Here is a 57,671-nt window from a genome sequence, read left to right as displayed (position 1 = left end):
GCTACTGTATTAAATGATATTACACAACGCACTTTAATAATTGGTATCAGCAGCGATATACTTTGTCCGCTGGTAGAGCAGCGATTTTTAGCCAATCATATTGCAGATGCAACAATGATTGAAATTGATTCGGATTACGGACATGATGGATTTATGGTGGAGAGTAAATTGATTTCGCAGCATTTGGCAGAGTGGTTGGGTGAAGATGTGGTGCTGGGTTTTGGCGCTGCGATATAAAAAGCCCCTAACCTTCTTCCTTCGGCTTCGCTCAGGAGGGGAACTGCAGATTTTAGAATATTTATACTTTTTATCTTTCAAGCATTGTTATTGCTAAATACACATGCATTGTTTTACTTGCAGCATAAAAAAATTTACCACTACTTTATAAAATAGATTCGTTTATTTTGTTTGATAAATTTGTGTGTATGAAAAAATGGCTTGCTGCAGCAGTAATGTTTGCTTTATTAAATGATACTGCTGCACAACAACCGGCAACTCCCGATAAAATATATGGTCAACTTTTTATTGATGTGCAACTGGCGCAAGTTTTTACCGATGGTAAAACTTTTGTGGATTGTACGCCTAAAAGAAAAGTAAGCGATATTATGTACGATTACGGCTTAGCAAAAGGGCCGGGTTTGAATTTAAAAAAATTTGTGGCCGCTAATTTTGATTTGCCTGCTGCGCCGCCTGCGTTTAATTATATTCAAAAAGAATTGGATGCGGCTAACCACATCCGTAATCTTTGGAGTAATTTAAAAAGAGAAGCCGATAAAAATGTAAAAGGATCTTCTTTATTGCCATTACCCAATGCTTACATTGTACCCGGCGGAAGATTTAGAGAAATTTATTACTGGGACAGTTATTTTACCATGCTGGGATTAAAAGAAAGCGGCGAAACTGCCATGGTTGAAAATATGGTGGACAATTTTGCGTTTTTAATTAATACATACGGCCATATTCCCAACGGTAACCGAACGTATTATTTAAGCCGCAGCCAGCCGCCATTTTTTAGTTTGATGGTGGAGTTGTTGGCAGGTATAAAAGGGAAAACTGTTTATGGAAAGTATTTTACACCATTTCAAAAGGAATATGCTTACTGGATGGGTAAAACAACTGATGGCGCAGGCCATGGAGTAAAAATGCCAGACGGAAGTTTATTGAGCAGGTATTATGATAACAGCGATAAACCAAGACAGGAAAGTTATAAAGAGGATTATGATGTTGCAGAAAGTGTAGCCAATGAATTGGCGATGCGTATAAAAATGTCGTCGCCGGAGGCATTAAAAAAAATACTGGATGAAACAAAAGCAACTGTCTGCAGAAACTTACGTTCGGGTGCAGAGAGTGGGTGGGATTTTAGCAGCCGCTGGTTTGCAGATGAAAAAAATATTACAACCATTCAAACCATTAATATTATTCCGGTTGATTTAAACTGTCTGTTGTATCATTTAGAAATAACGACAGCAAAAATTTACGGATTGAATAAGGATACGAAAAGCCAAAAAAAATTACTGGCATTAGCAGCAAAAAGAAAAGCCGCCATTTTAAAATATTGCTGGAATGCAAAAGAAAATTTCTTTTGCGATTATAATATTGAAACAAAAACTGTAAATAATAATATTACTGCTGCAGGTTTATATCCATTGTTTGTAAAAATTGCAACCACTGCACAGGCAACTGCGGTTGCAGCAACAACAAAAAAGTATCTATTAAAACCCGGTGGTATTGTTACTACAATTAATAACACGGGCCAGCAATGGGATGCACCTAATGGCTGGGCACCATTGCAATGGGTTGCTGTAAACGGATTAAATAACTACAACGAAAAAGTTTTGGCAAAAGATATTGCTGTCCGCTGGCTTGCATTAAACGATAAAGTGTATGCAGCCACTGGTAAAATGATGGAGAAATACAATGTTGAAGATTTAAGTAAAGAAGCTGGCGGCGGCGAGTATCCATCGCAGGATGGTTTTGGCTGGACCAATGGCGTGTATTTGGCATTGAAAGCATTTGTAAAAAAATAATTTTCTTTTTAGTATCCCTCAACTTTAAAGCAGCGCATAAACTCACAGGTTTTATAACGGTTTTCATACTACAAACTGGCTTTCATAAACTGTGAACTTTGGCATGACACTAGTAGTACTAATACACATTTGGGTGCGGCACTTTTGTATTTAACGTTCAAATGCAGTGCTGCATTACATTTCTTTATCCACCACAATCGTTTGCAGATTTGACAGCAATTTGTTTTGAGTAAATTTGATATTCTCAATTTTTTCAAAACGATTGCTAATGACTATACCAAAACCGCATTTAAGCTTCTGGCAAATTATAAATATGAATGTGGGTTTTTTTGGCATTCAGTATAGTTTTGGGTTACAACAAAGTGCGGTTAATCCTATTTACGATTTTTTAGGTGCAAAGCCCGATGAAATTCCATGGTTAAATTTAGCTGGTCCGTTAACAGGTTTAATTATACAGCCTATCATTGGAGCGTTAAGCGATAAAACATGGCATGTAAAGTGGGGCAGAAGAACACCTTATTTTTTAATTGGTGCAATGATATGCAGTATTGCATTATTTCTTTTTCCTTTCAGCAGTCAGTTATGGATGGCCGCAGGTTTATTATGGATATTAGATGCAGGCAATAACACTGCTATGGAACCTTACCGTGCTTTTGTCGCAGATAAATTGGATGCATCGCAACAGCCAACTGGTTTTCAGGCGCAAAGTTTTTTTACCGGCTTCGGGCAAACGCTGGCTAATGTTTCGTTATTTATTTTTCCTTTGATATTTATTGGTAAAACAGGTAAGTTACCTACATGGGTTTTTGCATCTTTCTTTTTAGGTGCAGTTTGTTCTATCGGTTCAATATTATGGAGTATTAAAAAAACACCCGAAATTCCTCCAACAGAAAATGAGCTTAAAGCATTGAGGGAAAAAAATAAAGGCATGCCTCATCCGGCTATCCAGTTTTTTTTATCTATCCTCACAACTGTTGCAGCATATATTCTAATTATACTTCTAATTATTCCGGCAATTTTTGTAAAAGGATTGTTTCGTAAAGTATTGAACTATGCAGAAAATCATGCTACATTCAAAATATTATTTGCACAAAATATTGAAATTATTGACGCCATTTTAAACATGCCTAAGGTAATGTGGCAATTGGCGTTGGTGTATTTATTTCAATGGTATGCATTGTTTTGCTATTGGCAAAACTCCTCAAAAAGCATTGCTTTATCTGTTTGGAAAACTACTCCGCAGCAAAATGCTACTTTGTATGAAGAGGCTGTTAGCTGGACTGGTTTAGTAAATGGCTGGTACAATGTTGTAACTTTTTTATGTGCATTTGGTTTAGTATGGTTCGCAAAAAAATATTCACCCAAACTGGTACATTTTGGGTGTTTGATTTTAGCAGGCATTGGGTTATTAGCATTTCCGTTTATAGAAAATAAATATTTTCTTTTCCCTGCAATCACAGGTTTTGGTATTGGTTGGGCAAGTATGATGGGGATACCTTATTTAATGGTGGTAAGTAAAATACCTAAAGAAAGATACGGCGTTTATATGGGTATTATAAACATGATGATTGTAATACCGATGTTTATACAAACAATAACTTTTGGATTTATTTTAAAATATTTTTTAAATAATAATCCGGGTAACGCAATATTATTTGCAGGCGTATTTTTATTAATAGCAGCATTACTTACCCTTTTAATAAAAACCGATAAACCAACAGAAGAAATAATTATGCCAGCTGGTATGGGGCATTAAATAAAAATGGTTATGGCTTTAATAAAAAGTACAATTAATATAGAAAGCAGCAATCTAAGTTCCCCTTCAGGGGACAGGGGCAAAATACTCTGCATCGGCGAAGCATTGATAGATTTAATTTGTACCGATAAAGGCAAATCACTAAGCGATGGAAATAATTTTTTGAAAAAAGCAGGTGGTGCACCAACTAATGTTGCTGCAGCAATTGCTGCATTGGGTGGCAATGTAGAGCTGGCCGCAAAAGTTGGTGTTGATCCTTTTGGAAAACATTTGATAGAAGTGATGAGTGATTTTGGTGTTAATACCAAATGGATGCTGCAGGATGAAAATAATTTTACCACGTTTGCATTTGTATCGTTGATGGAAAATGGAGAAAGGGATTTTTATTTTAACCGCGGTGCCGATGGGCAACTGAGCAGGCAGGAAGTAGAAGCTATTAATCTTGATGAATTTTCAATAATTCATTTTGGTTCTGCCACTGGGTTTTTACCGGGGCCATTGCAGGCAGCTTACCAGGGCCTTTTACAAAAAGCATTACTCAAAAATATTTTTATAAGTTTCGATCCTAATTACCGTCATTTATTATTTCAAAATAATACGCAAACTTTTATTGATCAGTCGTGGAATTTTTTAGAGTGCTGCCATTTTTTTAAACTGAGTGATGAAGAAGCTTTGTTGATAACAGGCGCTGCAACATTAAACGATGCTGTAAAAATTTTGTTTGAAAAAACAGATGGTGTTTTTGCAATAACATTAGGCAAGGACGGAACTATGTTAGGATTTAACGAACAAACAGTTATTGTACCCAGTATTGCCGTAACACCTGTAGATACTACTGGTGCAGGCGATGCATTTGTAGGGGCTTTATTATACCAGCTCAGCGAAAAATCGGTAGGAGAAATAAAAATTTTATCGGCAGAGCATTGGCATAAAATTGTTTTTAATGCCAATAAAGCAGGTGCAAGAACATGTGAGTATATGGGGGCTATGGAAGCTTTTAAACATTTAAATAATACCATTTTTAATTAAAGAAATAATAGTGTACGATTCTCAATTACATAGTCAAATTAATACCGGCCTGCGTAAAATGAAAATAGATGTGGGTAACAGCGATAATTTATTCTACACCCGTTTTGTTGCTAATGCAACTGCTATACAATTTTTGTACAATCAATTATACCAGCATCATCCCGAAAGTGAAATTATTTTTAAGCAGTTGATTGATACTATGGGGAAAGCTTATTCGCAAAGACCGGTAACATTAAAATTAAGAGATGAAGAAAAAGAAAAAAAAGGTAATTGGTTTTTAAGCAATGAAATTACAGGGATGAGTTTATATGTTGACCGGTTTTGCGGCAACCTTAAAACCCTTGGCGAAAAACTCGATTACTTTAAAACACTTGGTGTAAATCTTTTGCACCTTATGCCGGTGATGCAAAGCCCGGAAGGGGAAAGTGATGGTGGCTATGCAGTTTCGGATTTTAGAAAAATAGATGAACGTTTTGGAACACTGGAAGATTTAAAAGTGGTGGAAGAAAAAATGACCGGAGCAAAAATGTACCTGATGATGGATATTGTGATGAACCACACATCGCATAAACATGAGTGGGCACAAAAAGCAAAGCAGGGCGAAAAAAAATACCAGGATTATTTTTATATGTATGATGACAGGCAGGTTCCTGATCAGTTTGATAAAAACATGCCGGATATTTTTCCTGAATCGGCACCGGGTAATTTTACTTATGTACCAGAGTGTAATAAATGGGTGATGACGGTTTTTCATAATTATCAATGGGATTTAAATTTTTCTAACCCCGAGGTGTTTATTGAAATGCTGGATACAATTTTCTTTTTTGCAAATTTTGGTGTAGATGTTTTACGCATAGATGCTCCTGCATTTATATGGAAACAATTGGGCACCACCTGCCAGAATTTACCATTGGCACATACCATTTTACAATTGATAAAACAATGTGTGCAGGTGGCAACGCCGGGTATGGCTTTATTGGGAGAAGCAATTGTAGCACCCAAAGAGATTATGAAATATTTTGGTACAGGTTTATACACTGCTAAGGAATGCGACTTTGCATATAACGCCACACACATGGCATTGCAATGGGATGCTTTGGCTACAGGAGATACAAAAGTTATGCTTGCTGCTCAGCATGAAATTTTACAAAAACCATTGGGTACTTCCTGGATTACTTATACCCGTTGCCACGATGATATTGGTTTAGGTTACGATGATGATATGATTCGGCATGGGGGATTCAATGCGTATGAGCACCGTAAGTTTATAAAAAATTATTATTCCGGTATGCATGAAGGATCGCCTGCAAGAGGTGCTTTATTTTCTGTAAATCCAAAAACACAGGATGCCCGTATCAGCGGTTCGCTGGCTTCGCTTTGTGGATTGGAAAAAGCAATTGACGAAAAAGATAAAAGCGCCGTTGAAATTTCTATAAAAAAAATAATGCTGATGCAGGCACATAGTTTTTTTATTGGCGGTATTCCAATGTTATTTTATGGAGATGAAGTGGGTTACACCAATGATTATTCTTATTTAAACGATCCTGCAAAAAGTTACGACAACCGCTGGATGCACCGCCCTGTAATTGACTGGAATAAAAATGAAAAAATAAATGATATAGGTACGGTAGAACAAAAAGTTTTTTCGGCTACACAAGAATTGATTGCTATCCGAAAAAAATTAGAAGTGGTAAGCGATTACAAAAATCTTACCTGGTTGCAGCCGCACAATATTCATATTGCAGGTTACCTGCGTACACACAATGGTAAAAAACTGTATTGCATTTTTAATTTTAGTGCAGCACCGGCTTACTTAACATGGTTTGCATTTAAACAGCATGGTCCTGTTTCGGCAAAATTATTCGATCACTGGAGCAATAAACAATATCATGTGGGTAACGACAGTGAATATTTTATTCTTGAACCTTATAGTTTTTATTTATTAGAACCTGAATTATAATATCAACTTTTAGCCGGGGGTGATAACCTGGTTTTTCATGTGCAGTTAGTTTTGGTAAAAGCCCCTGTTTCTACAGGGGCTTTCCGTTTACTGCAATTAATGCACATCTTGCCGTTTATTATTTTAGCAGGGCGGAACATGATAGTTTGCTGTTTAAATAAACTATTTTTAAAGCTGATATAATATTGCTGTATGAAAAAAAGTAGTTTTTTTATTCTTATACTTTTATTGGCTGTAAAAAGCTTTGCCCAACAAATTATTATCAGCAATTTACAATGCGATCATAAAATAAATCCTTTAGCAATTAATACAGCCTCGCCGCATTTTAGCTGGCAATTGCAGTCTGCACAGCGTAATGTTTTACAAACAGCATACAGAATTTTAGTTGCTGATAAAATGGAGCTGCTTCAAAAAGATAGGGGTAATATCTGGGATTCAAAAAAAATAAACAGCAATCAATCTACACAAATATTATTTAAAGGGATAAAAATAAATGCAGCAACAAAATATTTTTGGAAAATTCAGGTGTGGGATAATAAAAATACAACCGTTTGGAGTGAGCCTGCAAATTTTACAACAGGATTATTTACTGAAAAAGAATGGAGCAATGCTAAATGGATTGGTTATGAAGAAATGCCCGATTCACTTTACACAGTACCCGGCGTACATAGTCCAGAAATAAAAAAGAAATTAGGTTCTAATAAATTAAAACAAAGAACGATAATTCCTTTGTTTAGAAAAACATTTACTGCGGATAAAGAAATAGCTAATGCAACTGCATACATCAGTGGGCTGGGCCAATATGAATGCACTATTAATGGCAAAAAAATTGGAAATAGTTTTTTAGCACCGGGCTGGACGGATTATAATAAACGGGTGCTGTATAATACTTACGATGTAACAGCATCAATTAAAAAAGGAGAAAATGCTATTGGAGTAATTGTTGGCAACGGATTTTATAATATCAACCGGGAGCGGTATATAAAATTAGCAATTGCATACGGCTATCCCAAAATGATCTGTAAAATACTATTAAATTATACCGACGGCTCTTCGGCAGTGTTAGTAAGTGATAGCTCCTGGAAAGTGTCGCCATCACCCATTACTTTTTCGAGTATTTACGGCGGCGAAGATTATGATGCTACGCTTGAAAAAGCCGGCTGGAATAATATTGGCTACAATGATGCAGATTGGAAGCAGGCAGTAAATGTGTCTATACCAAAAGGAATGATGGAAGCCGAAATGGATAATCTTGTAAAAGTGAATGAAGTTTTAAATGTGCAAACAATTAGTAAACCAAAAGACAGCGTGTATGTGTATGATTTTGCACAAAATCTTTCCGGCATAATTGAACTTAAAGTGCAGGGCAAAAAAGGACAGGTTGTAAAGTTATTGCCTGCAGAATTATTAAATAATAAAAATCTTGTTAACCAAAATGCAACAGGTAAGCCGTATTATTTTTTGTATACATTAAAAGGCGATGGTGTAGAAACCTGGCGGCCACGTTTTACTTATACCGGCTTTAGGTATGTACAGGTAGAAGGTGCAGTGCCTGATACCGCAAGTACAACTGGCGTCTTTGCAAAAATAATCAGCATCACCTCTTTACATACATCTAATTCATCGGAATTAAACGGCGAGTTTGAATGTTCCAATAAATTATTTAATCAAATTAACCAGTTAATTAAATGGGCTATCAAAAGTAATTTGCAAAGTGTAGTAACAGATTGCCCACACCGGGAAAAATTAAGCTGGCTGGAGCAGGATCATTTAATGGGAGGATCGATTAATGCCAATTACAATGTTTATCAGTTGTATAAAAAATTAGTGTACGATATGATGGATGCACAAACTGCCGATGGCCTTGTGCCCGACATTGCACCCGAGTTTGTGTTTTTTGATGATAATGGATTTGGTTTCCGTGATTCGCCGGAGTGGGGTAGTGCTGCAGTAATTGTGCCATGGCTTTTGTATAAATGGTATGGTGACGAAGCGATATTAAAAGAAGCTTATCCCATGATGAAAAAATATGTGACCTACTTACAAAATAAATCTGCCAATAATATTTTAGATTATGGCCTGGGCGACTGGTATGATTACGGACCCAAACCACCCGGTGTGGCACAGCTTACACCCAAAGCTTTAACTGCAACTGCAATTTATTTTTATGATGTACAATTGCTTGCTAAGGTGGCAGCATTATTGCAACAAAAGAATGATGCGCTGATTTATCGGCAACTGGTAGCTGCTATCGGTTACGCATTCAATAATTCTTTTTTTAATACAAAAACAAAAGTATTTGCAACTGGCAGCCAAACTGCAATGGCCATGCCTTTATGTTTTGGCCTTGTTGCCCAAACAGATAAAGCAGCTGTATTGAAGAATATGGTGGATTCAATTAATGCACAGGGGAAAAAATTAACGGCCGGTGATATTGGCTTTCATTTTTTAATACAGGCATTACATGATGGAGGTGCTTCGCAATTAATTTATGATATGAATTACAGGGACGATGTGCCCGGTTATGGTTACCAGTTAAAAAAAGGCGCCACTGCTTTAACAGAAAGTTGGCCTGCATTGGCGGAAGTATCCAACAATCATTTAATGCTCGGGCATATTATGCAGTGGTTTTACGAAGGCCTGGGTGGTATAAAACAAACTGAAAATTCTTATGGGTATAAACAAATTATAATTGAACCGGAAGTTGTGGGGGATATAAATTATGTAAATGCCAATCATCAAACAGTTTATGGCAATATTGTAAGCCAATGGAAAAAAACGGATACAGGGTTTGAATTGTATGTTGAAATTCCTGTAAACACAACAGCAATTATTTATTTGCCTGCAAAAAGCATTAAGCAAATTACAGAAAATAATAAAACCGTAAGCAATGCAAAAGATTTTGCAGTTGGTACAATTAAAAATGGAAGGGCGGCAATAAAAACGGGCTCCGGTAAATTTTATTTTAAAGTAAACAATGCAAAGTTGTAAAAAGATTTACTTAACTTTTTTTCTTGCATCAATATTTTGAAAAAAGAAAACTCTTGCAGCGTTAATATTTCTGTATTTATTGCCTGCGGCTGTTTGTATAAATACATTGGAATAACCAAACTGTATATTATTTTGTTCGGATAATTGATACTTGGTGCCTATAAAAAAACGGTTCTGGTCAAAATAATTATTTACAATTTGTTTACCAAAATTAATATGTACTTCATCATTAACAATAAATGACCAGGCTTTAGGAACTATTCCCTTTTTGCTTAGCGGAATTTCGTACCAGATATTGTATCGTAGCTTCCAGTTAAAGCTGCTGCCATCGGATAAAGTAGAATCGTTTAATATTTTACGGCGGTAACGTTCCTCCAATCTAAACCATTGCATCATTCTTTTTTTACCGTACTTGGTATGCCATTGCAATTGCTGCCATGGCCGGTGTTCCGGTTGAGAAATTTTTTTATGTGCATCTGCAGGAAAATGATTTACATAAGCATAACCCAATGTGAATTTTGTCACATCATTAATATAGTAAGTTATGCCTGCCCTGATGATGCCGGTAGAAAAATTATTTACAAAATCTTCCTTTGTGCGTAAATGAACATCTGTCCACATACCCAACTTGTTACTAAAACGGGTTTGGTTAAAATATCCCATCCAAACCTGGTTTATGTTTTCCGTTTGCTTTACCTGTGCTTTACTTTCAATACAAAAAAACAGGGTGATGCAAAGCAGATAAATTTTTAAAACTGCTGCTCTTTTTTTCATTCCATAAATATTTTTCATGTTGCAAAAGTGACTATAATAAATTTATTTTAAGCAATTGCAATTAAAAATATTTTTTAAGACGCCGTGGGTGGATTCGAACCACCGTAAAAGGTTTTGCAGACCTGTACCTTACCACTCGGCCACACGACTGTATTTATTTTATATTTTCTTTTTGATGCTCCGAGTGGATTCGAACCACTATCAGTAATTTATGAAATTATGCAGCCACCAAAGGCCAGAGCTGTATAGGGCATTCCTAGGAATAAGAACGCCGTTGTAACGATTGCTATGCTCTAAGAAATAATCGTTTTAGTTTAGTGTGTTGAATTATTTATTCAGCAAACCATCAATTGTTATGGCTGCATAATACAATGCACTAATTGTTGGGCCGCCTGCATATTGATAGTACCTGTTGTTTAAAATATTAGATCCTCCCAGTTTTATAGTTGATTTTACTGCAGGTAAACGATAAGTAATTTGTGCATCTATATTATTAATTGCAGCAACAGCTCCCGTAACCAGCGGGCTTTCCCAAAGAAAACTGTCCTGCCATTTCCATACAATATTAAATCCGATATTTTTTGTAATGGCCCTGTTACCAAAAGAAATGTTGGTAGTAAATTTTGGTGTGTTAAAACCTGTTACAAAAAGATCAGGTGTGTTATTGCCTTTAATATCATTATAATTAAAGTTGCCGGAGATAGTAAATGTTTTATAAAAATTATAAGTCAGTCCTAATGATGAACCATAAGTGGTGTATTTATTTTTTGTATTGGTATAAACACGGTAACGCTCCTGGCCTTTACTGGTTGCATTGCCACCGCTTGCAGTTGTTGCATCTCTGTTTCTGTCAATCATTGCAATTACTGCTGCATCGCTGCCCACGGTTTCCCCTTTGGGAACATACACCTGTACCTGTCCCAAAAATCCATCATACACATTTGCATAAGCATCTGCATCAATAAAAACTTTGTTGTCAAATAGCACTGCTTTATAACCAATTTCAAAAGAATTAATGCCTTCGGGCCTGCCATCCGGCAGATTTGCTACCTGTAATAAATTTTTATTGTCCAATGCTGCGGCATCTGTATTGCCTCCAGCTTTTACTGCGGCATTAAATGCGGCTACAGATGGCTGTGTATAACTGTTTTCACGAAAACCCAATCCCTCGTTAATGATTGGTAAAATGCCCACTCTCTTTACCCTGCCGTTGTTTACATAACTCAGTGCTTCAAATAATGCCGGAAAACGGTAACCCTGCTGAAAGGTAAAACGGAAATTATGTTTTTCGCTTGCAGTATATACTGCTGCAATACGGGGTGTGAATTTTACCTGAAATTCAGGATTATAATCTGCCCTTACAGATCCCCATAGTTTTAATTTCTCATCAAAAAATGTTTTGGTTATTTGTGCAAATGCGCCAATTTTTTTATAATAAGTATTCTTACCAAAGCTGCCATCAGCTAATACTTTATTTCTGTCGGCAATGGCACGTGTAAAGTCAACAAAGTTGTTGCCATCCGGAATTAATTCATACACACGGGCATCGGCCCCTACCAGTAAATTAAAATATTTTACCTGTTTGGTTAAATCCAGTTGCCCTTCTATATGATACAGATTGCTTTTTTGTATCAATGCGGCGCCACCCGTTACCGGTGCATCTGGTATAGTACTTGATTTAATATCCCAGTTATTTATTTTTACAATAGAGTCTCTTATACTGTTAAAGCGTTGTGTACCCGGTACAGCACGGCTGGCATCTGCCTCCTGCCTTGCATAAGCAGTTGCAGCAGCAAGATTTGCAGAAGTTAATGCGCCACCGTTTGCAGCTGCGTAAGCATTTAGTGCAGTTTTATATTTTGCATTCCATAAGCTGGCACTGCCACCGGTATATAAATCTAAATTATCTGCCAGGGGTTTTACATTGTATGAATTACCGGTGTTTTCTTTTGTAACATAAGCCTTAACAGTAAAGTTGCTGCCCTTTAATTCTACCTGGTGGTTTTGTACCACCACATCATCCAACTTAACTTTATTGCCTCTTTGAAAAACACCATCCATTTTACCAATGCGGTAAGTGTAAGCAATTTCTGTTTTTGGGTTGAATTTATAGTGTAAAGCAATATCTGCTTTTAAATTATCTACATTGGGATCAACTAATTCGTTTTCCCAATAGCCGGTACGGGCAACTGTTAAAGTTCTGTTGGTAACACCATCAATGTTTAAACCGGTAACAGAAACTGTATTACTTAATTGTAAGGCATCATCACCATATTTATTCCACCCATCAAAAGCAATATTATTAACGCCATCCAGAGCAGTATAAGTTGGATTGGCTGAGTTTTTATTGTTTGGATTTTGATCTAAACGTGTATTGGATATCCAGTCGGTACCTTTTAAATAGCTGGCATTAATTTTAAATGCAAATTTATTTTTAAATGCTTTTGCATAGCGAATGGCTGTTTCGGTTAACAAACTTGGGTCATGGTCTTTGCCATCCACATGGTTAATACCTGTACGCTGAAAAACACTTAGCCCCTGTGTTTTAAAAGGGTTTTTTGTAATAAGATTGGCTAAACCATTAATGGCATTCATGCCGTATAATGCAGAAGCTGCACCGGGTGTAATTTCAATACTTTGTATATCCAGTTCTGTAGGGCCAATGGCATTGCCTAAGGGAACGCCTAATGTAGCCGCCTGCATGTCTATACCATCCACCAGTTGCATAAAGCGAAAATTATTGGGGATATTAAATCCACGGGTATTGGGTACTTTAAAGGTGATAGAAGATGTGGTAAGCTGCACACCTTTTACATTACCCAATGCATCATAAAAAGATGCAGCAGGCGTTTCTTTCAATGCTTTAAGGTCTAACTTTTCTATGCTTACCGGCGACTTTAATATTTTTTCTGAAGTACGGCTTGCTGTTACCACCACTTCATTAGCTAAAAATGTTTGCGATGTTAATTGAATAGCTAATTTGGTATTGGAATTTTTAACTTCCAGTTCTTGCGGCGAAAAACCAATGGAAGAAATAACTATTGTAAAAGGTAATTTTTGATTAATTACTAAAGAGAATGTTCCTGTAGAATCGGTGATAGTACCAATAGATGTTCCTTTGATGGAAATACTTGCCGATGGCAGCCCCTCATGGTTTTCACCTACTACACGGCCACTTAATATTAAAGCGCCATTAAGTTGCGCCAGGGTAAAAAGGGGTAATACTGCTAACAGAAATACTGTATTTTTTTTCATAATAATGAGTTGGTATAAGTTGTTTATTAAAGTCTATTAAATTTATAGACTAATTAAGTAAAAAATTTTAAAGCTGGATGAATTGCATTCGATGGCTATATCGTTGCATTCTTAAAGGAGAGGAAAGCCTAAGGTTATTCTGTTTCATTAACTTAATATTTGTTTGCAAAGATAAAGGCATTCTTATTAGTCCACCAAAATTATAGACTTTTATTTTAAAAATATTTTTATACCATAAATTTTGATTCGTAAAAATACTATTTGGTTATCTTGATTGCGGTTTCCAAACGTTGTGCAGCATTATCCCAATTGATGATGTTGAATAAGGCATCAACAAAATCGGTACGTTTGTTTTTGTATTTTAAATAGTAGGCATGTTCCCAAACATCAATAACTAATAAAGGGATAGCGCCCCACTGCGTAATTTTTTCGTGGTTTTCGCATTGCAAAACGGTAAGGCTGTCGCTGTAAGGCTGATAAGCTAAAATACCCCAGCCATTGCCATCCACATTTTTAGAAGTTTCAGCAATTAATGCTTTTAATTTATCATAGCTGCCAAAGTTTTTTTCAATACGTTTTAATAATTCACCTTTAGGATCATTTTTTTTGTTGGTAAGATTTGTCCAGAAAATTGAATGCAATACATGAGAAGAAAAATGGTAGGATAATTTTTTTGTCCAGTAATCCACCGTTTCTAAATTATTTTCGTCCATTGCTTTTTTAATCATCTGCAGATCTTTATTAGCACCTTTTACCGCACCGCCATGATGAAAAGTGTAATGCAGGTGCATGGTTTCTGAATCCATATAAGGTTCTAAAAAATTTTCGTTGTAAGGTAAAGGCTGAAGAATGTAATTACCGTTGGCATCCACCAATTTGTCAATATCGTTATTGGTTAAATTATTTGCAAAGGCATTGTTGGTGCCTATTAAAGTTGCAGCGCCTGCTAATGCGCCGGATGTTAAAAAGTTTTTTCTGTTCATAAAATAATTTTAATAAAAATTCCGATAATTGCTGCCGCCAGAATAATATACGGCTCCTGTATTTTCTTTATGTAAAGTAAGGCAAATATTGCAGCAATGGCGATGGTTGCTGTGGGAATATCTGTAATACTTCTTTTGGCTATTACAATTACCGCACCCACTAAAGCACCAACAACCGCAGCTGTAATGCCATCTACAAAAGCTTTTACCGGTTTGTTTTTTGCAATTTTATGAAAGTAAGGGGCAGGAATAATGGTAAATAAATAACAGGGTAAAAAAGTTGCAAGAGCTGCAACACATGCGCCGGGAAAACCGGCAACGAGATAACCAATAAAGCCAACCGTAATAACTACCGGGCCGGGAGTTATCATAGCAACAGCAACGGCATCTAAAAATTGTTGTTCGGTGAGCCAATGATTTTCTGTTACAACACCTGCATGTAAAAAAGGAACAATAGCCAGGCCGCTGCCAAAAACAAATGCGCCTGCTTTTGTAAAGAAGATAGCAATTTTTTGCAGCGTAGAATATTGAAAATCCCAAAAACCGATCTGCAATAAGACAAAACCGCTGGCTAATTTATTACTGGTAATTTTTGGCGGTGCTTTTACAAACATGTATATCACACCTGCTGTAATAAACACCAAAATATTTTCTTGCTCCGTAATAAATGTTACTGCAGCCGCCGCTAAAAAAAATAACCACAGCAGCCAATTAGTTTTAAATGATTGTAAATTAAACTTACCAATAGATTTTACAGTTAGTTTATAAGAGCTGATAATTATTATTCCAATTACAGCTGCGCCAACACCATAAAAAACTGCCTGCATCCACGAGAGGCCGCCAAATAATTTATAGGCAATACCCAGCAGTACCACCATTATAAAAGATGGTATTACAAAAGCAATGCCTGCAAGTGTTGCGCCAATAATACGGTAATGTACAAAGCCTAAATAAATACTTAACTGAGCAGCAAGTGGTCCCGGTGCTAATTGTGCCAACGCAAGGCCTTGTTTATACTGATCTTCTGAAACCCATTTTTTATTTTCTACCAAATCTTTATGCATGTAACCCACTAATGCAACGGGGCCGCCAAAACCCGTGCTGCCTAACTTTAAAAAATACTTTATTAATGCCTGTAAAGAGTATGTAGGTTTTGGTTCCATAATTTTATAAGAGTTTCAATCTACGCTTTAATAAAAGTTGAATATTGTTATGTCGTACAAGAGTGCGACGCCAATGAAGTTGAACATTGATTTATGGCTTGGCCCCAAAAAATTAAACCATAGCCTCCTCCATTTCCTCCGCCGCGGCGTAGATAGGGGCTTTTACAAAAAAATTGCCCTGTAAATTGTAATTAAACTCATGGCAATAACTACAATACCAACTGCAACAAACATTTTTTTAACCGGAAGTTTTGACGTTAGCATTGCCGAAAACGGGGCAGTTATTATGCCTCCAATTAATAAACCTGCAACAATATTCCAATGATGAATACCAATAGTGAAGATGAATGTGATTGCACTTGCTACAGTTAAAATACATTTTGCAAAAGTAGAACTGCCAATTACATACCGGGGTGTATGTCCATTTTTTATAAAAGTGCCTGTTACTAACGGTCCCCAACCACCGCCGCCAAATGAATCAATAAAACCGCCAATTAAACCAAGAACTGTAATTTTTGTGGGTTTCTTTTTTTGATTGGTTTCTTTTTTTTGAAAAGCATTTTGTAGAATTCTTATACCCAGATACATGGTGTACACTGCAATAAATGGTTTGGTTATTTTTGCATAGCGATCCCCAACATAACTAAGGGCCAGTGCCCCTATTACGGCACCAATAATTGCAGGGATGGCTAATGCTTTTGCTAATTTTTTATTTACATTTCCTAATTGCCAGTGGCTGATAGTGCCAGCAGCACTGGTAAAAGATTCGGCAGAATGAATGCTGGCGCTGATTACAGGCGGCGGCACATTTAAAATTAATAAAATGGTGGTGCATATTACGCCATAACCCATACCCATAGAGCCTGCAACAATTTCTGCAAAAAAACCAACTAACAGCATCCAGTAAAATAAATAATTGTCTTTATGTAATGCTGCCTGCAGTGTTGTAAGCTGTGCTGCAGATAAAAAAAGATAAGTGAATAATGCAATGAGCGCCACAATAGTTATGGCCACCATATATTTATTAAATACTTTTCTTCTGGAAGAAGTAAACTCCTGCTCTGTTGCCACCACATCCTGCGAATGGGTTATCTCTTCTATTGTTTCTTCCGTTGTTTGATTAAGCATTACTGTTATTTTCTGTAAGTTTTTTTGTTAGCTCATTAAGCTGTTTTACTTTTTCTGTAAAATCGCCACTCAATTTATTGCGTACATTTTGCATGTTGTTTAACAGGTCATCAATTTCATCCGGAAAAGTTTCGTTTAATACTTCCTTAATTCTTTTTGCAATGGTGGGTGATTTGCCATTGGTGCTAATCGCAATTTTTAGATTTCCTTTTCTTACAACAGAACTTAAATAAAAATCACACAGGTCGGGCTTATCTGCAGCATTAACTAATATTTTTTTGCTTTTAGCATCAGTTACAATTTGTGTGCTGATAGCAGTTTCATTAATGGCAGCAATGATAATATCGTTATCAGCTATATCACTTATGTGATAGGGTTTCTCTTTTAAAATAATATTGGGATATTGTATTGCAATTTCTTTAATGGCATCGCTTATTTGTGTGGCGACTAAAGTGATTTTAGTTGCAGGAGAGTTGCTGATAACAGCGTCTAGTTTTTCTAAACCCACATAGCCACCGCCAACAATAAGCACCGATAAGTTTTCTAACTTAAGAAAAATGGGAAATAAATTATTACTGCTTTGCATGCAATGAAATTGTTTTTAAAAATGAAAGGGTTAAAATATGCTGGGATGAATGTGCAGGCCAGCGCAACCACATATAGCCTGCCTGTAATTGTGCAGTCTTATTAAAATAATACAATCCATTTACGATAAGCCGGTTTTGATCGAACGACCATTTGTTGTTAGCATGTTGCTGCATATATTCATCTGCAATAAGTAAACCCCATTTTTCGGAAAATTTTTGTACTAACTGTGGTTTTATCCTGTAACGAAATGCATGAAATGCTGCTTTGGTACTGGTGGCAGAAAAAAAACGTTGTTCTGTTCTTATCCTTATTTGCGTTTGCAAAGTATTTGTAAGCGCTGTTTTATAATTTACTTCCTGCCAGTAACGAAATTCTTTTGCAAATTCATTATTTTGTTTTGAAAAAGTGGTACGTGTATGAGCAGCTGCGGCGCCAACTGCTACACTCCAATTCTTAGTAAAATTATACCTCAGTCCAATGCGGTGCAGCTGCTGCAATGCTGTTGGTGTAGTTCCTAAGGTTCTGTAATTAAAATCGGTGGGCATTTGCCACCTGTTATTTATATGCAGCGGCAACTGTACATTAAGCCAAATGCCGGTTGACGGCCTTTGGGCAAAAGCTTTAAAAGAAATTAATACTGATACCATAAAAAATATGCTCCTGTTTGCAGCCATAAACTAACACACCTGTATTATGCTTAAAGTAAAAAAACAGGAAAACAAAAATACTAATTTCCTACCAATTTAGTAGACTAATTAAAAAATATTTTTAATAGTTGAATTGCTGTAGTAAAATCAGCTTAGTTCCGCTAAACTTTCTTTGGTTTTGCTGATCGTTTCATCCAGATCGGCATAGGAGAGTGCGTTATTGAGGAACCAGCTTTCAAATGCAGACGGCGGTAAATAAATGCCTCTTTTCAGCATGGCATGAAAATATTTTTTAAACAACTCATTATTGGCGGATGCTGCAGTTGCAAAATCCGTAACCTCATGATCGCTGAAATGAATACTAATCATGGAACCAAACTGGTTGATGACATAAGGCCGCCCCCATGCTTTCAACACTTCTTGCAAACCATTTTTTAAATAAATTGTTTTTTCTTCCAGCTCCGTATAAATAGATGGATTATTTTTTAATTCAGTAAGCATGGTAAAACCTGCTATCATTGCAATAGGATTGCCACTTAGTGTGCCGGCCTGGTACACATTACCCAACGGCGCAATGTGCTGCATAATTTCTTTTTTGCCACCAAATGCACCCACCGGCAAGCCGCCGCCAATAACTTTTCCGTAAGTAACTAAATCGGCTTTGATGTTTAATTTTTGTTGTGCACCACCTGCTGCCAGTCTAAAACCTGTCATCACTTCATCAAAAATGAAAACAATATTTTCTTCATCACAAATTTTTCTTAAGCCTTCTAAAAAACCGGGTGCCGGTAAAATGCAACCCATGTTGCCTGCAACAGGTTCTACAATTATTGCTGCAATTTCATTTTTATTTTGTGCTACTAATTCTTTTACTGCTTCTAAATTATTGAATGCTGCAGTTAATGTATCATTGGCTACACCGGCAGTTACACCCGGCACTGTTTGAATATTTAATGTTGCTACACCACTGCCGGCTTTTACTAAAAATGAATCTGCATGGCCGTGATAGTGTCCTTCAAACTTTATTATTTTATTTTTTCCGGTATAACCTCTTGCCAAACGGATGGCACTCATGCAGGCTTCAGTGCCACTGCTTACCATTCTTATCAGATCTACATTGGGCACCATGCCAATGATGAGTTCGGCCATTTCAATTTCCAATAAAGTAGGTGCACCAAAAGAAGTAGAGCCTAATGCTTGTTCCTGTATGGCTTTTACTACCGGTTCGTATGCATGGCCTAAGATCATTGGTCCCCACGATGCGATGTAATCAATGTACTTATTATTATCTACGTCAAATAAATAAGCGCCTTTAGCGCTATGCATAAATACGGGTGTGCCGCCTACACTTTTAAATGCTCTAACGGGAGAGTTTACACCTCCTGGGATAGATTTTTTAGCTCTTTCAAATAGTTTTTCGCTTTTTGTATGCATGGGGAATTATTTTTTTCGTAATCTTTTTATTGTCTTGCAAAAATTTTCACGCAAAGAAACAAAGAAAAAAAGACGCAAAGATTTGCCCCTTTGCCGCTTAGCGGCTTTGCGTGAGAATTAACCCAGTAGCTTTACCGCATCTTTTGCAAAATACGTCGCAATCAAATCTGCTCCTGCTCTTTTTATTGACGTTAAGGTTTCTAAAATTGCTTTGTCTTCATCTATCCAGCCCATTTTTGCGGCAGCTTTTATCATGGCATATTCGCCGCTGATATTATATACACTCACGGGAACGTTGACAGCATTTTTTACTTCTCTTACAATATCCAAATAAGGTAAGCCTGGTTTTACCATTACAATATCTGCGCCTTCTTCAATATCCATCAATGCTTCTTTCACCGCTTCAATACGGTTGCTGTAATCCATCTGGTAAGTTTTTTTATCACCAAAACCGGGAGCACTGTCCAGTGCATCACGGAAGGGCCCGTAAAAACAAGAGGCATATTTTGCACTGTAGGCCATGATGCCGGTATTGGTAAAATTATTTTCTTCCAATGCTTTTCTAATAGCGCCAATGCGGCCATCCATCATATCGCTGGGTGCTACAAAATCGGCACCGGCATGCGCATGGCTTACACTCATTTGTGCTAATACTTCTACTGTAACATCATTTACAATTTGTCCGTTTTCTACAATACCATCATGACCGTAAGATGAAAATGGATCGAGTGCAACATCCGTCATCACCAGCATTTCGGGCACTACATCTTTTATAGCTTTAATACTTCTTTGCATCAAACCATTTGGGTTCAACGCTTCTGTTCCTTTATTGTCTTTTAATTCGTCTTTCGATTTTACAAAAAGTAAAACTGATTTTAATCCCATACTCCACAATTCTTTTACTTCTTTAACTGTGTTGTCTAAACTGTGGCGGTAATAATTAGGCATGGAAGCAATTTCCAATTTTATATTTTCTCCTTCCGTAATAAAAAGAGGAACGATAAAATCGTTTGGAGTTAAAATTGTTTCACTTACTAAACTTCTGATAGCGGGTGACTGACGTAAAATCCTGTTTCTTCTTTGCAAATACATAAAATTTATTTTAGTAATTATTTCAATCAACCGCTGACGGGGCTTGCAGCCGCCGTCAGGGTTTTAGCAAGAGTTCGATTTTTTTGCCCACGCATTTTTTTCTTCTTCGGTAATCGCAGCTAACCACTCTCTTGGATGCAAACATGCTTCCTGTATTTTATATTCTTCGGTTCCATATACAGGTTGATAATTGTATTCAAATCTCACGGTTGGCGGTAAGCTCATTAAAATACTTTCTGTACGGCCATTTGTTTTTAAGCCAAAGAGGGTACCACGGTCGTGTACCAAATTAAATTCTACATAGCGGCCTCTTCTTATTTCCTGCCAGTATTTGTTTGCGGCAGTATATGCTGTTGCTTTTCTTTTTTCAACAATGGGAACGTAGGCTTCTATAAATGCATCGCCGCATGTTTTACCAAATCTCATCCAAAAATGTACATCTTTAGTTTCATCGGGGCGCTGATAATCGTAAAAAATTCCACCAATACCACGGCGCTCTTCATTGCGGTGCCAGTTTACAAAATAGTTGTCGCAGTTTTTTTTAAATGCTGGATAGAAAGTTGCATCAAATGCATCGCAGGTATTTTTATAAGTTTGATGAAAATGGTTAGCGTCTTCCTTAAATAAATAATATGGAGTTAAATCTGTTCCACCGCCAAACCATGTGTCCATCACTTCTTCTTTTTCATTGTACAATTCAAACATCCTGTAATTGCAATGCACAGTTGGTACAAATGGATTTACAGGATGCAGCACAATACTTAAACCGCAGGCAAACCATTTTGCACCATCAATTTTTAATTGGGTTTTCATCGCCTCTGTTACATCCCCAAAAACTATAGAAGTATTTACACCACCTTTTTCAAAAACATTTCCGTTCGCTATCACTCTTGTTTTGCCACCACCACCTTCGGGCCGTTCCCATTTGTCTTCTGTAAATGTTGCTTTGCCATCACATAATTCTAATGCAGCACAAATTTTATTTTGCATATTGTGAATAATCTCAATCCAATTTTCTTTTGCGCTCATAAATAATTCAAAAGTTAAAAGTCAAAATTAAAAAATCATCATTTTGACTTTTGATTTTTTACTTTTTACTTTCATATTCCTTCACCGCATCCACAAATGCTTTGGCATGATCAACCGGAACATTGGGTGTAATGCCATGCCCCAAATTAGCTACATAATTTTGAATGCCAAATGCATCGATCATTTCCTTTACAGCTTTCTTAATTTCAGGAATGGGCGCTAATAATTTTGCAGGATCAAAATTGCCCTGCAAGGTAATTCTATTGCCGGTTAATTCTCTTGCTAATTGGGGCGCCACACACCAATCGATACCAATGCCAGCTGCACTGCTTTCACTCAACTCTTTTAATGCGTACCAGCTCCCCTTTGGAAATAAAATTACTGGTGCATCATCTTTTAATGCATCTGCGATTTGTAATAAATAAGGTTGTGCAAAAATTTTAAAATCTGCCGGACTTAATGAGCCCGACCAGCTATCAAAAACCTGCACCGTATCGGCACCGGCTTTTACCTGTGCTTTTAAATATTGAATAGTGATGGTAGTAATTTTTTGCAACAGCTGATGAGCCAATGCTGTTTCGGTATAAGCAAACTGTTTTGCTTTATCCCATGTTTTACTTCCTTTGCCTTCAATCATGTAACACAAAATCGTCCATGGGGCACCGGCAAAACCAATTAATGGCACACGGCCATTCAATTCTTTTTTTGTAAGACTTAATGCATTCATCACATAACTTAAACTTTCTTCGGTACCATCAATTATTAATGCATCAATATCATTTTTTGTTTTAATTGTTTTGGGTAAAGACGGGCCTTTGCCTTCTTCCATCAAAACTTCCAAACCCATGGCCTGCGGTATAACTAAAATATCACTGAAGATGATGGCAGCATCTACACCCACCTGGTCAACAGGTTGCAAAGTAATTTGTGTTGCCAGATCCGGTGTTTGCACACGGGTAAAAAAATCATATTTATTTCTCAGCTTAATGTAGTCGGGCAAATATCTACCGGCCTGCCGCATCATCCATACAGGCGGACGTTCAACTTTTTCATTTCTTAAAGCCCGAAGTAATAAATCGTTTTGTAGCATAAATTTTTATTTCTGATGTATAACTTAAAATGTCTGATTTCTGATGTTTGATTGCTGATGTGAGATAGATTTTGCAGATGACTTCTTTATGTCAGACATCATACATCCCAAATCATACATCCCAAATCAGATATCACGTAAAATATTCCATCATCTTCTTCACCAGGTTTTCTTTTCCCGGCTGGTCGCTGATGAGTATTTTATTGTTAGTGAATTTTTTAATTGCTGTTGCTGTTGTATTACCAATGGCAAACAAAATTGTTTGCGCTGTAACGGTATTTGTTTTAAAAAAACTTTCCACAGCACTGGGGCTGAAAAAAAGTATGCCATGATAAGGCTTGGTTATTTTATGCGGCACTTCAATAGTTTGGTAAACGATAATTTCATTTACTTCAATATTATTTTGCTCCAGTATTTCGGGCAACTCATCCCTCCGCTGATCGCCGCAAAAGAAAATAACTTTATCAATAAAACGATCTTCTGCAATTAACTCTGCCAGTTCAGCAGCGGAATTTGCTGTGCCTGCAATATTTGCTTCGCCAAAATTTTCGGCAACTAATTTTTTGGTGGTAGTACCCATGCAATAAATATTCCAGTCGGGCTGTTGCTCTTGCTGCCAAATTACAACTGCATCCACCGCATTCATGCTGGTAAAAACTACTGTAGTTGATAAAAGCAACGCCTGTTCAATTTCCTGTTGCACTTCTATAGTTTGTATAGGTTCAGTTTCTATAAAAGAAATTTCATCAATAACAATACCAGCTGCTTTCGCATCCTCAACCAAAAAAATATTTAGTGGCCTTGTACATAATATGTTGATGTTATTTTGTTCCATTGCGAATGCGATCGGCAATTTTTTGTCCGCCGTTTTGTAATAACCAGGTAGCAGCAATTTTTCCTAAATCGTTTGATTCATTAATAAAAACTGTTTTCTCAACAGTAACTTTTTCTTTACCATCAACCGATAAAATATTGCCTTTAAAAATGAGTTCGTTATCTTTTACTGTGGTCAATGCACTGATAGGAGTAGAACAACCGCCTAATAATTGTCTTAAAAAATCTCTTTCAATTTTTGTACAGATGGCAGTATCTGTATGATTGAAATTATTGCAAGCATCCAAACAAAAATCATCAGCTTCCCTGCAAACTACCATGATGGCGCCTTGTGCCGGTGCCGGTAACATCCAATCCAATTCAATGCTATTTTGCGGACGGAGATTGATTCTTTCTAACCCCGCTGCGGCAAAGATTGCAGCATCCCAATTTTCTTCCTGTAATTTTATTAAACGGGTATTTACATTGCCACGAAGATTATGTATTTGATGCAAAGGGAATTTATTTAACCATTGAGCTTTACGTCTTGTACTGCTGGTAGCAATGTTCAATTCGTTTTTATCGGGCATGGTCCATTCGCCATTGACCATTGACCATTGACCTTTGTACACTAAAAGATCTTTGTACGATGCTCTTTCTAACACCGCTGCCTGCACAATGCCCTTCGCCATTTGTGTGGGCACATCTTTCATAGAGTGTACGGCAATATCAATTTTATTATGCAGCAGGGCAATGTCTAAACTTTTTGTAAAAATTCCCTGTACTCCCATTTCGTACAATGGTGTTTGCAAATCAATATCGCCTTCACTTTTTATAAAAACTAATTCCGAGGGAAAATTATTTTGTAATAATAATTGCTGCACTTTGGTAGCCTGCCAAACAGCCAGCTGGCTTTCTCTAGTTCCAATGCGAATAACTTTGCCCATGTGCTTTAATTTGTACCGGTAGCAATAAATTCATTAATGGCAGTAATGTAATTGCAGCCACGCTGATTTTGATTACGCATGTTTACTGCCATACCATTAATTACTTTTTGAATTTTAAGATCGGTAATGGTTGGTGTAACCGGTGGTGTATTTTGTTTGGCAAAGTAACTGATATATAATTCGCAGTTGTGCATGGCATACAGTTTATTTTTAACTGCTTTTAATAACGGAACGTTTTTACGCATTTCGTGCCATTCTAAAAATTCAAAAATCTGTTCCTTAATGATGTCTTCTGCTTTGGGTATTTCTGCTTCTCTTTTATGCAGCGTAGCATCTTTAATTTTAGAAAGATCATCTACATTAACTAAAATAATATTCTTTAAATCCTGTGCTGTTTTTTCAACATTGCAGGGTATAGACAGATCGATAATAATTTTATGGCCTTTATTTAAAAGATGCGATTGTAAAATAACCGGCTCGTCTGCATTGGTAGCTACTAAAATAATATCCGCTTCCTCCACCTGATTGGGAAGATCTTCTACCGAGGCAAATTGTAATCCCAATTCATTGGCCAGTTCTTCCGCTTTACTTTCGGTACGGTTGATGAGGGTGATATTTTTTGTTTGTAAATAATCTACCAGATTTTTACAGGTATTGCGGCCAATTTTTCCGGTACCTATCAATAATATTTTTTTACCTGCAATACTTGCAACTTTTTCTTTTATAAATTGAATTGCAGCAAAAGAAACAGAAACTGTACCACCGCTTAAACCTGTATTGGTTTTAATTAATTTAGAAGATTGTAAAACAGCATTCACCAGCCTGTCTAAATAAACACCAATAAAATTATGCTGGCGGGAGAATTTAACGGCCTGCTTTAACTGCCCCACAATTTCGTAATCGCCTAAAATTTGAGAATCTAATCCGGCAGCCACATCAAACAAATGACGGATGGCTTCTTTATCATTTTTTATGTAAGCAATTTCATTAAAAATTTCAACCGAACCTTGAGTTTGTGTACATAACAATTTACACAAGTCGGTAACGTTTTCGGTAAAACCATAAATTTCGGTACGGTTGCAGGTAGATATTACAAATAATTCATGCACATTATATAAAGGCGCCATGGTAAGCAGCTTTGCATATTGCTCGTTACTTATGGCAAACTGCCCACGTAAAGCGGCATCTGTTTTTTTGTAGTTGATACCTGCTACAAAAAAATTTGATATGTCTGTTTGTTGAAGTGGACCCATTGGAATAAAACCATTGAAATTTTAATACCACAAAAATACTTTCACCTCAGCGTGTAAACTAATTTCTGTGTCATTACATTGTCATTTTACCAACTGATTGTAATCAATTGAGGTGGTGATCAAAATCATAACGGAACAAATGCGTCAATACGTGGATGAATTGTACTTTCATTTACGGCAATTTTAAAAGTAATTGAACTTTTAAAGACGCCAGGGGTTAATTTTGAAAATATTTTTTATTTATGGCAACTAAAAGAGGTATTGTTTTAATGAACCTGGGTTCACCGGATACTACATCGGTTAAAGATGTAAGGCGCTATTTAAATGAATTTTTAATGGATGGAAAAGTAATTGATGTGCCTTACCTGCTGCGGTTTTTATTGGTAAAGGGAATTATTGTGCCCTTTCGTGCGCCAAAATCGGCAGAGGCCTACCGCACCATCTGGACGAATGAAGGTTCTCCATTAATTGTATTGACACAACAATTGCAACAGGAGCTGCAGCAATATGTAGATGAGCCCATTGAAATTGCTATGCGTTACGGCAATCCGACACCTGCAATGGCCTATGATAATTTAATGAAACGTCAGCCAGGGCTGGAAGAAGTTTTAGCCATTCCATTATATCCGCATTATGCCATGGCTTCTTACGAAACGGCAGTAGATTACGCAAAAGAAATTCATACAAAAAATAATTATCCTTTTAAATTAAATTTTATAAAACCATTTTTTGATGAAGCGGATTATATCACTGCCATGGCAGAAAATATAAAACCTTTTTTAAATGAAGAGTACGATCATATATTGTTTAGCTACCACGGCATACCGGAACGGCACTTAAAAAAAACGGATGACACGAAAAGCCATTGCATGCAGGTCAATGATTGTTGCAATGTAGCTTCGCCGGCACACAGCAAATGTTACCGCCACCAATGTTTTGTTACCACTAAATTAGTTACAGATGCTTTGCACATATCTAAAGAAAAATTCAGCATTTCTTTTCAATCAAGATTAGGCAAGGGTTGGCTGCAACCTTTTACCGATATTCGTTTAGAGCAAATGCCCAAAGAAGGGATTAAAAAATTGTTGGTGCTTTGCCCGGCTTTTGTAAGCGATTGTTTAGAAACTTTAGAAGAAATTGAAGAACGTGGAAAAGAAAGTTTTATGGAAGCCGGTGGCATTTCTTATAAAATGATACCTTGTTTAAATACAAATGCGTTATGGGTAAATACGCTGGAGAAATGGGTGAAGGAGACAAAACAAGGAAATGAGGAAATGATTTTACAAGGTAGATAGTTAGATAATCAGTGTTGTCGAAAAAGGTTCATCTGTTGCAATCCGCCTTCGACAAGCTCAGGCTGACAGGATTATATTTGTTACATGAATACTAATTAATTTTGGATGCAGATAAAATCCTCTCATTATTAATTGATCAAGCTTACAACAATAAATAACTAAAATCATACATCAGCCATCCAACATCATACATCCAAAAAATGCTCTACAACTACATTAAAGCACTGCACATAATTTTTATCGTTACCTGGTTTAGCGGCATGTTTTATATTGTACGGTTATTTATTTATAACACCGAAGCAGGAGAGAAGGAAGGAGTTGAAAAAGAAATTTTACAAAAGCAATTTGGGATAATGATCAAACGCTTGTGGCTCGGTATTACCTGGCCATCTGCCATACTCACTATAATTTTTGGTGGATGGGTCACTTCCATGTACACTGCTATTCCTCAATGGTTATGGATAAAACTGGGTTTTGTTGCAGGGTTGTACGCCTATCATTTTACGTTACAAAAAATTTACAGCGACGAAATGAAAGGCATTTTTAAATACACTTCTAATCAATTAAGGGTATGGAATGAAGTAGCTACAATTTTTTTAATTGCCATTGTTATGATCGTAACAGTAAAAGATAATATCAGCTGGTTGTGGGGAATAATTGGTCTTGCACTTTTTACAATAGCATTAATGAGCGCTATTAAAATTTATAAAATCATCCGGACAAAAAAATAAAATTAAATAGCATTGCTAAACCTGGGAACAGCAGTTTCTTTTTGATTCCGCCACAAGTGCAAATCGAATGCCCTGCAAATATTACGGATAAAACTATTGCCTAACGCTGTTATGGTTACACCTTCTTCGTTCCAATTTAATAATTGATCTGCTTCCAGTTTTTCCAATTCAGCAAAACTGTATTTTCTTAATAAAGCAAGATGTTCTTTTTTAAAAAACGTTTTGCCTTTGCAACTGATGTCTAAAATATATTGTTTAAAAGCCACGTCTTCCTCAGTAAGAAAATAACCACGCCGTAACGGTAATTCATTTTTTTCTATAGCAGCATAATAATCATGCAATGTTTTTTCGTTTTGTGCGTATGCTACCCCTGCATCGCTAATACTGGAAACACCAAGGCCTAATAATAATTTAGTATGTTGTGTGGTATAGCCCATAAAATTCCGGTGCAGGCTGCCATCTAATTTAGCAATGTATAAATCATCTGTCGCCAGTGCAAAATGATCCATGCCAATATCATGGTAACCATTTTCTAACAATAATTTTTTTCCCAATTGATATAATTTCATTTTATCTTCCGCAGAAGGCAAATCATTTTCATCAAATAATCTTTGGCCACGGCTGGTCCACGGTACATGAGCATAACTGTAAAATGCAATGCGGTCGGGTTGCATGGCAATAGTTTGTTCAATGGTTTTTTGTAAACTTTTTAAAGTTTGCAAAGGCAGGCCATAGATCAAATCGAAATTTACCGATTTAAAACCAACTGCTCTTGCGGAATCGGTAGCCCGCTGTACATTTTCAACTGGTTGAATTCTGTTTATAATTTTTTGCACTTCCGGATCGGTGTCCTGTACACCATAGCTCACCCGGCGAAATCCTTCATTATATAAAGTTTGTAAATGAAAAATAGTGGTATTATTTGGATGTCCTTCAATACTAAATTCATGATCGGGATGAATAATTGATTTTTCAAAAATGATATCCAATAACTTTTTTAAATTTTCCGACGAAAAAAAAGTGGGTGTGCCACCACCTAAATGCAATTCTCTTATTACAGGTTTTTCATCCATCAACTCAACATACAATGCCCACTCTTTTGCAATGGCCTGCATGTACACTTCTTCCACCCTATGATTACCGGTAATTTTTTTATTACAACCGCAGTAAGTACATAACGATTCACAGAAAGGTAAATGCAAATACAAACTGATACCTTCTTTGCTGTTAGCTGCTGTAAACTGCTGCTGAAAAATATTTTTCCATTGTGTCACATCAATGCCTTCGTTCCAGAAAGGAACTGTGGGATAGCTGGTATACCGTGGTACTGGCACATTGTATTTGTTCAATAAGGAAGTGTCAATAGTCATAGCTGTTGTATAAAGCGTAAAACTATCAGTAAATTAAAGCAGTGCTGATGACGGCAGTCAGCAGTTAAAATGAGTATCATCATAAATAAAAAGGCATCCTGTTTTGCAGGATGCCTTAAAAAAACAAAAAATGAAGCCTCTTAACTATTAGTATCTACGGTAATTCTGGAATGTCAGTTTGTAAAACTTAAAGTTTATGATTGACCATTGACTATTGACCATTCACTATTCACCATTGCCCTTTACACCCATTCTTTTCTCATAGAAAAATCACCAAATGTTTCACCACTATTTTTTTCTTTTTTATATAAAGCAAATAAACTGTCAAGTTCAGATAATATCTCCGCTTCCTCTAAATTTTCTTTATAAATTTTATTCAGTCTTTGCCCTTCATTATCTCCACCCAGGTGCAAATTGTATTTGCCGGGTGCGGTGCCAATAAAACCAATTTCTGCTGCAGCACTTCTGCCACAACCATTAGGGCAACCCGTCATGCGTAAAATAATATCTTCATTACTTAGTTCATTTTTATCCAGCAATGGTTCAATCTTATCAATCAATTCCGGCAAATAGCGTTGTGCCTCTGCCAATGCTAACGGGCAGGTAGGTAATGCTACACATGCAATCGAATTTTTACGTAGCAAAGAAGCATTTTCAGTGTGTTCAATTAATTTAAAATCATCTAAGATTTTATTAATGGTTGCTTTATCTGTTTCCGCAACATCACTAATAATAACATTCTGGCTGCTGGTAAATAAAAAATTACAGGCATCCGTTTTGGCAATTTCTAACAGCGCTGTTTTCATGGCCAGTTTTTCATCATCCAGTACCCTGCCATTTTCTACAAACAATGTATAATACCAAAGTCCTTTATCGCTTTTATGCCAGCCATAAAAATCCTTTCTCTCATTAAAAGTATAAGGCCTTGCAGGCTCCAGTTTAAATCCTGTTCTTTTTTCTACTTCTTCTTTATATTTTTCTACACCTAAATTATCAACTGTATATTTAAGTCTTGCTAATTTTCTATCGCTGCGATTGCCAAAATCTCTTTGTACGGTTACTACATCGTAAATAGTTTTTAAAACTTTTTCTTCTGTATCTGCAAAACCAATTACAGTTGCCAACCTTGCATAAGTTTGTGCATTGCCATGCGTTGCAGATAAACCACCACCAATGGCAATATTAAATCCGGATAATTTATTATTTTCAATAATAGCGATCAATGCTAGGTCATTTATTAAAACATCCACTTCGTTATTGGGAGGAATGCCAATTCCAATTTTAAATTTCCTTGGTAAGTATCTATCTTGGTATAACGGATCCACCTCTTCATTTTTATCAGCAATCTTTTCATCATCTATCCAAATCTCGTAATAAGCTTTTGTTTTTGGAAAAAGTAAATCACTGATCTTACTGGCGTACCCAAAAATTTCTGCATGCAGCGGCGATTGCACCGGGTGCGATGCACAGGTTACATTACGGTTAATATCCCCGCAGGTTGCAATAGAATCTAAATTGGCTTTATTAAAAGCACTTATTGTTGGCTTTATTTTTGATTTTACAATGCCATGTAATTGTATCGTTTGCCTCGTAGTAATTTTTATTACACCGGTAGAATTGTCGTCAGCAATTTCATTGGCAGCAATCCATTTTTGTGCACTAATAAAGCCGCCGGGTAGCCGCAAACGAATCATAAAAGAATACAAACGGTCTAATTTTTTTTCGGCACGTTCTTCTCTTCTGTCCCGGTCATCCTGCTGGTACATGCCATGAAATTTTATTACCGCCTGGTCATCTTCTCTTATGGCGCCGGTAATTTCATCGGTTAAACTTTCTTTAATAGTGCCACGTAAACCATCACTATTCACTTTTATTTTTTCAATTGCGGATAAATTATTTTTCTCTGCCATTATTTTTTTCTTTTGAGCCGGGCTGAGAAGCATTGTTCAACTTCATTGGCGTCGCACTCTTGTACATTAAATCTTTATTGAGCTTTAATTATGTTTTGCAAAAAGCACTCCCGATCATAATCGGGATTCCTACGGAACGATTAAAAACAAACATTTTTTTTCTAACCACCTTAAGCTCCTACAGAGCTGATTTTAAATGGCAGCTTTCTGTTTACTTTGGCCGGGTGAGCCACTCTTAAGGAGTGACTCACCCTACGAAACAATCTCCGCTAATATCTTCTCCATTTCCTCCCCTTTGGGGAGATAGAGGGGCTGGTTCCCCCTTTAGGGGTCGGAGGGGGTTAATACACATCCTTCTCATACCTTCCTTCTTCCTCTAATTGCTCCAAATATTTTTTTGCTTCTTCAGCAGTTTTGTTACCGTGCTGTTCAATAATTTGTAACAATGTATTTTCAACATCAATACTCATTGGGTGTTTTTTACCACAAACAAAAAATGAAGCGCCGCCATTCAACCATTCGTATAATTCAGCGCCATGCTGCTGCATTTTATGCTGCACATAAATTTTTTCTAGCTGATCTCTGCTGAAAGCCAAATTAATTTTATTCAGTACACCAGTTTCAAACCAGTTTTGAATCTCTGTTTGGTATAAAAAATCGCTTGCAAAATGTTGCTCACCAAAAAATAACCAGTTTCTTCCTGAGGCACCGGTGGCATCACGTTCTGCTAAAAATGAACGGAACGCAGCAATACCTGTACCCGGACCTACCATAATAATATCTTTATTTTCTGCAGGCAAACGAAAACGTTTATTGGGCTGCACAAAAAATTGCTGACTGCTGTTTAATTTTAATTTGCTCAGGAAATCAGAACACAAACCAAATCTTTTTTTATCATTTACAGTATAAGTATCTTTTACTACAACAATATGTACTTCGCCCTGGTGTGCAGTTGGTGAAGAGGCAATAGTGTATAACCTCGGAGAAACAGCATTAAGACTAATTAATATTTCTTCAAACTGTGTAGTATTTTTTACAGGATATTTTTTTACCAGCTCCAGTAAATCGGCACGGCCTTCTGGAATAGTATGACCGGTTGCTGTCGCATATTGTTTAACTAATCTTTCAGTTAAGTGAATAATATTTATTTTTCTTTTCAGTAACTCGTAAATAGTAAATTTTTCTTTTTTAAACTCAAGGCTTTTATTACCATCAATATTTGCCGTTGCAATAATATCAGTAACTACCTGTGAATCATTTTCTGCAATAATACCAATAGAATCACCACACTGGTATTCCAAACCTTCGGCTTCAATTTCTATATGATAAGTTTCTTTGTTAGAGTCTTTGTCATTTAAATTAATTACTGTTAATACTTTACCTGTATAACTTTGTTTTCCTTTTTTAGCAACAGGTGCAACAACTGCAGTTATTGTTGTTGCCTCGCTTTGTTTATTATTTAAGTTTTTTAAAACAGTATTAAACCAGTTGCTGGCTTCATCATCATACTCCAGGTCGCATTTTTGCAAAGGCACAAAACGGTTAGCGCCTAATTTATTCAACTGCAGATCTACATCTTCACCAGTTTTGCAAAACAGCGGGTAAGAAGTATCACCCAATGCCAACACTCCATATTTTAATTTGTCTAACTTAAATCCGTTATTATGAATATGATCGTAAAACTTTTTTGCTGCAGCAGGCGGCTCTCCTTCGCCGTGGGTGCTTACAACAGCCAGTAAATATTCTTCTTTGGTTAAATCGGTAAGGCGGTATTGATCCATCCCTACCACTTTTGCATGCACATGATGTTGTTTTGCTTTGGCAGCAAAGTCAGTAGCTAATCTTTTTGAATTGCCTGTTTCAGTTCCGTAAACAATAGTAATTTTTTTTGCTGCACTTTCGGTAACTACGGGTTGCTGAACAGTTTTGTTTTTTACAATGCCATTCAAATAACCATTCATCCATATCAATTCTTCATTACTTGAAGCATTGATAAGGTCAGACAGTATTTTAAATTTATTTTCCACCAGCATCTTCACTTACTTTTAAAAGGTTAATATTTTTATCTATAGAAGTAAAATAATTTTCGTCGCCAGGATTGTTTTGCAGCCATGCAAACTGGCTATGCAGTGCTACTACTTTGCCAATAATTACCAATGTAGGAGAAGCAAACTTTTTCCCTTTTAAAGTAGTATCGTAATTGTATAAACCGGTAACAGAAATATTTTGTTGCGGCGTTGTTGCCTGCTCCACCACTGCTAATAATTTAGCTGCATCAATTTTATGTTGCACTAAATTTTCAACAACGGTATCTAGTGTTTCGCTGCTCATATAAAAAACCAGTGTGTCTTTTGTTGCTGCCAATTCCTGCCAGTATTCATCGGTAACAATATCTTTTTTATAAAAAGTTAAAAACCTTACGGATGTGGCGTAGCCTCTTGCAGTAAGCGGAATGCCAGCATAAGCCGCCGCACCTGAAGCTGCCGTTACACCGGGTATTACTTCGTAAGGAATATTATTATCCACTAAAATTTGTAATTCATCTAAAATATTACTGAAGAAAGAAACATCGCCACCTTTTAATCTTACTACTAATTTATTTTGTAATGCATATTTTAAAAGCAGCTGACAAATTTCCTGTTGCTGTACAGAAGCATCCCTGTTATATTGTTTGCCAACATAAATTATTTCAGTGCCCGGTTGCACATATTCCTCTAAAATTTTTTCACTAACTAACCTATCTGTTAAAACAATATCAGCCTGTTGTAAAAAGCGGGCAGCCTTTACAGTAATTAATTCCGGATCGCCGCAGCCTGCAGCGGCAAGAATTACTTTGCCGGTATGTTTACTTATGTTTGTCATTTAACCTCATTCCAATCCCTCTCCAATAGAGCGAACTTGAAGGAGCAGTATTTATTTTGATATATTTTTTATAAAATTTAATCATCGCTTTTATCTTCTTCATTTTCCCCTTTAGGGGATAGGGGCTAATACAACCCCTCAATACTCAAATATCTTTCCCCGGTATCATAATTAAACGTCAATACTTTTGAACCATTAGGAATTTCTTTTATCTTTTTAGCAACTGCCGCCAAAGAAGCACCTGTAGAAACACCAACAAAAATACCTTCTTCTTTTGCAATGCGTTGTGCATACGTGTAGGCCTCCTCTTTACTAACCTGTATAATACCATCTAAAATTGCAGTATTTAAAATAGAAGGTATAAAGCCTGCACCAATACCCTGCAACGGATGCGGTGATGGTGCACCACCACTTAATACTGGTGATAATTCCGGCTCCACTGCAAATACTTTTAAGCCGGGCCATTTTGGTTTTAAAATTTCTGCTACACCGGTAATATGCCCGCCTGTACCCACGCCTGTTATGATATAATCCAATCCATCAGGAAAATCATTTAATATTTCCAATGCAGTTGTTTTGCGGTGTATCTCAGTGTTTGCAGGATTATCGAATTGCTGTGGCACCCAGCTATTTTTTGTTTCGGCTGCCAGTTCATTTGCTTTTTCTATTGCACCTTTCATTCCTTTTTCTCTTGGTGTTAAAACGAATGTTGCACCATAGCTGCTCATTAATCTGCGTCTCTCAATGCTCATACTTTCGGGCATTACTAAAATAATTTTGTAACCCTTTACTGCTGCCACTAATGCCAAACCAATTCCGGTGTTGCCACTGGTAGGTTCAATAATTACGCTGTCTTTATTTAACAGGCCTTTGCTTTCTGCATCTTCAATCATCGATAATGCAATGCGGTCTTTAATACTTGCACCAGGATTATTTTTTTCTAACTTGATCCACACTTCATGATCGTTACCAAAAAGACGATTGATCTTTACATGCGGCGTATTGCCAATAGTTGCTAAAATATTATTTGCTTTCATCTGAATTTTTTAAATAAAATAATTATAAGGTTCTAAAAAAGATTTTTTATCCTGTATGGTTACATCCGCTTTTTGAAACACTACAGAAAAAGCCGGCACTGCATTGGTAAGCCAAACGTTACCACCAATTACACTGTCGTGACCAACAATAGTTTCGCCACCTAATATAGTAGCATTAGAATAGATCACTACATTATCTTCAATGGTCGGATGTCTTTTTTCACTTGCTTTTTCTTTTTGTACACTTAACGCACCGAGTGTAACACCCTGAAAAATTTTTACATTGTTACCAATGATAGCGGTTTCGCCAATTACAATACCTGTACCATGGTCAATTGAAAAGGATTGACCAATAGTTGCGCCGGGATGAATATCGATACCTGTTTTACTGTGTGCATATTCGCTGATGATACGGGGCAATAAATTAATTTTTTGTAAGTGTAATTGGTTGGCAATACGGTGTGCCGCTATTGCAAAAAAACCGGGATACGCCACTAAAACTTCATTAATATTTTTTGCTGCAGGGTCAGCTTCATAAATGGCTTGTGCATCTAACAATAATTTTTGATACAAGTCCGGGATGGTTTTAAAAAATGAGTTTGCTTGTTCATCACTGTATTTCTCCTCATTCAAAACCGGGTATAATAATAATTGCAATTGCCGCTTTAATTTTTTTAACTGCGATTGAATTTCAAACTCATTATTATCTGCTTCGCTTCTGCAGATAAACAATACTTCAAAAAGTTTACGCACAAAACGCCTGGCCCTGGTTGAATCGGGTAACGAACAACCCTGTTGTTTTTTAAAACTTGCTATCTCTTGAAAAAAAATATTTTCCATAAAATTATTATTGAAACAATACCGCTGCTACTGTTGCATTGCTGGTTTCATCTATTAAAATTGCAGCGCCATTGCTGCGGTTATTTTTATAACTGTCAAATACAATTGGTGCTGCAGTTTTTATTGATGCTCTTACAATCTCATTTAGTTTAACCTGCTGTACATCTTCAATATGTTCTAAACTGTTTACATCAATTTTGTAAGCCAGGTTTTTTATCACTGTTCTTACATTGCGGTTATTATGCTGCAGCAAATATTTATTGCCGTTTTGTAATGGTTTATCATCCAGCCAGCAAAACAATACATCTGCTTCGTTGGTTGCTGTAATATTTTCTGTCGATTTTACAATGGCATCGCCACGGCTGATATCAATGTCATCAGTTAATAAAAGTGTTACACTCTGCGGTGCAAATGCTTCGGATACTTCTATTCCTGCAATTTCAATTTTATCAATTGTAGTTTCAATACCTGCCGGTAAAATTTTTACTTTATCACCTTTTTTATAAATGCCACTGGTAATTTTTCCGGCGTAGCCACGGTAATCATGCAGCGCTTCTGTTTGTGGCCTTATTACATACTGCACCTGAAAACGGCTGTCGGTATGGTTTACAGCATTTTCAATTACTACTTCTTCCAAAAATTCAAGCAAAGGCTTTCCGTCGTACCATGGCGTTAATAAAGATTTTTCAACAATGTTATCGCCATTTAATGCACTTAAAGGAATGTAAGTAACATTTTCAATGCCCAGCTGTTTTGCTAATTTGCTGTATTCAATTACAATGTTATTATACACATCCTGAGAATAATTTACCAGGTCAATTTTATTTATTGCTACCACCACATGCGGAATTCCCAATAACGAAGTAATGATACTGTGCCGGCGGGTTTGCTCTGCAACGCCGTGTCTTGCATCAATTAATACAATCGCCAAATCAACATTGCTTGCGCCAGTAATCATGTTACGGGTGTACTGCACATGGCCGGGGGCATCTGCGATAATAAATTTTCTTTTATCGGTACTGAAATAGCGGTAAGCCACATCAATGGTAATACCCTGTTCTCTTTCGGCCCTAAGTCCATCCGTTAGTAAGGCCAGGTCAATTTCGCCATTGTCTTTATTTTTGGTGCTTTTTTCAATAGCTTCCAAATGATCAGCTAAAATATTTTTGCTGTCGTATAGCAACCGGCCAATTAAAGTACTCTTACCATCATCAACACTTCCTGCGGTTATAAATCTTAAAATATCCATTGTTGTTTTATTTTTTTGTTACGAACATTTGTTTTTCATGGCATCATCGTTGTGTCACTCACTTGTACTGTTTACCATTGTTGAACTTTAATTATGTTTTACAATTTTACTATTACACTTCGCTGTTATCTTCTCCATATCCCTCCCCTTTGGGGAGGATAGGAGGGGCTGTTGGGGTTAAAAATATCCACCCTTCTTCCTGTCCTCCATCGCCGCTTCAGTTACCTTATCATCAATTCTTGTTTCGCCTCTTTCGCTTATTCTTGTAATCTTAATTTCATTTACTACTTCGTCTAATGTAGCAGCCAAACTTTCCACCGCAGCAGTACAGGTCATATCACCTACAGTTCTGTAACGAACTTGTTTTTTTACAATCACATCAGTTTCATCAATTCTTATAAAAGGAGATACTGCAATTAATTGTCCTTCGTGTTCAATCACTTCACGTTCGTGAGTAAAATAAATGGAAGGCAAAGAAATATTTTCGGCACGTATATAATTCCATACATCCAATTCTGTCCAGTTACTTATAGGAAACACCCTTACATTTTCTCCTTTATGAATTTTACCATTGAAAATATTCCATAACTCAGGTCTTTGCAGTTTAGGATCCCATTGGCCAAACTCATCTCTTACAGAAAATATTCTTTCCTTAGCCCTGGCTTTTTCTTCATCACGCCTGGCACCACCTATGCAGGCATCAAAACCAAATTCTTCAATGGTATCTAATAAAGTGTAAGTCTGCAACCAGTTGCGGCTTGCAAATTTTCCTTTGGGTTCGGTTAAATTTTTTGCTTTAATGGTATCTTCTACTTTACGCACAATTAATGTAGCGCCCACTTCATTGGCCAGCCAATCTCTGTATTGCAATGCTTCAGGAAAATTATGTCCGGTATCAATATGTACTAAGGGAAACGGAATTTTTCCGGGAGCAAATGCTTTTTTTGCCAGCTGCACTAAAGTGATAGAATCTTTACCACCACTGAATAAAAGCGCAGGTCTTTCAAATTGCGCCGCCACCTCTCTAAAGATGTGAATGCTTTCCGCTTCTAATTGTTCTAAATAATTTAATGTGTGTCTGCTCATATTTTATTAGTCTATTAGTTTAGTAGACTGCTATTTAAAAAATTTTTAACTCCTTACGGTTATCTCTTCATGTATATGTAATCCGCATTCTTTTTTATCAGCATCTTCCCACCACCAGCGGCCGGCCCTGAAATCTTCGCCGGGTTTAATAGCTCTTGTGCATGGCGCACAACCAATGCTCACAAAACCTTTATCATGTAAAGGATTGTAGGGGATATGGTTGGTACTGATATGTTTTTTTACATCTTCTGTTGTCCAGTGTAATATGGGATGGTACTTGATAATTTGATTAGCTTCATCCCATTCAATAACAGGTAAGTTGGTTCTATCTGCAGAATGTTCGGCACGTAAACCCGTTATCCAAACTGCATTTCCAGCCAATGCTCTTTTCAATGGTTCTACTTTTCTTATATAGCAGCATTGCTTTCTGTTATCTACTGATTCGTAAAACGAATTGGGGCCTTTGGCTTCTACAAATTCCTGTAGTGCATTTGCCTGCGGATAATAGGCCTGTATTTTGGTTTGATATTTTTCGTTGGTGCTGCTCCATACAGAATAGGTTTCTGCAAAAAGACGGCCTGTATCTAAAGTGAAAATTTTTACCGGTAAATTATTTTTGAGTATTTCATGTGTTACCACCTGGTCTTCGTAACTAAAGCTGGAAGAAAAGGTAACCTGCTCCGGAAACTGCGTGGTAAGTTGCTGAATAAATTCAGCTATGCTTAGTCCATTAAGCTGGTAGAGTAATTGTGAGATAATATTTTTTTGTGTAGGTGGCATTTTTAAAGCATAATTAAAGTTGGAAAGAATATTGCAACACGATTTAACAACGGTAAACCATGGTGGTGCAACACTTGCACATACACATTATGTGAGGAATATAGAGCATAGCTTTTTAAAGTCTATATAATTGGTAGACAAAGATAATGGATAACTGTTAAAATGACCGTATAAATTTGCCTGCCCCGTTAATTTTAGAAAAATATTAATAAATAGTGTAAAAACCCTCCAAAATCCAATAACCCCTTTTATGATAACGTTGCCAATTTAATAGTTTACCGCAGTTATACCACACCTGCCAGTTCAAGACTGCGTTTACTGATTTTCTTATAATCAATATTTTCAATGATAGCATCTGGGTAAAGTATCAGGGAAACACCGGGCTGTTTCCACCAATCGCTGGTGAATAATTTATCCGCATGTATTACTCCCGAGAGCCAGCTAAAATTAAATTCATTATGCCATTCTTCTATCCACTCAAAATTGTCTTTATTTAATTTGCTGATATTATCCACGCTTACAAAAACTTTTAAATAAAAATCATTGGTAAGCCGGGTATCTGTTTGATGATGTATTTTTTTGTACTCGTATTTATAATTGTAACGTAATGCAGAAATATCGCTTAATACCGCAGAAGCTGTAGGAAATGCACCGGCACCCTTGCCTTTAAAAAAATGTTTATCAGCAAAAGTGCTTTCGGTAGTTACGGCATTAAATTCGTTTTTTACATGGTACAGATCATCGGATTCAGTTACAAACTGAGGTAATAAAAATGCAGCCAGTTTTCCATTGGTTAATTTTTGTGCATTGGCTACTAATTTAATAGCATATTTTTTTTCTTTAGCAACGGTGGCATCATTCAACGAAATATTTTCGATACCATTAAATATAAAAGCATCTGTTTTTGCTACCACACCAAATGAATGTGCTAATAAAATCGCCAGTTTATTGGCGGCATCAAATCCACCAATATCTAATTTGGGATTGCTTTCTGCAAAACCCAGTTGCTGTGCCAAAAGCAAAGCCTCATTAAATTCTAATTGTTCATCAAAAATTTTTGTGAGAATAAAATTGGTAGAGCCATTAATAATTCCTCTTATAGATTGCAAAAGATCGTTATCATAATATTCTTCTAAATTTCTAATAATGGGCATGCTGGCGCAGCAGGAGGCTTCGTACAAAAATGGTGTTTGATATTTTTCCTGCAGTTGCAACAATTCTTCAAAATGCTCAGCAATCATTTTTTTGTTGGCACTCACCACCGCTTTACCATTTTGTAAAGCAGTTTTTACAATATCAAATGCGGCATCGGCATCATCAATCAATTCTACAATTACGTTAATATCATCATCATTCAATAATTGTTGTGCCTCAGCAGTAAAATTTTCTGCACCAATACTTCTTTTTTTATCAATATTTTTTATGCAGATCTTTTTTATAGAAGATTGTAATGTTGGTGTACTGTGCAGTACATCGTACAAACCCTTACCTACTACGCCAAAGCCAAAAAGCCCGATGGTTAATTGATTAGTTGCCATTGTTGTTAATTAGTTTATTTGTTAAATGGTTTATTTGTTGATGAACAAACTTACCAGGAAAGTGTTTTTTGAAGTAGTGAGCTTTTTCTCAACCGCCGACAGGGCTGAAAGCCGTTGTTGGGGTTGCCGAAAACAAAAAAGCTCATCCGTAAATCAGATGAGCTTTTAATATTTTGTTGAAGATATTTAAGGCTTTTAATCTGACTTATCTGTCACGCCTGTGGCGTGATGGAATTGGCACCTTTGCTGCAGTTTGTGAGACACAAACCACGGCTGGTTGTCAAGGCTTCAACGGGCCATTACCCTCTGCCTTTCTTGATAAGAGATGTTTAAAGAACTGGCGCAAAGATATAATCATAGCTGTGAAAATTCCAAATAAAAAATGTAAAATAATTGTAAAGAATGCTACAAGCCGTTGCTGTACTGTGTTTGCTTGAATAATTATTTTAAATTCTTTCCCAGCCATTCTTCCTGAGAATTGGCTAATTGTTCTATAGTAACTAAGGCTGCAATTTTACCCTGTCCTTTTATAATTGACTTAGTTACAAAAGAATGTTCGATCACTTCATCATCCTTCATACCCAACAACTTCATTAATGGTATTATTTTTTCGCTCCCAAAATGTTTAAACAATGGCTCATCCATAGAGCTATAGACAATAATCTTTTCCAAAGGCCAGTGTTCAACAAGTGCCAACTCCTTTTCATGCAGTGGGTAATGTTCTGCAAAAACGGCATTTTTGTTTTGCAACATTCCGCTGTGCATATTTTTTGCATCTATCACTTTCATTTCATCGAGTTGATGCTCAGCAAATATTGTTTTAAATTTTTTAAGGGTTTCACTAAACCAGCAAATGAATAAGGTATCGGGTTGTGCTTTGGCAAACGCAATGCAGGCATTTATTTTTGCGGTTTCGCTCATGTAAGTTCTGTCTGTAAAAATGCTTTCAGGGGAGTCGTCTTCTTTCTTTCCAAATAAATTAAATGACATAATGCATAATTGAGGATGCAAATTATGCCAAAATGAAAAGAAACTTGGGCAAAGAAATTTTTCCCAAAACTCAGCATCGCATAATACTGAACTTAAAACGGAACAATTTAAAAATATTTTCCAACGGTATTAATAATACAAATTATAGCCAACTAAATAGTTTAGTTTTTGTTTTATCTTTACAATAAGTAAGTACAAATGGCAAAAAGAAAAGTATCTGCAGAAGAAATAGTAGTTAATAACGATTTTATAGAAGTGTTTGGTGCAAGGGAGCACAACCTCAAAAACATTGATATTAAAATTCCAAAAAACCAATTGGTGGTTTTTACCGGAGTAAGCGGCAGTGGTAAATCATCACTGGCATTTGATACTATTTATAACGAAGGCCAGCGCCGTTACATGGAAAGTTTTGGTGCTTATGCCCGCCAGTTTGTAGGCGATATGGAGCGGCCGGATGTAGACAAGATCACTGGGCTAAGTCCCGTAATTTCTATCGAACAAAAAACTACCAACAAAAACCCACGAAGTACGGTGGGCACCGTTACAGAAATTTATGATTTTCTGCGTTTACTATATGCAAGAGTGGGGGAGGCATATAGTTACAATACCGGGAAAAAAATGGTAAAGTTTAGCGAAGAAGAAATTGTTTCCGCCATTTTTGACCGCCATGAAAATAAAAAAATAAGTTTATTAGCGCCATTGGTACGTGGCAGAAAAGGCCATTACAGGGAACTGTTTGAAGAAGTAAGAAAAAAAGGGTTTTTAAAAGTAAGAATTGACGGAGAAATAAAAGATCTCATTGCAAAGATGCAGGTGGATCGTTATAAAATTCATGATATAGAATTGGTGGTGGACAGATTGCCGGTGAATGATGAAATGAAATTTCGCCTAAGCCAGAGTGTACAAAAAACTTTGCAAATTGGGAAAGACTTATTATTTGTATCTCCACATGAAGAATCAGAAGATGCAAAAAATAAAAAGAGTAATAAAACATCACAGACTTTGCAGTTCCCACTTCAGGGGGCAGAGGGGGCTATGTTTAGCAAACAATTAATGTGTATCGATACCGGCATCAGTTATGAAGAGCCATCACCCAACGCCTTTTCATTTAACAGTCCTTATGGTGCATGCCCCACCTGCAAAGGTTTAGGTAATGTATATACCATCGATATGGATGAGGTGTTACCAGATAAAAGTAAAACGGTTAAAGAAGGCGGCATTATACCATTGGGAGAAGAAAGAGAAGCCAGCGTTTACCAGCAGGTGGTAGTGTTTGCAAAAAAGTATAAAATTAATTTAGCAAAGCCAATAAATGATTTACCTAAGGAGCAGTTGGATTTGTTACTGTACGGCGATCAAAATATTAATGGCGATTTAAATTTAGATTTAAGTGATGATACTGTTCCATTAGAATATACCGGCAGCTACGAAGGTATTATCCCGATGCTGAAAAGATGGTTCAGCTCACCTAACAGCAACGAAGCATTAAGAACCTGGGTAGAAAAATATATGCAATTGGCAGATTGTACCACCTGCAACGGTACACGACTAAAAAAAGAAAGCCTTTGGTTTAAAGTAGATGACAGAAATATTGCCGAACTGAGTGCAATGAATTTAGATAATTTAGCGGCATGGTTTGATGGTGTGGAATTACGCTTAAACAATAAACAAAACGCTATTGCAAAAGATGTTTTAAAAGAAATAAGGGAGCGGCTGCAATTTTTATTAGATGTAGGATTAACATATCTCAGTTTAGGCAGACCGTCCAGAACGCTGAGTGGTGGCGAAAGCCAACGGATTAGACTGGCTACGCAAATAGGCAGCCAGCTGCAGGGCATTACTTATATTTTAGATGAGCCGAGTATTGGATTACACCAAAGAGATAATCAAAGATTAATTACTGCATTGCAAAATTTACGTGATATTGGCAACAGTGTTTTAGTAGTAGAACATGATAAAGATATTATGCTGGCCTCCGATTATTTAATTGATATTGGCCCCAAAGCTGGCACCCATGGTGGACAAATTGTTACCGAAGGCACTCCGGCATTTGTTTTAAAATCTAATTCGGAAACAGCGCAATATTTGAATGGTAAAAAAAATATTGAGATTCCTAAAGAGCGCAGAAAAGGAAACGGAAAATTTATTGAACTGAATGGCGTAAGCGGAAATAATTTACAAAACGTTTCTGTAAAATTTCCGTTAGGCAAATTAATTTTAGTAACCGGTGTAAGTGGCAGTGGTAAATCAACTTTAATAAATGAAACTTTATACCCGCTGCTGAATAAATTTTGTTACAACAGCAAAGCCAATCCATTGCCTTATAAAAATATTAAGGGCATGGAGTTGATTGATAAAGTTATTGAAATAGATCAAAGCCCCATTGGTCGTACACCAAGGAGTAACCCAGCAACCTACTGTGGATTTTTTACCGACATCAGAACTTTATTTGCTGCAGTGCCCGAAGCAAAAATTCGGGGTTACAATGCAGGCCGTTTTTCTTTTAATGTAAAAACCGGCAGGTGCGATGTTTGCGAAGGCGGCGGCATGAGGGTTATTGAAATGAATTTTTTACCCGATGTATATGTGCATTGCGAAAAATGTAATGGCAGAAGATACAACAGGGAAACTTTAGAAATTCGTTACAAAGGAAAAAGCATCAGCGATGTACTGGATATGACGGTGGATGAAGCAGTAGAATTTTTTCAGGCAGTGCCTTATATTTTTAGAAAAATAAAAGTGCTGCAGGAAGTTGGCTTAGGTTACATCACCCTTGGGCAAAGTGCAGTTACATTAAGCGGTGGCGAGGCACAACGTGTAAAACTCTCTACCGAATTAGGTAAAAAAGATACCGGCAAAACATTTTATATTTTAGATGAACCCACAACAGGTTTGCACTTTCAGGATATACAGCATTTACTGGAAGTATTAAAAAAATTGGTGGACAGAGGCAACACCGTTTTAGTAATTGAACATAATATGGATGTAATAAAAGTGGCCGATCATATTATTGATATTGGCCCCGAAGGTGGCGATGGCGGCGGTAAAGTTTTATTTGAAGGTGTGCCCGAAGGATTGGTAAAAGTAAAAGAAAGTTTTACCGGTAAATTTTTGCAGGCAGAATTACAATAAGATTGTTTGCTAAATTTACAAGAGTGATTAAAACCCCGTCAGTCCCGAATAAATCGGGAAAAACCCTGACATCAGTTAAGTAGAAAAGCTAATAAAATATAGAAGTATCTATCTCTTAAAATAAAAAATATTGTTATGAGCGATGATAATATTGGCAGATTTTTTAGCTATGATGATATGGATTATGACGACGAAGATGAAAAAAGCGAAAGCTGGAAACCGATAAAGCAACACGGAAATGCATTGTACCGCAAAAGCATAGATATTCTAAATCTTGCACAAACTATGTGCGACATGCTGCCCGAAGATGATGACCATGCAGAAAGTACAAGGCATATGATTATGCAAAATGCCTATCTTATTTCGGCTAAAATAAAAGGGGCTATGGTAATGGAATATTACAGCCTGATGATAGAGAATGCGGTAATTGTAAAAGTAAATGTTGTAGAATTAAGAACTGCACTTTGGGCATGTAATACATTGCATGGTATAGAGCAGCAATACATTGATGTACTGCGTAACGAAATAGAATCTTTTAGAAAAATATTTATTGATTGGATAAGTTCTTTTGATAAAGAACATGATTTGCCCGACGAGTGGCATTTGTTTAACGACCCTGCTTCTTTTCCTGATGGTGATGAACCATTTAATGCAAAAGATTTTTTTGAAAACTTTGATCCGGAAGATGACTAAAATAAAAAATTCACCTGCCTTGCGGCGGATGAATTCCTTATTCGATTATTTCTACTCATAAAAATTAGTAAAAAGGATAGCAACGAAATTTTAAGATTGTGGTTTCAGGGGTAGCAAGTAATATAAAAATATTCCTTGGTATCCTCGGGGGTTAACTTCTGTTGTATCGCTTTGTACTAAAAAACTTTATTATCTCATATAATGCAATATCAAAAACGTGCAGGTTAAAAAAACAAACGCAGCTTTTAATGTTGTTGGGTTAATTTGTAAATTATTATTCATAGATATAGGTTTTTAATATTAATAAACCGATGGGCATCTTGTTTGCCTTGCTGCCCTTCTTGCAAATGAACTTTCATAAATTGGTCCCAGCCTGATGCCTACTTTTGCAATTACAGAAAAATAAGTATCAGTATATTTCAAATCGCCACGTTGCGTTCCTGCAGGCCACCTTGTCATACCGGGATAAATTATACCAATTGTCTTATCGTACAATCTTGTTGCAAGTGCTGCCTCCTGTGCTGGTAAGTACTTGGCAAAATTTCTTGGGTCAATATAAGTTTGACTTAAATCATCAATGTAATCAGTAAAAGTTTTTCTGTATAATAATTCTACGCCAGCACTTATCCTGTCGCTCACATAATATTTTATACCTCCGCCAAATGGAATATTCATTTGTGTTAAATCATAAGGTTTACTCTTGGGGTATTCAGCCATTCCCTGGCCTTCGGTGCGTAGCGGATGTAAATAATACCAGGTTTTATTTCCCCTGCTGTCTTTTAAAGAACCTTGTGGATTGAAATGAAAAACACCAATTCCAATTAAACCATAAGGTCTGAACCTTGGTTCATTTTCGGGGTCACTACTAAAAAGCATGGTAGGATATAATTCAAGGCAGGCGTTGGCCTCCCAAACATTGGTTCTAAAATCAAGGTTACGTTGTTTGCGATACAATTCATCAAGGCCATTAGTATTTATTACAGCATCATCACCTTCTAAATAAGTAAGGGCAGCAGATAATCTTAAACCGGCCCACTTTGTTGGGTACATAGTTACGTACGCACCTTTCATTAATTTGGTGAATTCTAAATTAAGATCTTTTGTAAAAGCGTGGGTTCCTTTGCCTGCGTTACCGCCTAAGTCGCCTAAGAAAAAACTCGGGCCAAAGTTTAAGCCAACTTCCCATTTAATTTTTTCGCCCCCGAATATAAAACCCTGGGAGTATGATTTACTAAGGAGTGTAAAGCAAATCATTAAAAGCAATAAAAACTTACCAAAAAATTGGGGTAAACGTGGTTTCATCAGACATTAGATTTAGTGTTTTCTACAGATATTGGATAAATAATAAAGCGAATAAATTTTCACTATTCTTTCTTCACACAAAAAAATTTACAGCACTATTCATTAAAACGGAAGCTTGTGTTAAATATTGTTTTGCCTTTACAATTATTTTAACAGCAGCATTTCTATGTGAGGTATATTATCTTCTAAATATTCTTCGCTGCATTGTAAAAACCCCATGCCTTCATAAAATTTTTTTAAATATAACTGGGCGCCAATTTTTATTTCGCTGCAATTAAAAAGGCTAAAAGTATTGCTGATGCTCAATTCCATCAGTTGTTTGCCCATACCGCTGCGCCTGAACTTAGGAGAAGTAACCACCCTGCCAATACTGGCCTGTGTATAGGAAATTCCCTGCGGAATTATACGTGTGTATGCTGCCAATATATTTTTTTGCCAGCCCATAAAATGAAAACTTTTTGCATCCTTATCATCCGCATCCTGGTACACACAGTTTTGTTCCACCACAAAAACTTCGTTACGCAATTGCATTATGGCATACAATTCTGCAGGGGTTAAGTCATCAAATTTTTTAAGTGTCCAGACAATTTCCATTTGCCCCTGTCCCCTAAAAGGGAACTTAGATTGTTGCTGCATTAGTAAATAGATATGTTATAAAATTCAATCTTCTCTGTTTTTTTTGGACCAGCATTTTTTCTTTTATGAACATCGTTGTGTCACTCACTTGTACATTTTGTTCTTTATTCAGCCCCTTCAATACATTGCTCCATTAATTATATAGTACCTCTGTATTCTCTCCACCTCAGCGTGCCATTAATTTACGTTACTCATTTTAAACAACATCACATCTGCAATAGATTTTGCTCTTGTTTTTGCCAGCGTTGCAATTTTACCTTCATACAATTCATCTACTGTGGAGGTAAATAAATATAACCAGCTTGTAAAATGTTCTTTTTTCAACGCTACTTTTTTATTCAGATCGTAATGTACTTCCATTGCATTTTTTTTATACACCGGGTTGTCTAATAAAATAGTTTCCCAAAAATCTACTATCACCGGTATATGATGTGGCCAGTCCATTGCCACCACTTCATTAAAAATAAAACCAATGGTGCTATCCAGTTTTACTTTTTCATAAAAAATAATAATTAGCTTTTCAATATCTGCCCTGCTTTCAATATCACTCATTTAGTTTTTTTTAAGTAAGGCAAAATTTCATTTATGCTCACCGGTTTTTGCTGGTCGTCAATTTCAATTACAATTAAATAACCATCGGCACCACCAGCTTTTTTAACTGCATCTACTAATTTTTGCTGATCGCTTATGGTACGTTTACCATCTGTTGCACTCCACATTTCTTTAGTACACAAACATCCTTCAGTTGGCGTAAGCGGAAAGTATGGTTGCCCTCTGTAAAACGAAGTATCTACAGTTGTACCATGTGCAATTATTTCAGTACGGCCAGCTTTACTTGCGTTATATGTTTCGTATAGCGGATAGTAATTGGTGGGGCCAGGAGGTAATAATTTTTTGTACCATTCAAGTGTCCATACACTATCAATAATTGTACTGTCTTTTAAAAAATGCTGTATGGAAGTTTCAAGAGGCATAGTAAGCTGAATGTTTTCTGTTGGACCAATAGCACCGTTTTTACTGATGTCGAAGCCATACATTCTAAAAATACCCTGAGGTGTATTACCATTAGTTAAATATCCTGGCAAACCATTAATACTTCTCGCCAGTTGCGGAACTGAAAAAATAATATTCTTGCTGTAAGTAACAAAATTACCATTTGTATCTCTCACCAAAACAATTCCGGGAAAATCCCTGTTTTTACGTTGAATACTGTAAACGATCACATTGCCTTTCAAATAATTTTTATCAAATAAATTTTTCTTCAAAACAAAATCAGTTTTTTTTCTGGTTATATCAACTATCCTTTCCATTAAGCTGCTGATGATAGCATACTCTTGATCGTTTTTTGTGTTGTAAATTTTTTTGGAGCCCAGCGTTGATATTTCTAAAATGGTAGAAGGCTGCCTGTCGCACATTAATAAATATTCAGCAGCCATTGCAAATATTTTAGCGTCTTCTGTTTTACTCAAAAAATTGAATGCAGCTTTCTTAAAATCCTTAATTCGCAAAGCATACAGCATTTCCATCAAACCCCTTTGAAAACCTACAGTTCTGTTTTCAATACTATCAAAGGCCGTTTTTATTTTTTCATTAACCCACGGTTGTTTGTAGCGTATTAATTCCATCGCATAAAAAGCATCCTGCCAGTCGGCTTCTGTCTCATCGGTTAATGGCAGCGATAAATTTTTTATGATAGATGTGTTGACTATATAAGTGTAAGTTTTCTCCCGGTTGGCTTTTACAGCACCTTTGTAAAATGGCACTGTTGCAGTTTGTGCATTACTGCTAAAAACGGTAATCAATAAAAAACAAAAAATAAAATACCTTATTAGTTTCATCATTACAAAGTAAATGTATTGGCTTAATAGCTATACTTGTTTTTCCATAAAGTTTTTAAAAACTTGCGCAACTCTTCTTCTCGTGCATTATTACCAGGGTTATAAAATGCAGTGCCTTTTATTTCATCGGGTAAATATTCCTGCGGCGAAAAATTATTTTCGTAGTTGTGCGAATATTCATATCCTTTACCATAACCCTCCTGCTTCATTAATTTGGTAGGTGCATTGCGAATGTGTAAAGGAACGGATAGATCGCCTTGAAGTTTTACGGCATTCATTGCAGCGCCAATAGCCACGGTGGCCGAATTACTTTTTGCACTGGTAGCTAAATAAATAGCACACTGCGATAATATTAACTGACTTTCAGGATAACCAATTTTATTTACCGCATCAAATGCAGCATTGGCTAACAGTAAAGCATTGGGGTTAGCATTACCGATATCTTCACTGGCCAATATCAATAATCTTCTTGCAATAAATTTTACATCTTCACCCCCTTCAATCATTCGTGCCAAATAATATACCGCAGCATTAGGGTCGCTGCCACGAATTGATTTTATAAAAGCAGAAATAATATCGTAATGCTGTTCGCCTTTTTTATCATACAATGCAATGCGTTGTTGTGCAATTTCCATTACTGCATCATCTGTAATAATAACATGGTTACCCAAGGTGTCCGTTACCAGTTCTAATAAATTCATCAGCTTCCTTGCATCGCCACCCGAAATATTTATCAGTGCTTCTGTTTCTGACAATTCAATCTTTTTTGTTTTTAAAACCACATCGGTTTGTATGGCATGATGCAATAAGGCGATCAGGTCTTTTTCATCCAGTGCTTTTAAAATATACACCTGCGTCCTGCTCAGCAAAGCGCTGTTTACTTCAAACGAGGGGTTTTCTGTTGTAGCACCAATTAAAGTAATGATACCTTTTTCTACTGCACCCAGTAAGGCATCCTGCTGGCCTTTGTTAAAGCGGTGAATTTCATCAATAAATAAAATTACCCCGTACGTACGGGGTTGTTTTTTTGCCAGGTCAATTACTTCACGTACTTCTTTTACACCACTGCTTATCGCACTTAAGGTATAAAACGGCACCTGTAAAGTATGAGCAATAATATTGGCAATAGTAGTTTTGCCCACACCCGGCGGCCCCCATAAAATCATGCTGGGCACTTTGCCCTGCTCAATGGCTTTACGCAAAATACTTCCCTTGCCGGTAAGGTGTTGCTGTCCGGTTAATTCATCAAGTGATGTGGGGCGTAAACGCTCGGCAAGCGGAGGAAGATTCATGAAGCAAATTTACCAGATTATATTGTTACTGGTAAATTGAATTACAATATAAAATGCTCAGAATTTTATATTGAGGTATTTTTAAATCAAAAAAGAATTAGTTTACTTTTAAGGAATTCATGATCTCTTTTGCAATAGCTGTCCATTCTGGTATATTTTTTTTAGTACAGTTAAAGCTGCAGATCAACAATTTGCCGTCAACATCTGTAAAGAACATCAGATTATAAATTTCTGTGTCAATTGCCGGTGTTATCAATTCAAGGTATCCTACTTTTCTTCCGTTAATTTCTTTTACATTTTTATCTTTCCAATCAGCAGAAGGGTAAACGTTTTTAAAAGTTTCTACAAATTTATCTTTATAAACTGAAATAATATTTTGGGCAGCTTTACTCTGTGTAAGGTTCAATGCTACATTAATTCCGCCTGATTCATTTGTATAGACCAGTGTAGGCCGCCTTTCGGAAGGGTATTTTACTTTCAACATTTCCTCAGACATAATTTCAAACGATTTTGGAATTTTTAAATTTATTTTCCCACTAAGTAAAGTTTTTGTTTCAAGTTCTATGTTGAATAATGTTGCAGAAAGTAATGTTATAGAAAAAAATGCAAGACCAAAAGCTTTAATCCTTTTCATATATTTTGGTTGAAATTTAAGTAATCTGTTTATTAACGAAAGTAATTAGAAAATGTATGTAAATAAAAGACTAAAATGAAATTCCTCTTTAATGACTAATTTATCACTGCACATTCGTCTCCAAAAAAACCTGCACATTGCTAAATGCATTTCCATACGTAGCATTATCCCAATCGCCATGGCCTTTGCCGGGATATAAAATGTATTGATTGATTACACCGGCTGCGGTTAATTTATTTTTTACTGCAACAGATTGAGAAGGATTTACCAAAGGGTCGGTACTGCCATGTAATAAAATAGTTGGCGGGGCACCTGCAGCAATAAAAGTTATTGGGCTGGAGTTAGTATAAAGCATTGGGTTACTTGTTGGCGTTGCACCAATAGCCTGCGCCAGCACAGTTGATAAAATGGTTAAACCGCCAACTGGATTATTGTACATGTCTGTTAAATCGCCTGGCCCAAAAAAACTTACAATGGCTTTCGGTTTTACAGGCATTGTATATTTATAACCCTGCAGCATGGCTAAATGTGCACCGGCACTTGCACCAATCAACACATATTTATCGCTTATTAAATATTCGGATGATTTGCTAAAAATAAATTGCAGTGCAGTCTTCACATCATTTTCCTGCGTGGGAAAAACATTTGTTGTACCAGCAGATAAACGGTAATTGATATTGAAAATAGCGTAGCCGGGTAAACGTTTTTTCATGGTATCTACAAAAGCAGTTAAATCAATTTTATCACCAGTTGTCCAGCTGCCGCCATGTATCATCACCATTACTTTGGTTGCAGCAACTGTTCTGCCTGCAGGTAAATACACATCCATTTTTTGCTGTGCATCGGCGCCGTAAGCCACATTGGGTAATGTTTGTGCTGGCGTAGCATTAGTTCCTCCTCCGCTGGTATCATTTGTTTTTTTGCAGGAAATAAAAAATGAAATGAATAAAATAAAGGGAAGTAGTTTGTGCAATTTCATTATTAAGGTTTTAAGAAGGAAAAGATAGGAAGAATTGTGTTAAAGTAAAGTAAAAGCAGGGTTCAATTATTTTTTAACTATTGGTTTGTTTATTAAAGATATTAGATGATATCAGGCTCTCCTATTTCTTTTATCAGGCTATCAAATTGTAATTTCAAACGTTTTTTAGTAGAAAAGAAAAAATAAAATTGATAAATAATGATATAAAAACCATTGCAGGTTGTCAATAACAAAAGGATAGACTTAAATATATAAGAGAAAGCGATTTCACTGCCCTGAATTGAATATTTATTTAGCAATCTGATGTTTTCATATATTGCAAATACCAAGACTACTGTTAATAAAATGAAAAGTATAAAAAATAACCAAAAAAATATTTTTCTTCCTTGTGTTAAATATTTGGCTGTTGCATAGCTTGAGCATAAACTGATATTACTGGCACAGTTTGCAGTAATAATTAAAGGAATCCCTAAAATTATTGCAAAAGCAAATTTATCATCAAACGAAACTTGATTATAATAAGATGTATAACTGAATAGAAATACAATTAATACTATATGAATAATATTAAGTAATCTAAACATTTTCATTTAAAACATTTTTATTTCAAATCCAACTTTATCTGCAACTCTTCAAACTGTTTGGCATCAATAGTGCTTGGCGCATCAATCATTACATCACGGCCACTGTTGTTTTTAGGAAAGGCAATAAAATCACGGATGCTTTCGCTGCCACCGAGAATAGAGCACAACCTGTCGAAGCCAAATGCAATACCACCGTGCGGTGGTGCACCATACTCAAATGCGCCGAGTAAAAAACCAAATTTATGATGTTGCTCTTCGGCATCCATACCTAATGCTGCAAACATTTTTTCCTGCAATTCTCTTTGAAAAATTCTTATAGACCCGCCACCAATTTCGTTACCATTCAACACCATATCATAGGCATTGGCTTTTATATTTGCATAAGGATGTTTTAAATATTCTGCCGCATTTTCAATTACAGGATTGTTGTTGATCATTTCTGCAATTTGATTTGGCTTTGGCGAAGTAAACGGATGATGGCGTGCCACCCAGCGGTTACCTTCTTCATCATATTCAAAAAGCGGAAAGTCTAACACCCACAACAATTTAAAATCAGTGGGTTTACGCATACCTAATTTATCGGCCATATACATTCTTAAATCACTTATCGCTTTTCTTGTTCTTTCTTCTGCGCCAGCTAAAATTAAAATTAAGTCGCCTGGTTTTGCATGTGCTGCAGTTGCAATGGCAGAAAGTTTTTCTTCGTTATAAAATTTATCTACGCTGCTTTTAAAAGTTCCATCAGTATTACATTTTATAAATACTAATCCCTTCATACCTATTTGCGGACGCTTTACCCACTCCGTTAGTTCATCGGTTTGTTTACGGGTGTATTCGCTGCAACCGGGAATTGAAATGGCAACTACGGTTTCAGCATCATCAAATACACCAAACGAAACACCATTAATTATTGCTGCCTGATTTTCTTTTGTTGGAAAAGTGTGTGCAGGAAATTTAAGGTTGCAAATTTTAATATCGAAACGAATATCGGGTTTATCGTTACCGTAATTCCACATGGCTTCTTCCCACGTAATGCGTTGTACGGTTTCGGTGTAATCAATATTTTTAACATCTTTAAAAATACGTTTTACCAAACCCTCAAACATTTGTAAAATATCTTCCTGTTCTACAAAACACATTTCGCAATCTATTTGTGTAAACTCGGGCTGCCTGTCGGCACGTAAATCTTCATCTCTAAAACATTTTACAATTTGGTAATAGCGGTCGTAACCACTTACCATTAATAATTGTTTAAACGTTTGCGGACTTTGGGGCAATGCATAAAACTGTCCGCTGTTCATTCGGCTGGGCACCACAAAATCTCTTGCACCTTCCGGCGTACTTTTAATTAAGAAAGGTGTTTCAATATCTAAAAAATTATTTTCGTGCAAATAATTTCTTGCGCTGCGGCCTACGGCATAACGCAGTTCTAAATTTTTCTTTACAATATTTCTTCGTAAATCTAAAAAGCGGTATTTCATTCTCAGTTCATCTCCACCATCGGTATCATCCTGAATAGAAAATGGCGGCACAGCCGATTTATTTAATATTTTAAAGGAGGCTACATTTATTTCAATATCACCAGTTGGAATATTGGCGTTTTTGCTGCTGCGTTCGTTTACCGTACCATTTACCTGCAATACAAATTCTCTTCCCAAAGGATTTGCTTCCAGCTCTGTATTCAATGCTTCTGAAAATAATAATTGAGTAATGCCATAGCGGTCTCTTAAATCTACAAACGTTATGCTGCCGAATTTTCTAACGGTTTGCACCCATCCGGCAAGGGTTACAGTGCTATTGTTATCAGTTAATCTTAATTGGCCGCAGGTGTGGGTTCTGTACATTATTGATTGATGTTGTAATTTGATGAATTGGCGGCAAATATACAAACTTATGAAAGGGCCGCCAATCCTTTTAAGCCGGGGATTTTTAAAAAACTTAATTAATTTATGTATTTTCAAATACCTTATCATCCTAGAGGTACAATTATTGTTTATGAAGAAATTTCTGTTAGTGTTATTGATATGGTTACCCTTTTATAGTTTGGCACAGCAAAATCTTAAAAATATCCGTAGCCGAAGCTGGCGAGGCCATCGCCAAGGGCCGCCGCAGCCCCTTCAAGGCGCCGCCGCTCAAGCGCGATGACATCGCGGTGCTGCAATACACCGGCGGCACCACCGGCGTGAGCAAGGGCGCGGTGCTCAAGCACCGCAACATCATCGCCAACGTGCTGCAGATCGAGGCCTGGAACGCACCGGTCACGAAGAAAATACCGCCCGGCGAGCAGATCACGATGGTCTGTGCGCTGCCGCTTTATCACATCTTCGCGTTCACGGTGAACATGATGGTGGCGATGCGCATCGGCGGCGCCAACGTGCTGATCCCGAACCCGCGTGACCTGCCGTCGGTGTTCAAGGAACTGGCCAAGTACAAGTTCCACATCTTGCCGGCCGTCAACACCTTGTTCAATGCGATGGTCAACCACGCGCAGTTCAACCGCGTCGACTGGTCCAACCTCGTGCTCTCGGTGGGCGGCGGCATGGCCATCACCGGCGGCACCGCCAAGCTCTGGCTCGAGAAGACGAAGAGCCCCATCTGCGAAGGCTACGGCCTGTCGGAGACCTCGGCCGCGGCGACCTGCAACCCGGTGACGAGCACCGCCTACAGCGGCACCATCGGCATTCCGCTGCCCTCGACCGAGCTGACCTTGCTCGACGACGAAGGGCGCGAGGTCGCCATGGGCGCACCCGGCGAGATCGCGATCCGCGGCCCGCAGGTGATGGCCGGCTATTGGCAGCGGCCTGACGAGACCGCCAAGGTCATGACGCCCGACGGCTACTTTCGCTCCGGCGACATCGGCACCGTCGACGAGCGCGGTTACTTCAAGATCGTCGATCGCAAGAAAGACATGATCCTGGTGAGCGGCTTCAACGTCTACCCCAACGAGGTGGAAGAGGTGGTCGGCCTGATGCCGGGCGTGCTGGAATGCGCGGCGGTCGGTGTGCCCGACGAACACTCGGGCGAGGCGGTCAAGCTGGTGGTGGTCAGGAAGGACGCTGCCGTGTCCGAGGCCGCCGTGCGGGCCTATTGCGAAGCCAATCTCACTGGCTACAAGCGGCCGCGCATCGTCGAGTTCCGCACCGATTTGCCCAAGACTGCCGTCGGCAAGATCCTGCGCCGCGAACTGCGCGTCAAGACGTGAAGCCTGGCTGGGTTGCGCATCGCGCACGGAGCGGTTTTGTTCACCGCGACGACGGGGTGTCCGCGCGGCTTCGTACACTTCGCCACCAAGTCTCCGTCTGCAAAGCGAGTGGCATCGATGGCCGATCGTTACACCAAGACTGATACGGGCCGCGACGAAATCCGTGCCCGCGTCCATGCGCTCACGCGAACCGCGCGCAACCTGCTGCTGATCATCGACGCCAGCAAGGCCGGCGACCAGTGGATCGCGCTGGTGCGAGGCGCAACGGCGGACGACCTGCGGACACTGTTCGACGCCGGTCTGGTGGCCCCGTTCGGTGCCGCCGCAGTCGCCAGCGTTCAAGCGGCGCCGACGAGCATCCCGCCCGGGCAGGCCAGCACGGCAACGGCTGGAGCGGCCGGTGCGGCGGCCGAGTCCGCGCCCGCGTCGGCGACGACCACCGCGCTCTCGTATTCCGACCTCTACGACCTGCTGCCAAGTCTCGCCAAGGAACACCTCGGCCTCTTGAAGGGCTACCGCTGGGCGCTTGCGATCGAGAAGGCCAGCGGTCTTGCCGGCCTGCAGCAGGTGGCCAACGACTTGGTCGCGGAAGTCGAGCGCGTCAAGGGCCCGGCGGTGGCGCGTTCCGTCAAGCGCGCGCTGCTGTTGCCCTAGGCGAATCCGCGCCGCCAGGATGGGTCTGCGCTTTGCCATCGTCGCCGCACTCGATGAGGAGCTGCGCACGCTCCATGCGGCGCTGCTGGCCGCGGTCACCGAACACCACGCGGGCCGCGCCTTTCACCGCGGCCTGCTCGACGGCCACGAGGTCGTGCTGGTGCGCTCGGGCATCGGCAAGGTGGCCGCTGCGGCGACGGCCTTGCTGTTGGCCGACCGCTACGGCGTCGATGCGCTGGTGCTGACCGGCGTGGCCGGTGCGCTCGCGCCCGGTATAGCGGTCGGCGACGTGATCGTTGCGCGCGAGCTGTTGCAGCACGACATGGACGCGTCGCCGCTGTTTCCCCGCCACGAGGTGCCACTCACCGGCCGCTCGCGTTTCCCGACCGACGTCGATCTCGGCGACGCGCTCGTCACGGCCGCGCGCACGGCGCTGGCCGCCGAACGCATCGGCCTGGACTCGAGCTTTGCCGCGCTGGGCATCGATAACCCCCTAGTCCACCAGGGCCTGGTGGTGAGCGGCGACCGCTTCATCGCCACGGCGATCGAGCGTGCCGCGCTGCGCAGCGAACTGCCCGACGCGCTGGCCGTCGAGATGGAAGGCGCGGCGGTCGCGCAAATCTGCCACGACTGCGACCTGCCGTTCGCGGTGCTGCGAACCGTCTCGGACCGCTCCGACGACAGCGCCTCGGTCGACTTCAGCCGCTTCATCGCCGAGATCGCCGGGCCGCTCGGTGCGGCGGTGGTGCGCTGCTGGCTGCGCGGCGTGGAGCCGGCTTGAAGCGGCGGCCGAGTCCACTTTGGCGCGTGCTGCGCGCCACCCTCCTTGCACCGCTCGCGCTCCTCATCTGGCTCGAGGAATGGGGCTGGAAGCCGCTCGCGCGCGTGCTCGCCCGCTGGGCGCTGTGGCCACCGCTCGCGCGCCTCGAAGCGCGCCTTTGCCGGGTGCCGCCGCCGCTGGCGCTGGCCTTGTTCATCGTGCCGGCGCTGGCGCTGCTGCCGGTCAAGCTGCTGGCCCTGTGGCTGATCCACGCTGGCCGCGCGACGCTCGGCGTGACGGTCATCGTCATCGCCAAGT

The 57,671-nt window shown here is 38.0% G+C and carries 48 protein-coding genes, 1 tRNA gene and 1 riboswitch (1 of these 50 running past the window's edge); of the genes, 14 read left to right on the top strand and 35 right to left on the bottom strand.

What is annotated here, in order from left to right; genetic code table 11:
• From metX to ACY651_RS13345, 6 genes are all read left to right on the top strand, one after another.
• Nucleotides 1–237, top strand: partial view of a homoserine O-acetyltransferase MetX gene (gene metX, locus ACY651_RS13370; RefSeq protein WP_462253543.1) — the end only. Its footprint begins 807 nt before the window's first position; the window shows 237 of its 1,044 coding nt (coding positions 808–1,044); the start codon falls outside the window, past its left edge; the stop codon is at nucleotides 235–237.
• 188 nt (nucleotides 238–425) lie between these two features.
• Complete coding sequence (gene treF / locus ACY651_RS13365; RefSeq protein ID WP_462253541.1) at nucleotides 426–2,027, top strand: alpha,alpha-trehalase TreF; 1,602 nt, start codon at nucleotides 426–428, stop codon at nucleotides 2,025–2,027.
• 268 nt (nucleotides 2,028–2,295) lie between these two features.
• Entirely contained in the window at nucleotides 2,296–3,783 is a 1,488-nt protein-coding gene (locus ACY651_RS13360) for an MFS transporter (RefSeq protein ID WP_462253539.1), read from the top strand.
• A 12-nt stretch (nucleotides 3,784–3,795) separates the two neighbouring features.
• Nucleotides 3,796–4,812: a carbohydrate kinase family protein gene (locus tag ACY651_RS13355; protein ID WP_462253537.1), complete on the top strand. Its 1,017-nt coding sequence runs from the start codon at nucleotides 3,796–3,798 to the stop codon at nucleotides 4,810–4,812.
• A gap of 10 nt (nucleotides 4,813–4,822) precedes the next feature.
• On the top strand, nucleotides 4,823–6,772 hold the full coding sequence (locus ACY651_RS13350) for an alpha-amylase family glycosyl hydrolase (RefSeq protein WP_462253535.1): 1,950 nt from the start codon (nucleotides 4,823–4,825) through the stop codon (nucleotides 6,770–6,772).
• A 192-nt stretch (nucleotides 6,773–6,964) separates the two neighbouring features.
• Nucleotides 6,965–9,763, top strand: a complete 2,799-nt coding sequence (locus tag ACY651_RS13345; RefSeq protein ID WP_462253533.1) for a family 78 glycoside hydrolase catalytic domain — start codon at nucleotides 6,965–6,967, stop codon at nucleotides 9,761–9,763.
• A 6-nt stretch (nucleotides 9,764–9,769) separates the two neighbouring features.
• On the opposite strand, the gene ACY651_RS13340 is transcribed toward ACY651_RS13345, so the two are convergent.
• The 15 genes from ACY651_RS13340 to hemA form a co-directional block, all read right to left on the bottom strand.
• Nucleotides 9,770–10,555 carry a DUF2490 domain-containing protein gene (locus tag ACY651_RS13340; protein WP_462253531.1) on the bottom strand — a complete coding sequence of 262 codons (786 nt, stop codon included), beginning with the start codon at nucleotides 10,553–10,555 and terminating at the stop codon, nucleotides 9,770–9,772.
• A 61-nt stretch (nucleotides 10,556–10,616) separates the two neighbouring features.
• Nucleotides 10,617–10,687 (bottom strand) — tRNA-Cys (locus ACY651_RS13335).
• Nucleotides 10,688–10,864: 177 nt separating this feature from the next.
• Nucleotides 10,865–13,792, bottom strand: coding sequence for a TonB-dependent receptor (locus ACY651_RS13330; protein WP_462253529.1), 2,928 nt, complete (start codon nucleotides 13,790–13,792; stop codon nucleotides 10,865–10,867).
• 257 nt (nucleotides 13,793–14,049) lie between these two features.
• The gene (locus ACY651_RS13325; protein ID WP_462253527.1) at nucleotides 14,050–14,775 is read right to left on the bottom strand and encodes a superoxide dismutase; all 726 of its coding nucleotides are present in this window, start codon (nucleotides 14,773–14,775) and stop codon (nucleotides 14,050–14,052) included.
• Complete coding sequence (locus tag ACY651_RS13320; RefSeq protein WP_462253525.1) at nucleotides 14,772–15,938, bottom strand: chromate transporter; 1,167 nt, start codon at nucleotides 15,936–15,938, stop codon at nucleotides 14,772–14,774. The genes ACY651_RS13325 and ACY651_RS13320 overlap by 4 nt, the downstream gene beginning before the upstream one ends.
• Before the next feature lie 162 nt (nucleotides 15,939–16,100).
• Nucleotides 16,101–17,066: a sulfite exporter TauE/SafE family protein gene (locus ACY651_RS13315; protein WP_462253523.1), complete on the bottom strand. Its 966-nt coding sequence runs from the start codon at nucleotides 17,064–17,066 to the stop codon at nucleotides 16,101–16,103.
• A complete protein-coding gene (locus ACY651_RS13310; protein ID WP_462253521.1) occupies nucleotides 17,059–17,652 on the bottom strand; it encodes a precorrin-2 dehydrogenase/sirohydrochlorin ferrochelatase family protein in 594 nt (197 codons plus the stop codon). The genes ACY651_RS13315 and ACY651_RS13310 overlap by 8 nt, the downstream gene beginning before the upstream one ends.
• A complete protein-coding gene (locus tag ACY651_RS13305; RefSeq protein ID WP_462253519.1) occupies nucleotides 17,639–18,301 on the bottom strand; it encodes a DUF2490 domain-containing protein in 663 nt (220 codons plus the stop codon). The genes ACY651_RS13310 and ACY651_RS13305 overlap by 14 nt, the downstream gene beginning before the upstream one ends.
• A 147-nt stretch (nucleotides 18,302–18,448) precedes the next feature.
• Entirely contained in the window at nucleotides 18,449–19,735 is a 1,287-nt protein-coding gene (gene hemL, locus ACY651_RS13300) for a glutamate-1-semialdehyde 2,1-aminomutase (protein ID WP_462253517.1), read from the bottom strand.
• A 117-nt stretch (nucleotides 19,736–19,852) separates the two neighbouring features.
• Nucleotides 19,853–20,827, bottom strand: coding sequence for a porphobilinogen synthase (gene hemB, locus ACY651_RS13295; protein WP_462253515.1), 975 nt, complete (start codon nucleotides 20,825–20,827; stop codon nucleotides 19,853–19,855).
• Nucleotides 20,828–20,890: 63 nt separating this feature from the next.
• Entirely contained in the window at nucleotides 20,891–21,856 is a 966-nt protein-coding gene (gene hemF / locus ACY651_RS13290; protein WP_462253513.1) for an oxygen-dependent coproporphyrinogen oxidase, read from the bottom strand.
• A gap of 58 nt (nucleotides 21,857–21,914) precedes the next feature.
• On the bottom strand, nucleotides 21,915–22,946 hold the full coding sequence (gene hemE, locus ACY651_RS13285) for a uroporphyrinogen decarboxylase (protein WP_462253511.1): 1,032 nt from the start codon (nucleotides 22,944–22,946) through the stop codon (nucleotides 21,915–21,917).
• A 133-nt stretch (nucleotides 22,947–23,079) separates the two neighbouring features.
• Nucleotides 23,080–23,799, bottom strand: coding sequence for a uroporphyrinogen-III synthase (locus ACY651_RS13280; RefSeq protein WP_462253509.1), 720 nt, complete (start codon nucleotides 23,797–23,799; stop codon nucleotides 23,080–23,082).
• Nucleotides 23,768–24,706, bottom strand: a complete 939-nt coding sequence (gene hemC / locus ACY651_RS13275; protein WP_462253507.1) for a hydroxymethylbilane synthase — start codon at nucleotides 24,704–24,706, stop codon at nucleotides 23,768–23,770. Before hemC ends, ACY651_RS13280 begins: the two co-directional genes overlap by 32 nt.
• A gap of 5 nt (nucleotides 24,707–24,711) precedes the next feature.
• Nucleotides 24,712–25,959 (bottom strand): glutamyl-tRNA reductase, encoded by a 1,248-nt coding sequence (hemA, locus tag ACY651_RS13270; RefSeq protein WP_462253505.1) that lies wholly within the window; start codon nucleotides 25,957–25,959, stop codon nucleotides 24,712–24,714.
• 242 nt (nucleotides 25,960–26,201) lie between these two features.
• Here hemA and hemH point away from each other — a divergent pair, with 242 nt between their 5' ends.
• Together hemH and ACY651_RS13260 are read left to right on the top strand one after the other, a co-directional pair.
• On the top strand, nucleotides 26,202–27,254 hold the full coding sequence (gene hemH / locus ACY651_RS13265) for a ferrochelatase (RefSeq protein ID WP_462253503.1): 1,053 nt from the start codon (nucleotides 26,202–26,204) through the stop codon (nucleotides 27,252–27,254).
• A 200-nt stretch (nucleotides 27,255–27,454) separates the two neighbouring features.
• Nucleotides 27,455–27,985, top strand: coding sequence for a CopD family protein (locus ACY651_RS13260; RefSeq protein ID WP_462253501.1), 531 nt, complete (start codon nucleotides 27,455–27,457; stop codon nucleotides 27,983–27,985).
• A 2-nt stretch (nucleotides 27,986–27,987) separates the two neighbouring features.
• On the opposite strand, the gene hemN is transcribed toward ACY651_RS13260, so the two are convergent.
• From hemN to ACY651_RS13205, 11 genes are all read right to left on the bottom strand, one after another.
• Entirely contained in the window at nucleotides 27,988–29,355 is a 1,368-nt protein-coding gene (hemN, locus tag ACY651_RS13255) for an oxygen-independent coproporphyrinogen III oxidase (protein WP_462253499.1), read from the bottom strand.
• Between the two features lie 242 nt (nucleotides 29,356–29,597).
• Nucleotides 29,598–31,298, bottom strand: coding sequence for an NADPH-dependent assimilatory sulfite reductase hemoprotein subunit (locus tag ACY651_RS13250; RefSeq protein WP_462253497.1), 1,701 nt, complete (start codon nucleotides 31,296–31,298; stop codon nucleotides 29,598–29,600).
• Nucleotides 31,299–31,606: 308 nt separating this feature from the next.
• A complete protein-coding gene (locus ACY651_RS13245) occupies nucleotides 31,607–33,298 on the bottom strand; it encodes a diflavin oxidoreductase (RefSeq protein WP_462253495.1) in 1,692 nt (563 codons plus the stop codon).
• Nucleotides 33,282–34,127 carry a uroporphyrinogen-III C-methyltransferase gene (cobA, locus tag ACY651_RS13240; RefSeq protein WP_462253493.1) on the bottom strand — a complete coding sequence of 282 codons (846 nt, stop codon included), beginning with the start codon at nucleotides 34,125–34,127 and terminating at the stop codon, nucleotides 33,282–33,284. Before cobA ends, ACY651_RS13245 begins: the two co-directional genes overlap by 17 nt.
• 125 nt (nucleotides 34,128–34,252) lie before the next feature.
• The gene (cysK, locus tag ACY651_RS13235; RefSeq protein WP_462253491.1) at nucleotides 34,253–35,164 is read right to left on the bottom strand and encodes a cysteine synthase A; all 912 of its coding nucleotides are present in this window, start codon (nucleotides 35,162–35,164) and stop codon (nucleotides 34,253–34,255) included.
• A 9-nt stretch (nucleotides 35,165–35,173) separates the two neighbouring features.
• On the bottom strand, nucleotides 35,174–36,004 hold the full coding sequence (epsC, locus tag ACY651_RS13230; RefSeq protein ID WP_462253489.1) for a serine O-acetyltransferase EpsC: 831 nt from the start codon (nucleotides 36,002–36,004) through the stop codon (nucleotides 35,174–35,176).
• Between the two features lie 7 nt (nucleotides 36,005–36,011).
• Nucleotides 36,012–37,253, bottom strand: a complete 1,242-nt coding sequence (locus ACY651_RS13225; protein WP_462253487.1) for a sulfate adenylyltransferase subunit 1 — start codon at nucleotides 37,251–37,253, stop codon at nucleotides 36,012–36,014.
• Between the two features lie 177 nt (nucleotides 37,254–37,430).
• Nucleotides 37,431–38,339 carry a sulfate adenylyltransferase subunit CysD gene (gene cysD / locus ACY651_RS13220; RefSeq protein ID WP_462253485.1) on the bottom strand — a complete coding sequence of 303 codons (909 nt, stop codon included), beginning with the start codon at nucleotides 38,337–38,339 and terminating at the stop codon, nucleotides 37,431–37,433.
• Nucleotides 38,340–38,384: 45 nt separating this feature from the next.
• On the bottom strand, nucleotides 38,385–39,119 hold the full coding sequence (locus ACY651_RS13215; RefSeq protein WP_462253483.1) for a phosphoadenylyl-sulfate reductase: 735 nt from the start codon (nucleotides 39,117–39,119) through the stop codon (nucleotides 38,385–38,387).
• Between the two features lie 284 nt (nucleotides 39,120–39,403).
• Nucleotides 39,404–40,657, bottom strand: a complete 1,254-nt coding sequence (locus tag ACY651_RS13210) for a homoserine dehydrogenase (protein WP_462253481.1) — start codon at nucleotides 40,655–40,657, stop codon at nucleotides 39,404–39,406.
• 202 nt (nucleotides 40,658–40,859) lie between these two features.
• Nucleotides 40,860–40,982: riboswitch (SAM riboswitch) on the bottom strand.
• A 116-nt stretch (nucleotides 40,983–41,098) separates the two neighbouring features.
• Complete coding sequence (locus tag ACY651_RS13205; protein WP_462253479.1) at nucleotides 41,099–41,647, bottom strand: hypothetical protein; 549 nt, start codon at nucleotides 41,645–41,647, stop codon at nucleotides 41,099–41,101.
• 198 nt (nucleotides 41,648–41,845) lie between these two features.
• Here ACY651_RS13205 and uvrA point away from each other — a divergent pair, with 198 nt between their 5' ends.
• Nucleotides 41,846–44,779, top strand: coding sequence for an excinuclease ABC subunit UvrA (uvrA, locus tag ACY651_RS13200; RefSeq protein ID WP_462253477.1), 2,934 nt, complete (start codon nucleotides 41,846–41,848; stop codon nucleotides 44,777–44,779).
• 135 nt (nucleotides 44,780–44,914) lie between these two features.
• A complete protein-coding gene (locus ACY651_RS13195) occupies nucleotides 44,915–45,472 on the top strand; it encodes a hypothetical protein (protein ID WP_462253475.1) in 558 nt (185 codons plus the stop codon).
• Nucleotides 45,473–45,772: 300 nt separating this feature from the next.
• On the opposite strand, the gene ACY651_RS13190 is transcribed toward ACY651_RS13195, so the two are convergent.
• From ACY651_RS13190 to aspS, 9 genes are all read right to left on the bottom strand, one after another.
• Nucleotides 45,773–46,774: a hypothetical protein gene (locus ACY651_RS13190; RefSeq protein WP_462253473.1), complete on the bottom strand. Its 1,002-nt coding sequence runs from the start codon at nucleotides 46,772–46,774 to the stop codon at nucleotides 45,773–45,775.
• A 144-nt stretch (nucleotides 46,775–46,918) separates the two neighbouring features.
• Nucleotides 46,919–47,410 (bottom strand): GNAT family N-acetyltransferase, encoded by a 492-nt coding sequence (locus ACY651_RS13185; RefSeq protein ID WP_462253471.1) that lies wholly within the window; start codon nucleotides 47,408–47,410, stop codon nucleotides 46,919–46,921.
• 177 nt (nucleotides 47,411–47,587) lie between these two features.
• Nucleotides 47,588–47,962, bottom strand: a complete 375-nt coding sequence (locus tag ACY651_RS13180; RefSeq protein WP_462253469.1) for a group III truncated hemoglobin — start codon at nucleotides 47,960–47,962, stop codon at nucleotides 47,588–47,590.
• Nucleotides 47,959–49,251, bottom strand: coding sequence for a hypothetical protein (locus ACY651_RS13175; protein ID WP_462253467.1), 1,293 nt, complete (start codon nucleotides 49,249–49,251; stop codon nucleotides 47,959–47,961). The genes ACY651_RS13180 and ACY651_RS13175 overlap by 4 nt, the downstream gene beginning before the upstream one ends.
• A gap of 20 nt (nucleotides 49,252–49,271) precedes the next feature.
• A complete protein-coding gene (locus ACY651_RS13170; protein WP_462253465.1) occupies nucleotides 49,272–50,540 on the bottom strand; it encodes a replication-associated recombination protein A in 1,269 nt (422 codons plus the stop codon).
• Between the two features lie 97 nt (nucleotides 50,541–50,637).
• The gene (locus ACY651_RS13165; RefSeq protein WP_462253463.1) at nucleotides 50,638–51,174 is read right to left on the bottom strand and encodes a hypothetical protein; all 537 of its coding nucleotides are present in this window, start codon (nucleotides 51,172–51,174) and stop codon (nucleotides 50,638–50,640) included.
• Nucleotides 51,175–51,277: 103 nt separating this feature from the next.
• The gene (locus ACY651_RS13160) at nucleotides 51,278–52,153 is read right to left on the bottom strand and encodes an alpha/beta hydrolase fold domain-containing protein (RefSeq protein ID WP_462253461.1); all 876 of its coding nucleotides are present in this window, start codon (nucleotides 52,151–52,153) and stop codon (nucleotides 51,278–51,280) included.
• Between the two features lie 101 nt (nucleotides 52,154–52,254).
• Entirely contained in the window at nucleotides 52,255–52,743 is a 489-nt protein-coding gene (locus ACY651_RS13155; protein ID WP_462253459.1) for a hypothetical protein, read from the bottom strand.
• Nucleotides 52,744–52,754: 11 nt separating this feature from the next.
• Nucleotides 52,755–54,581: an aspartate--tRNA ligase gene (gene aspS, locus ACY651_RS13150; RefSeq protein WP_462253457.1), complete on the bottom strand. Its 1,827-nt coding sequence runs from the start codon at nucleotides 54,579–54,581 to the stop codon at nucleotides 52,755–52,757.
• A 194-nt stretch (nucleotides 54,582–54,775) separates the two neighbouring features.
• Here aspS and ACY651_RS13145 point away from each other — a divergent pair, with 194 nt between their 5' ends.
• The 4 genes from ACY651_RS13145 to ACY651_RS13130 all read left to right on the top strand — a co-directional run.
• Nucleotides 54,776–55,939: an AMP-binding protein gene (locus ACY651_RS13145; RefSeq protein ID WP_462253551.1), complete on the top strand. Its 1,164-nt coding sequence runs from the start codon at nucleotides 54,776–54,778 to the stop codon at nucleotides 55,937–55,939.
• A gap of 117 nt (nucleotides 55,940–56,056) precedes the next feature.
• Nucleotides 56,057–56,593 (top strand): hypothetical protein, encoded by a 537-nt coding sequence (locus tag ACY651_RS13140; protein WP_462253456.1) that lies wholly within the window; start codon nucleotides 56,057–56,059, stop codon nucleotides 56,591–56,593.
• Between the two features lie 19 nt (nucleotides 56,594–56,612).
• Nucleotides 56,613–57,374, top strand: coding sequence for a 5'-methylthioadenosine/adenosylhomocysteine nucleosidase (locus ACY651_RS13135; protein WP_462253454.1), 762 nt, complete (start codon nucleotides 56,613–56,615; stop codon nucleotides 57,372–57,374).
• A gap of 26 nt (nucleotides 57,375–57,400) precedes the next feature.
• A partial coding sequence (locus ACY651_RS13130; protein ID WP_462253452.1) for a hypothetical protein occupies nucleotides 57,401–57,671 on the top strand: 271 nt, incomplete at its 3' end.

The organism is Ferruginibacter sp. (assembly GCF_031391665.1).
In the GTDB taxonomy this organism is placed as follows: Bacteria; Bacteroidota; Bacteroidia; order Chitinophagales; family Chitinophagaceae; genus Ferruginibacter.
The sequence above is the reverse complement of the archived record's forward strand: the minus strand, read 5'-3'. Positions and strand labels throughout refer to the sequence as shown.

Coding starts and splice junctions, on each gene's coding strand:
- hemA (WP_462253505.1), bottom strand. CDS start 25,959: ATGGGTCCACTTCAACAAACAGACATATCAAATTTTTTTGTAGCAGGT.
- ACY651_RS13155 (WP_462253459.1), bottom strand. CDS start 52,743: ATGAAAATGTTTAGATTACTTAATATTATTCATATAGTATTAATTGTA.
- treF (WP_462253541.1), top strand. CDS start 426: ATGAAAAAATGGCTTGCTGCAGCAGTAATGTTTGCTTTATTAAATGAT.
- ACY651_RS13195 (WP_462253475.1), top strand. CDS start 44,915: ATGAGCGATGATAATATTGGCAGATTTTTTAGCTATGATGATATGGAT.
- ACY651_RS13305 (WP_462253519.1), bottom strand. CDS start 18,301: ATGGTATCAGTATTAATTTCTTTTAAAGCTTTTGCCCAAAGGCCGTCA.
- hemN (WP_462253499.1), bottom strand. CDS start 29,355: ATGACTATTGACACTTCCTTATTGAACAAATACAATGTGCCAGTACCA.
- ACY651_RS13210 (WP_462253481.1), bottom strand. CDS start 40,657: ATGGCAACTAATCAATTAACCATCGGGCTTTTTGGCTTTGGCGTAGTA.
- ACY651_RS13185 (WP_462253471.1), bottom strand. CDS start 47,410: ATGCAGCAACAATCTAAGTTCCCTTTTAGGGGACAGGGGCAAATGGAA.
- hemC (WP_462253507.1), bottom strand. CDS start 24,706: ATGGGCAAAGTTATTCGCATTGGAACTAGAGAAAGCCAGCTGGCTGTT.
- ACY651_RS13340 (WP_462253531.1), bottom strand. CDS start 10,555: ATGAAAAATATTTATGGAATGAAAAAAAGAGCAGCAGTTTTAAAAATT.
- ACY651_RS13160 (WP_462253461.1), bottom strand. CDS start 52,153: ATGAAATTGCACAAACTACTTCCCTTTATTTTATTCATTTCATTTTTT.
- ACY651_RS13215 (WP_462253483.1), bottom strand. CDS start 39,119: ATGCCACCTACACAAAAAAATATTATCTCACAATTACTCTACCAGCTT.
- uvrA (WP_462253477.1), top strand. CDS start 41,846: ATGGCAAAAAGAAAAGTATCTGCAGAAGAAATAGTAGTTAATAACGAT.
- ACY651_RS13315 (WP_462253523.1), bottom strand. CDS start 17,066: ATGCTTAATCAAACAACGGAAGAAACAATAGAAGAGATAACCCATTCG.
- ACY651_RS13245 (WP_462253495.1), bottom strand. CDS start 33,298: ATGCTGGTGGAAAATAAATTTAAAATACTGTCTGACCTTATCAATGCT.
- ACY651_RS13355 (WP_462253537.1), top strand. CDS start 3,796: ATGGCTTTAATAAAAAGTACAATTAATATAGAAAGCAGCAATCTAAGT.
- ACY651_RS13190 (WP_462253473.1), bottom strand. CDS start 46,774: ATGAAACCACGTTTACCCCAATTTTTTGGTAAGTTTTTATTGCTTTTA.
- ACY651_RS13345 (WP_462253533.1), top strand. CDS start 6,965: ATGAAAAAAAGTAGTTTTTTTATTCTTATACTTTTATTGGCTGTAAAA.
- hemF (WP_462253513.1), bottom strand. CDS start 21,856: ATGAGCGCAAAAGAAAATTGGATTGAGATTATTCACAATATGCAAAAT.
- hemL (WP_462253517.1), bottom strand. CDS start 19,735: ATGCATACAAAAAGCGAAAAACTATTTGAAAGAGCTAAAAAATCTATC.
- ACY651_RS13165 (WP_462253463.1), bottom strand. CDS start 51,174: ATGAAAAGGATTAAAGCTTTTGGTCTTGCATTTTTTTCTATAACATTA.
- cysD (WP_462253485.1), bottom strand. CDS start 38,339: ATGAGCAGACACACATTAAATTATTTAGAACAATTAGAAGCGGAAAGC.
- ACY651_RS13360 (WP_462253539.1), top strand. CDS start 2,296: ATGACTATACCAAAACCGCATTTAAGCTTCTGGCAAATTATAAATATG.
- cysK (WP_462253491.1), bottom strand. CDS start 35,164: ATGAAAGCAAATAATATTTTAGCAACTATTGGCAATACGCCGCATGTA.
- hemH (WP_462253503.1), top strand. CDS start 26,202: ATGGCAACTAAAAGAGGTATTGTTTTAATGAACCTGGGTTCACCGGAT.
- cobA (WP_462253493.1), bottom strand. CDS start 34,127: ATGACAAACATAAGTAAACATACCGGCAAAGTAATTCTTGCCGCTGCA.
- ACY651_RS13205 (WP_462253479.1), bottom strand. CDS start 41,647: ATGTCATTTAATTTATTTGGAAAGAAAGAAGACGACTCCCCTGAAAGC.
- ACY651_RS13325 (WP_462253527.1), bottom strand. CDS start 14,775: ATGAACAGAAAAAACTTTTTAACATCCGGCGCATTAGCAGGCGCTGCA.
- ACY651_RS13175 (WP_462253467.1), bottom strand. CDS start 49,251: ATGATGAAACTAATAAGGTATTTTATTTTTTGTTTTTTATTGATTACC.
- ACY651_RS13320 (WP_462253525.1), bottom strand. CDS start 15,938: ATGGAACCAAAACCTACATACTCTTTACAGGCATTAATAAAGTATTTT.
- hemE (WP_462253511.1), bottom strand. CDS start 22,946: ATGCTACAAAACGATTTATTACTTCGGGCTTTAAGAAATGAAAAAGTT.
- ACY651_RS13260 (WP_462253501.1), top strand. CDS start 27,455: ATGCTCTACAACTACATTAAAGCACTGCACATAATTTTTATCGTTACC.
- aspS (WP_462253457.1), bottom strand. CDS start 54,581: ATGTACAGAACCCACACCTGCGGCCAATTAAGATTAACTGATAACAAT.
- epsC (WP_462253489.1), bottom strand. CDS start 36,004: ATGGAAAATATTTTTTTTCAAGAGATAGCAAGTTTTAAAAAACAACAG.
- ACY651_RS13135 (WP_462253454.1), top strand. CDS start 56,613: ATGGGTCTGCGCTTTGCCATCGTCGCCGCACTCGATGAGGAGCTGCGC.
- ACY651_RS13140 (WP_462253456.1), top strand. CDS start 56,057: ATGGCCGATCGTTACACCAAGACTGATACGGGCCGCGACGAAATCCGT.
- ACY651_RS13250 (WP_462253497.1), bottom strand. CDS start 31,298: ATGCTTCTCAGCCCGGCTCAAAAGAAAAAAATAATGGCAGAGAAAAAT.
- ACY651_RS13330 (WP_462253529.1), bottom strand. CDS start 13,792: ATGAAAAAAAATACAGTATTTCTGTTAGCAGTATTACCCCTTTTTACC.
- ACY651_RS13180 (WP_462253469.1), bottom strand. CDS start 47,962: ATGAGTGATATTGAAAGCAGGGCAGATATTGAAAAGCTAATTATTATT.
- ACY651_RS13170 (WP_462253465.1), bottom strand. CDS start 50,540: ATGAATCTTCCTCCGCTTGCCGAGCGTTTACGCCCCACATCACTTGAT.
- ACY651_RS13225 (WP_462253487.1), bottom strand. CDS start 37,253: ATGGATATTTTAAGATTTATAACCGCAGGAAGTGTTGATGATGGTAAG.
- ACY651_RS13310 (WP_462253521.1), bottom strand. CDS start 17,652: ATGCAAAGCAGTAATAATTTATTTCCCATTTTTCTTAAGTTAGAAAAC.
- hemB (WP_462253515.1), bottom strand. CDS start 20,827: ATGTATTTGCAAAGAAGAAACAGGATTTTACGTCAGTCACCCGCTATC.